The organism is Pseudomonas helleri (genome assembly GCF_001043025.1).
Classification (GTDB): Bacteria; Pseudomonadota; Gammaproteobacteria; order Pseudomonadales; family Pseudomonadaceae; genus Aquipseudomonas; species Aquipseudomonas helleri.
In genome coordinates, this window is sequence record NZ_JYLD01000003.1 from 400307 (window position 1) to 457196 (window position 56890).

Sequence of the window (56890 nt, forward strand, 5' to 3'; positions counted from 1 at the left end):
TCGAACTCATCGATTCTGTACGCGTTGCACGCACCGACGAGAAAAACCGCACTACGATTATTACCACGACCCGCATGACTGTATTCCCACAGAAGGAATATGCGCAGACCGACCGAGACGTTAGAATCGACGGCGCCGGTGGTGTGACGACTGGTAAGGGAATGAAAGCATATTTGAAAGACGGCAGGATGGACCTGCTGTCCAACGTAAGAGGACAGTATGAGTCTCGTTAAAACCCTCCCTTTATTGCTCAGCCTGAGCGCAGCACTGGGAAGCGCGAGCGCCTGGGCTCTGCCGGATGACAACAAGCAGCCTATCCGTATCCAGGCCGACGAAGCCCAACTGGATGACAAGCAAGGCGTTGCGACTTACAAGGGCGATGTGATCATCACCCAAGGGTCCATGAAAATTACCGGTAACACCGTCACCCTTACCCGCACCGCAGCGGGCGATATTGACGTGGTGACCTCGGTCGGCAACCTGGCGTATTTCGAACAACTGCAAAAAGTCGGTGATCCGAAACCGGTTCAGGCGTACGCCGTGACGATTCAATATCACGCGCCGCAAAACCGCATCGTGCTGATCGACAAGGCTAAAGTCATCAACGAAGGCAACACGACCGAAGGCGAGAAGATCGTCTACGACACCGTGAAGCAAGTCGCCAATGCTGGCCGGGCCAATGGCACGAACGTCACTGCGCCTCGTCCGCGCATTGACATGGTGATCCAGCCAAAGAGTAAAACCGACCAGCAGAAGGCCCAGTAATGGCAACCCTGAAAGCCCAGCATCTGGCTAAAAGCTACAAGAGTCGCCAAGTGGTACGCGATGTCAGCCTGTCGATCGACAGCGGGCAGATCGTCGGCTTGCTCGGGCCTAACGGCGCGGGCAAAACCACCTGTTTCTACATGATCGTCGGCCTGGTACAAGCCGATCAGGGCCGCGTGCTGATTGACGACCTGGACGTCAGCCACCAGCCCATGCACGGTCGCGCACGCGCCGGTATCGGCTACTTGCCGCAAGAAGCGTCGATTTTCCGCAAGCTGTCGGTCGCCGACAACATCATGGCGATTCTTGAGACACGCAAAGAGCTCGACAAGGCTGGTCGCCGTAAAGAACTGGAAAGCCTGCTGCAGGAGTTCCATATCAATCACATCCGTGACAACCTCGGCATGAGTTTGTCCGGCGGTGAGCGTCGCCGTGTAGAAATCGCCCGCGCCCTGGCGACCAATCCCAAGTTCATCCTGCTCGATGAACCTTTTGCAGGCGTTGACCCCATCTCGGTGGGCGATATCAAGCAAATCATTCACCACCTTAAGGCCAAAGGCATTGGCGTGCTGATCACCGACCACAACGTCCGTGAAACGCTCGACATTTGCGAAACAGCCTACATCGTCAACGACGGTCAATTGATCGCCGAAGGCGATGCTGAAACAATTCTCGCCAACAAGTTGGTGCGAGAAGTGTATCTGGGTCACGAGTTCCGCCTCTAAAGCTGCACCCTGAGCGCCATTTGAAGCATCAGGCAACCGCCCATGCTGCCAAATCCTTCAAGTGGCGCCCTCCCGCAGATCCCCCCCCCTAGCACAAACTTATTAAAAATGCCCCCTAGGCAAACGCCCCGCTTTCAGGCATATAATTTGCTTAAGTTTGGCGCTCACGCGCCCTGTAGTGGATGGCGCCATGCGCGCCGGCGAATAAGGTGTTAAGCCCCTGCCATGAAACCATCGCTAGTCTTGAGAATGGGCCAGCAGCTGACGATGACGCCTCAGCTGCAACAGGCCATCCGTTTGCTCCAACTGTCGACCCTGGACCTTCAACAGGAAATCCAGGAGGCCCTGGAATCCAACCCGATGCTCGAACGCCAGGAAGAAGGCGACGACTTCGACAACTCGGACCCTCTGGCCGACAACATCGAGCAAAAACCCAGCAGCGATATTCAGGAGCCTTCCTACCAGCAAGAGTCCGCCCCTACCGTGGACAACCTGGAAGACGGCGACTGGAGCGAGCGCATCCCCAACGAACTGCCGGTCGACACGGCCTGGGAAGACATCTACCAGACCAGCGCCAGCAGCCTGCCCAGCAGCGATGATGACGAGTGGGACTTCACCACGCGCACCTCGGCCGGTGAGAGCTTGCAAAGCCATCTGTTGTGGCAATTGAACCTGGCACCGATGTCGGACACCGATCGCCTGATCGCCGTGACACTCATCGACTGCATCAACAACCAGGGTTACCTCGACGAAACACTCGAAGAGATTCTGGAAGCCTTTGATCCAGAACTCGATATCGAACTCGACGAGATCGAAGCCGTCCTGCACCGCATCCAACAATTTGAGCCAGCCGGCATTGGCGCCCGCAACCTGGGCGAGTGCTTGCTGCTGCAACTGCGCCAGTTGCCCGCCAAGACGCCCTGGATCAACGAAGCCAAGCGCCTGGTCACCGACTACATCGACTTGCTCGGCGCGCGTGACTACAGCCAGCTGATGCGGCGCATGAAGCTCAAAGAAGACGAGCTGCGCCAGGTCATTGAACTGGTGCAAAGCCTCAACCCGCGTCCAGGTTCGCAAATCGAGTCCAGCGAAGCGGAATACGTGGTTCCTGACGTCATCGTTCGCAAGGACAACGACCGCTGGCTCGTCGAGCTGAACCAAGAATCGGTGCCACGCCTGCGGGTCAACCCGCAATACGCAGGCTTCGTACGCCGTGCCGATACCAGCGCCGACAACACCTTCATGCGCAACCAGTTGCAAGAAGCCCGCTGGTTTATCAAAAGCCTGCAGAGCCGCAATGAAACGCTGATGAAAGTAGCGACCCAAATCGTCGAGCATCAGCGTGGCTTTCTGGAATATGGCGATGAGGCCATGAAGCCGCTGGTACTGCATGACATCGCAGAAGCGGTCGGCATGCACGAATCAACGATTTCGCGCGTCACCACACAAAAATTCATGCATACCCCGCGCGGTATTTATGAATTGAAGTACTTTTTTTCCAGCCACGTCAGCACCTCGGAAGGCGGTGAATGCTCGTCCACCGCGATCCGCGCGATCATCAAAAAACTGGTCGCCGCTGAAAATCAGAAAAAGCCGTTGAGTGACAGCAAGATCGCTGGTTTACTGGAGGCACAAGGTATTCAGGTGGCCCGTCGGACCGTCGCCAAGTACCGCGAATCCCTTGGGATTGCGCCTTCGAGCGAACGCAAGCGTTTGATGTAAGTACGGGTCACAGCGTTTCAGTGGCAGGCGCTTCGGCCTGTCACTTTATGCAATGGCAACAGAAGGAGAAACTGTATGCAAGTCAACATCAGTGGACAACATCTGGACGTCACCCCAGCGCTGCGCGAATCGATCGATGACAAACTCAAACGCCTGGAACAGCACTACGACAAAATCACCAACGTGCAGGTGATCCTCTCTGTTGAAAAGCATCAACATAAAATCGAAGCCACTCTCAATATTCCCGGTGGAGAAGTTGTCGCCAATGCGGTCAATGAAGACATGTACGCCGCTATCGACAGCCTCTACGAGAAGCTTGATCGCCAACTGATAAAGCATAAGGAAAAGACCCAAAGGCAGCTCCAGGGCGCAACGGGTCGCTAATACTCCATCACCATGATTCGACTTGAAAATATCCTGACCCCCGGCCGTTCCTTGGTGAACGCGCCGGGCGGCAGTAAAAAGCGCGCACTCGAACAAGTTGCCAACCTGATCAGCCGGGAAGTACCTGATCTGGACGCGCAAAAAGTGTTTGAGGCGCTGATCGCCCGTGAAAAACTGGGTTCCACCGGTTTTGGTAACGGCATCGCAATACCTCATTGCCGTCTGGCTGGCTGCGAGTCGCCCATCAGCGCCTTGCTGCACCTGGACGCCCCCATAGATTTCGACGCCATCGATGGCGCACCGGTCGACCTTTTGTTCGTTTTGCTGGTGCCACAAGCGGCTACCGATGCGCACCTGGAACTGCTCCGGCAGATCGCCAGCATGCTCGACCGCAAAGACGTGCGTGACAGATTGCGCAACGCACCCAGCAACGAAGCGTTGTATCAGGTTGTTCTGGACGTACAGAACGGTCATTAATCATGCGCTTAGTCATTGTCAGCGGACGCTCCGGCTCCGGAAAAAGTACAGCCCTCGCGGTCCTCGAAGACAACGGTTTTTATTGCATCGACAACCTGCCGGCCGGCTTGCTGCCTGAGCTGGCGGAACGCGCACTGATCCACACAGAATTACCGCAACCGCTGGTCGCCGTCTCCATTGATGCGCGTAACCTGCCGAGCCACCTGTCGCGCTTTCCGCAATTGCTTGAGGAAGTGCGCAACCGGCATATCCAGTGCGATGTCCTGTATCTGGATGCCGATGAAGAAACCCTGCTCAAGCGCTTCTCTGAAACCCGTCGTCGGCACCCGCTGAGCAGTGAGAGCCGCTCGCTGGCAGAGGCCATTCGCGATGAAACCCACTTGCTCGGGCCGATTGCCGACCTCGCCGACCTGACCGTCAACACCACCAATCTGAACCTGTATCAGTTGCGCGATACGATCAAGTTGCGCCTGCTGAACAAGCCCGAACCGGGCACAGCGTTCCTGATTGAATCGTTTGGCTTCAAGCGCGGCATGCCGGTAGACGCTGACTTGGTGTTTGACGTGCGCTGCCTGCCCAACCCGTACTGGAAACCGGAACTGCGCGAGCAATCAGGCCTGGATCAACCCGTGGCGGATTACCTCGCTGCACAGCCGGATGTTGAAGAGATGTTTCAGGACATCTCCAGCTACCTGCTTAAATGGCTACCCCGCTTTGCCGCCAGCAATCGTGCTTATGTGACCATTGCTATCGGCTGCACAGGCGGCCATCACCGATCGGTGTATCTGACCGAACGGCTTGGCAAATGCCTGCAAGAAACTCTTAAGAACGTCCAGGTTCGCCACCGCGACCTGACTTGAAAGGACCCACCCCGCGATGCCTGCTCTGGAAATCGAAATCATCAACAAACTGGGCTTGCACGCTCGAGCATCAGCAAAATTCGTCGGCGTCGCCGGGAAGTTTCCGTGTCAGGTAAGAGCGGGTCGTACCCCTGAATCCATGGTCGACGGCAAGAGCATCATGGCCATGATGATGCTCGCTGCCGGCAAAGGCACCAAGATCCATTTGAAGACCGAAGGCGAGCAGGAACAGGAAGCGCTCGACGCACTGGTCAAGCTCATCAACAACTACTTCGATGAGGGTGAGTGAAGAACAGCCCGGTGTAACTGTAGGAGCGAGCTTGCCTCGCGATCTTTTAAGATCAAAAGATCGCGAGGCAAGCTCGCTCCTACGGGTTTGTTGGGGATCAATACAGGGCGTTAGCCCAGTGCGGTGTCCATCACCATCATCAGGCAAAAGCCGATGCACAAGCCCAGGCTTGCGAGCTTTTCGTGACCGTTGCGCCGCGATTCGGGGATCACTTCTTGAGTGACCACCAACAACATCGCACCCGCCGCCAACGCCAGTCCAAATGGCAATAACACTTCGGCCAGGTTCACTAGCCAGGCACACAGCAGCGCAAATACCGGCTCAACCAGGCCGGAGGCCGCACCGATCAAGAACGCCTTGACCCGCGACATGCCTGCACCCGCCAGTACCAGCGCGATCACCAGGCCCTCCGGGACGTCCTGCAAGGCAATGCCCATCGCCAGGCTGTCAGCATCTGGCATGCCGCCGCCCGCTGACACCCCGACCGCCATCCCTTCCGGGATGTTGTGCGCAATGATGGCAATCACGAACAGCCAGATGCGCGGCGCAATCACGGGCTCGCCGGGCTTGCTGATGATCATTTCAGGGGCAGCCCCGGAGACCTTGAGGTCGACCAGAAACAGAAAGAATGCCCCCAGCAAAATACCCGCACTGACCAGGCCGCTAGCGCCCCATGACGACAGCCCAAGATTTTGCGCCGCCGCAATGCCCGGCACAATCAACGAGAATGCCGTGGCCGCCAACATGACCCCCGCCCCAAAACCCAGCAAGGTGTCGCTTACCGCAACCGGCATTTTGCGGATAACCAATACCGGCACGGCGCCCAAAGCGGTGCCCAGCGCACACAGCGCACCGCCTTGCAGAGCCCGCAACAACCTGGGTTCAAGATCCAGCCAGACCAACCCCTTGGCCACCAGCAAGGCCGTGCCCGCCAACAGCAAGAGCGTGCCCAGCGCATAGCGGAACATCCGCACGCCACCCACCGCTAATATTTGCGTGCCCATAATCTGCCTGAATCCTTCTTGGTCGGCTTAGGCAATCGCAGCTGCATAGCGCCGCTCGACTTCGGGCCAATTAATCACGTTGTAAAACGCATTAATGTATTCCGGACGGCGGTTCTGATAACGCAGGTAGTAAGCGTGCTCCCAAACGTCCAGCCCCAGAATCGGGGTGTTGCCGTTCATCAGTGGGCTGTCCTGGTTACCGCTGCTTTCGATGATCAGTTTTTTCTCGGGGTTCACGCTGAGCCAGGCCCAGCCGCTGCCGAAACGGGTCAAGGCCGCTTTGGTGAAGTTTTCCTTGAACGTCTCCAGCCCACCCAGCTGTTCATCAATGGCCTTGGCCAATGCGCCTTTTGGGGTGCCGCCGCCGGTTGGGCTCATGACTTCCCAGAACAGTGAGTGGTTGGCATGCCCGCCGCCCTGGTTGATCACCGCTGCACGCAGTTTTTCTGGCAGTTCCTGGACGCTGGCGACCAGTTTTTCAACTGGCCATTTTGCCCACTCCGTGCCATCGACCGCGGCATTGAGGTTGTTGATGTAGGTCTGATGGTGCTTGGTGTAGTGAATTTCCATGGTTTGCGCATCGATATGCGGCTCAAGCGCGTCGTAGGCGTAAGGCAAGGCAGGCAAGGTGTAAGTCATATCAATGTGCTCCTGAGTGATGGCCGCTGACGGTTGAGAATTCGTGACTTGACTGAGCCACAGGGCTTTTGAGCAACAGCTCGGAACGCGGGTATTCGCCGTGATCGCTGATAAAGTTCAAAAGCTCAACGTAGGTTTTGCTGCTCTGACGCAGCGCTGCTTCACGCAGCGCAGGCGCCAGGCGGGGGTTCTGCATGGTTTGCAGTAACCGCTGGTGAATCGCGCACAGGTACTCAACGCTCTCCTCCGGCTGGTTAAGGCGCAAATGCAGATCCGCCAGGTTGTGGTGGGAAATGACACAGGCCGCCACTGCTTCGTCGGCATCACTCCAGCGCTCAAACAGCACTTGTGCCAGTGCCAGCGCCTGCAAGTAATGTTCTCGAGCATCGACCAGCTCGCCCTCAGCGAAACAGCGGTTGGCTCTTTCGATCGTGCGTTTCCAGTGCTCCATGTGAACCTCCAAAGCAGTGTGTGGGGCGTGGGGTTAAACGCCGCCGGCGGTCAATTTCTCGGGGTTGAGCAAGACTTCAAGCTGGCTGCGCGGCAGATCGGTGTACTCAAGGGCCACATCAATCACCGGGCGCCCCTGCTGGTAGGCGGTCTTGGCAATTTCGGCCGCCTTTTGATAGCCGATGATCGGGTTCAACGCCGTGACCAGGATCGGGTTGCGCGACAGCGCTTCCTTGAGCTTGGCTTCGTTAACCTTGAAGGTGGCAATGGCTTTGTCGGCCAGCAAGCGGCTGGAGTTGGCCAAGAGCTCGATGCTGCTCAACAGGTTGTGTGCAATCACCGGCAGCATCACGTTGAGCTCAAAGTTGCCTGACTGCCCGGCAATGGTGATCACCGTGTCATTGCCGATCACCTGGGCGGCAACCATGGCGGTGGCTTCCGGGATCACCGGATTGACCTTGCCCGGCATGATCGACGAGCCCGGCTGCAAGCCTTGCAGTTCAATTTCACCCAAGCCTGCCAGCGGGCCCGAGTTCATCCAGCGCAGGTCGTTGGCGATTTTCATCAGCGATACAGCGGTCGCTTTAAGCTGGCCCGAAACAGACACTGCGGTGTCCTGCGAACCAATCAAGGCAAACAGGTCTTTACCCGGCGTGAATTGCACGTGGGTCAGCGCACTGAGTTGTTGGCTGAACAGCGCAGCGAATTGCGGGTGCGCGTTGATCCCCGTGCCCACCGCCGTGCCGCCCTGGGCCAGCGACTGCAAGGCCGGTTGCAGAGTGTGCAGGTGCTCGATATTGGCCTTGAGCTGCTGTGCCCAGCCATTGAGCACCTGGCTCATGCGCACTGGCATGGCGTCCATCAGGTGGGTACGCCCGGTTTTAACGTAGACGTGAACCTGCTCGGCCTTGTGCTCAATCACCTGAACCAGATGCTTGAGGGCTGGCAGCAGTTCTTCGTGCAAGCCCAGAGCGGCGCTGACGTGAATGGTTGTCGGGATAATGTCGTTGCTGCTTTGCCCGCAGTTGACGTGATCGTTGGGGTTGACCACTTCGCCCAGCACGCGGGTTGCCAGTGTGGCGATGACTTCGTTGGCGTTCATGTTGGAACTGGTGCCCGAACCGGTCTGGAAAATATCCACCGGGAAGTGCTCCATAAAATCGCCGGACAGCAGGATCTGCGTGGCTTCGACAATGGCATTGCCCTGCGCTTCGCTGATTTGCTTGAGTTCAACGTTGGCCTTGGCGGCAGCGGCCTTGGCCAGAATCAGTGCACGAATGAATTGCGCGGGCATGCGCTGATGGCTGATCGGGAAGTTGTCTACCGCACGCTGTGTTTGCGCGCCATACAGCGCGGCCTCAGGCACGTGCAATTCACCCATGCTGTCCCGTTCGATACGCGTATTACTCATCAGGAAATCCTTGCAGCAGTTCTGTTAAAGAAATTGAAGGTTCGAGTTCGCAGGTCGCCAATTGCCAGGCAAAGCTTTGCCAGCGCTTGAGGCGGCAGTTACACAGGGCTTGAGTTTCCATGTCGCGCAGCGGGCGCCATGCATGGTCCAGGCACAGGTTGCGCCAGTGCCACGGCAGGGCCGTATCAGCGGCGGTGTCCAGCAAGAGCCGGAACGCGGTAGCAGAAATCATCCAGGGAGAAGTCGCCGTGCAACCGGCCAGGTATCGGCCTTCGGCCAGATAGTGCTCAATCAGGCGCGGCTCGTCGGGCGCCAGGCCGCAACGGATCTGGCGGCTCATCCAGCGCCAGCTTTCCAGATAAGGGCCTTCATGCAAAGCTGAACTCATGACCTAGGCTCGCTCGATAATGAGATTCATTATTAAGCGATATTGATTATCAAAACAAGCCTGCGTTAGGCACACACCTGTAGGAGCGAGCTTGCCTCTCGATCTTTCAAGATCAAAAGATCGCGAGGCAAGCTCGCTCCTACAGAGGTTGGGTTAAAAAAAAGGCGTATCACCCGTGAAGGTGATACGCCTTGATTGCAACCGGGAAGGTTTAGCTGCCCGCGACGGTCATTCGTTCGATCAGCACCGAGCCGGTGCGGATGTTGCTGCGCAGTTCCAAGTCGTTACCCACGGCAACGATCTGTTTGAACATGTCGCGCATGTTGCCCGCGATGGTCACTTCTTGAACCGGGAACTGGATTTCACCGTTCTCAACCCAGAAACCCGCTGCGCCACGGGAGTAGTCGCCCGTGACCATGTTCAGGCCGCTGCCCATCAGTTCAGTCACCAGCAACCCCCGGCCCATGCGGCGGATCAGGGCCGCCTGGTCTTCGTCACCGTGGGTCACGAACAGGTTGTGCACGCCACCCGCGTTGGCGGTGCTGGGCAGGCCCAGTTTGCGGCCGGAATAGGTGCTGAGGATGTAGGACACCAACTCGCCATCCTTGATAAACGGTTTGGCGTAAGTCGCCAGGCCGTCGTTATCGAAGGAGGAACTGCCCATGGCACGGACCAGATGCGGACGCTCGTCCAAGGTCAGCCATTCAGGGAAAATCTGCTGCCCCAACGCATCCAGCAAGAACGACGATTTACGGTACAGGTTGCCCCCCGAAATCGCGCCCAAAAAGCTGCCGAACAAGCCACCGGCCAGTTCAGCCGAGAACAATACCGGGACTTCGCAGGTCGGCACCGGGCGCGAACCCAGGCGGCGAGCGGCGCGTTCTGCGGCGCGCTGGCCGATGCTGACGGCGTCCATCAGCAACTCGCCCTGGCAGTTCACGTCATACCAGTAGTCACGCTGCATTTGCCCGTCGCCTTCGGCGATCATCACGCAGCTCAAGCTGTGCCGGGTAGACGCTGAACCACCGATAAAGCCATTGCTGTTGCCATACACCCGGCAGCCCTGATGAGTGCTGAGGGTGGTGCCGTCGGCGTTTTTGATGCGGCTGTCAGCGTCAAAAGCCGCAGCTTCGCAGGCCAAGGCCTTTTCGATGGCTTGTTCCGGGGTGATGTCCCAAGTGTGGAACACATCAAAATCTTTCAGGTCGCGGGCCATCAGGCTGGCGTCGGCCAGGCCCGAGCTTTCGTCTTCGGAGGTGTGCTTGGCAATTGCCAAAGCGGCCGCGACGGTTTCGCGGATAGCATCCGGGCCGCTGGCCGAGGTGCTGGCCGAGCCTTTACGCTGTCCCACATAGAGCGTGATGCCAAAACCCTGATCGCGATTGAACTCAACGGTTTCGACTTCGCGCTGGCGTACAGAGGTCGACAGGCCCTGCTCCAGCGACACCGCGACTTCGCAGGCGCTGGCGCCCTGGCGCTTGGCTTCGGCGATGATTTGCTCGACCTGCTGTTGCAGTGCCGGCAAGGCCTGCGGGCCGACGCTTTGTACTGCACTCATGGTTTTCTCCACTCAAATTCTGTTTTCGGTAGGGCCGCCGAGCGACCAGGCCGGACAAGCGGCCTCCGACTGGTTATCATGGCGGCGTTTCTTTGCGGACTGCCACCATGGTTGATTCTTACGACGACGCCTTCGACGGCGAAAAAAGCAAAACACAGGTCAAAAAAGAGCTGCACGCTCTGGTTGATCTGGGCGAGCGCCTTACAACGCTCAAGCCTGATTTGCTGAACAAAATGCCTTTGACTGACGCTATGCGTAAGGCTCTGGCAGATGCTCCAAAACACACGGCTCATATTGCGCGCAAGCGCCATCTGATGTTCATCGGCAAGCTGATGCGCGATCAACCGATCGACGAAATTCTTGCTTTGATCGATCAAGTCGATGCCTCTTCTCGCCAATACAACGAGCGTTTCCACAACCTCGAGCGCTGGCGTGATCGCCTGCTCGAAGGCGACGACGCTGTACTGGAAAAATTTGTTGTCGAGTTCCCTGAGGCTGACCGCCAGCAAATGCGCTCGGTCATCCGTCAGGCCAAACACGAACTGGCTCATAACAAGGCACCGGCCTCAAGCCGCAAATTGTTCAAGTACATTCGTGGGTTGGACGAGACGCAACGCGGTCTGCGTTAAATCTCGTACGTGGGTGGGTTGCCCTGCAACCCACCTGCTCCCCATCAACCGCCCGTACCGCCTACGGTAATCGCATCAATTTTCAGGGTTGGCTGCCCGACACCGACCGGTACCGACTGCCCATCCTTGCCACAGGTTCCGACGCCGCTGTCCAATGACAGGTCGTTACCGACCATCGACACCTTGCTCATCGCTTCCGGCCCGTTGCCAATCAGGGTCGCTCCTTTGACTGGACGAGTGATTTTGCCGTCTTCGATCAGGTACGCCTCGCTGGTGGAAAACACAAACTTGCCGCTGGTGATGTCGACCTGACCACCGCCCAGATTGGCGCAGTAAATGCCCTTTTTCACCGACGCGATAATTTCGGCCGGATCACTTTCGCCACCCAACATATAGGTGTTGGTCATGCGCGGCATGGGCAAGTGCGCATAGGATTCGCGACGGCCGTTACCGGTGCGTGCGACGCCCATCAGGCGCGCATTGAGCTTGTCTTGCATGTAGCCCTTGAGCACGCCATTTTCAATCAGCGTTGTGCACTCGGTCGGGGTGCCTTCGTCATCGACGCTCAACGAGCCACGACGACCGGCCAGGGTGCCGTCATCGACGATGGTGCACAGTTTGGAAGCAACCATTTCGCCCATGCGGCCGCTGTAGGCCGAGCTGCCTTTGCGGTTGAAATCGCCTTCAAGGCCGTGCCCTACCGCTTCGTGCAGCAGTACGCCCGACCAGCCAGAGCCCAAGACCACCGGCATGGTGCCCGCAGGTGCCGGTACGGCTTCGAGGTTGACCAGCGCCTGGCGCAACGCCTCACGGGCGTAGCCCATGGCGCGGTCGTCGGTCAGGAAGTAGCGGTAATCGGTACGGCCACCGCCACCATGGCCACCGCGCTCGCGACGGCCATTTTGCTCGACGATCACACTGACATTGAAACGCACCAGCGGGCGCACATCGGCTGCCAGGCCGCCGTCGGTGGAGGCCACCAGAATACGCTCCCACACCCCGGCCATGCTCACGGTCACTTGCTGAATACGCGGGTCCAGAGCACGGGTGGCCGCATCGACGCGCTTGAGCAACTCGACTTTTTCGGCGCGGGTGATGACTTCCAGGGGGTTATCCGGGGCGTACAGTTGCGCCACGTCCTGGGTTGTAAAGGCTTGCACGGTGCCGTTTTGCCCGGCACGGGAGATGGAACGGGCAGCCCGCGCCGCCAGCCCCAGCGCTTCCAGGGTGATGGCATTGCTGTAGGCAAAGCCGGTTTTCTCACCTGACTGGGCACGCACTCCGACGCCCTGATCGAGATTGAAGCTGCCTTCTTTGACGATGCCGTCTTCCAGGGCCCAGGACTCGGAAATCTGCCCCTGAAAATACAAATCTGCTGCATCAATGCCCGGCCCGGCCAAGTCACCCAATACGCCTTGCAGGCTGTCGAGGGTGACACCGCCCGGTGCCAACAGGTGTTCGCTGACTGAGGTCAACAACTCGCTCATATTCACTCCGTCTTGGCCCCTGTTTCAGCATCATGGATGCACTGAACCCACGGGCCTGAAAATTAGTCCTGCAGTGCAGGTCGCTGTGCGCCCTGCGAAAAAAACCGCCGGTGGTTCACCACCGGCATGCGCGCCCTGATGGCGGCTTGTTCGTCAGCATCGCGCGCGGCCAGCAATACGCCCTCGCCTTGCGCCTGTTCCGCCAACACCCGGCCCCACGGGTCGATGATCGCCGCATGCCCGTAGGTTTCACGCGGGCCCGGATGAACACCGCCCTGGGCGGCGGCCAGTACATAACATTGGGTTTCGATGGCCCGTGCCCGAATCAGAATGTCCCAATGTGCAGCACCAGTCACCGCGGTAAAGGCCGAAGGCGCGGTGATCAACTCCGCTCCGGCAGCCCGCAATTCACTGTACAGCTCCGGGAAACGCAGGTCGTAGCACACGGTCAGGCCCAATTTGCCCACCGGCGTATCGGCCACCACCACACGTTCACCGGGCGCGTAGTCATCCGACTCGCGGTAACGACCCCGGCTGTCAGACACATCCACATCAAACAAATGCAGCTTGTCGTAACGCGCCGCTTGCTCACCGTCGGCGTTGATCAACAATGAACAGGCATTGACCTTGGCGTCTGGCTGACCCGCTGGCGGCAGCGGCAAAGTGCCCGCCACTATCCATAACTTGAGGTCGCGTGCGGTCTGTTTCAACCATGGCAGGATTGGACCTTCGCCCAATGCCTCGGCGCGCCCCACATCAGCGATATCGCGACGGCCCATGGCAGCGAAGTTTTCCGGCAGCACCGCGAGCTGTGCACCGCGTTGCGCCGCGTCTTCAAGCAAGCGCCGGGCCTGAGCCAGGTTGGCCAGCACATCGCTCTGGCTAACCATTTGAATCACTGCAAACGACATCACGCCCCCTTGATGGACTGTGTAGACAGAACCTCCACCGGCACTGCCGTTGTCATGCTACTCCTAGTTTTTCTCAAATGGCTTGTCGAAGGTAATTTTCGGGTCGTTCCATGGGCCTTGAATGCTGTATTGCACGCTGGCGAAACGCGACACTTGATCACCGATCAGCTTATTGAGCAGGAACATCGCCCCCCCCGCTGCCGGACCGCCGACCAACAAGGCCGCAAGCGGCAGGTTGTTGGTCACAGGCAGGGTCACTAGCAGTTTCGCATTCACCTGATCAGAGACCATGTTCAAAGTGCCACTGAGTTCAAGGTTAGTCGACGGGCCGGTCATGAGGATCGGCGAGGTGGTGCGGTATACGCCGTTGTTGGCGGTCAGGAAGCCTTTGACACGGTCGTAGCTCAGCCCTTTGCTGAACAAGTCCGAGAAATCCAGGCGCAGACGCCGGCCGATAGCGTTGAAGTTCAGCAGGCCAAAAATGCGCACCACCTGTGTGCTGCCGTCGACCTCAACAAAGCGGCCTTTATTCAAGGTGGCATCGAGGGTGCCAGAGAACCGGTTCAGGCCAATCCAGGCAGGCGAGCCCGGCCAGCGGCCATCGATATCGACTTTGAAGTCCTCACTGGTCACGCTTGGGGCAAAGCCCCAGCCCTGCAGCACGTTAGCCAGGTTGCCACCGCCAATCCGGCCCCGGTACCAGCTGTTGCTCGCCCCGGCCACGCCTTCCCAGCCGCCCGAGCCTTCGAGCAGCAAGCCCTTGAGGCCCAGACTCAGGTTATTGAGGTTAATCCCGCGTGTGGTCGGCCTGATATTGAGCGACCAGGCGCCGAGCAAATCAGCGCCCTGATAGAGCTGGCGAATGATGATGTCGAGTGCCGGGATTTTGCGCGGGTCGACCGACACCAGCGGGTCCGGCGCATTGGCATCGCTCACCGCTTTAGGGTCTGGCGCCGGGAGGCGGATGGTTTGCATCGTCACTTTGATCGGCGCGTTCTTCGCGTCCGGCAGCGTGACAGCGCCCGTCGCCTGCTTGCTGTTGATGTTCAGGTCCCAGGCCGCCCCGCTGCGCTTCATTTGCAGCCGCACTTGATCAAGCTGGGTGCCGAAGGCGATGAGCTTGTTCACTTTAAAGTCGGCGCTGTTGAGCAGTTGTTTGGCACTGCCGCCCGGGTCTTTGCCCGCATAGCGCTCGGCCAGCGCCTGCCACGGGGCAACGTCGAGTTCTGACAGCACACCGCGAATGCGCAAGCCCTTGGTCACGGGCAACACCGGGTCGCCATACCCCAGGAACAACTCACCCCGACCGTCTTCAAACTTGCCATTGGGGGCGGCAAAGGTCAGGTTGGCCAAGTCACCGTAGTCAAACCAGTAACGCCGCTCAGCCCCTTGCAAGGTCATGCGAAACACCGCGTCGCGGCTTTCATTGGCGGCCAGGCCAAACGGTGCTGGCAAATCGATAGTCGCCCCTTTGAGTGACGAACTGACCCGCAACTGGCTGTCGGCATCGTCCAGGGTCAATTGCAACTGATAAGGCAGCATCCCGGACACCGGGATCGGCTGATTGAACTTGAGCCAGTCGGTCAGTTTTTTAACCCCGACCTGACCGCTTGCCACCACGCGGGTACTCAGCTTGCCCGACTTGCCCTCGGCAAAGATTTGCGCCTTGATCGGTTGGTCGAATGCGCGACCGCTGATGGCTTTGCCGCTCAGGCCCTTGGCGCTGTCGAAGCGGAAGTCGCCCTTGAGTTGGGTCAGTTCAAGTTCCGGGTCACTGATTTTCAGGCGGGCCTTGTCGGTGTTGAAATCCACTACGACTTTCGGCTCTTCGCCATGCTCCAGCGGGATGTCGAGATCAACGCGGCCCTTGAGCGAGCCCTCGCCTTGCCAGCCGGCAAAGGTCGATTCAGTGCCAATCGGCGCTTCTTGCAAGATTTTCAGGCCATCGCCCAAACCGCCGTCGAAGTCACCGTCCAAAAACAAGTGAGAGACTTTGCCAGCGTGGACGTGAGGGATATTGACCGCAACGTTGCGCACTTTGGTGTCGAGCAACAGGCCTTTGCTGGCCATGATCCGCACACCGCTGTCTTCGATAAACACGTCACCGGAAACATCACGTACATGTGGCCAGCCGGGCTGGAACGCCAGCTCAGCGCCATGAACCTTGAAGAACAGGCTGATGTTACGCGCCGCGTCCACGGCATCGTGGTCCAGTGAGCCTTGGTACTGGAAAAAGCCCTCTTCGACCGAGCCTTTTAGAATCGCCGTGCTCAACCACTCGGACAGCGCCGGGCTCAAAACGGCCGGCAGGTATTTGGGGGTGAATCGACCATCGCCATCGGTCAGCCCGACGCGCAGGTCCATGTAGTCTTCCTGAGAGTGATCCATGTGGATGCGGATCAGGAAGTCAGCGGCAATTTTGCCCTCTTCGCCCAGCACCTTGATGTAGGGCGCGATCAAGGTGAAGCTGTTTTTATCCAGCGTCCACTTGAGCAAGGCATTGGCTTGCAGGTACTGCCAGGGCTTGTCGAAAATCGGGTCCAGGTGCAGGACAAAATCTTTGCTGTCGAGGCGCAACTCGCCCTTGCCCAGGTCACCACTGATCAGCCCGCTGACGTTACGCGCCGCCGGTGCCCCGTGGGTGGCATTGAAACCAACTTGCTGCAAGTTGGCGGCGAAGCTGATTTTTTGATCGTCGGTCGCATTCGGCCGGTAGTCGGCCAGGACGTTGCGCAAGGTGCCGGTAACGCTCAGTTGGTCAATCACCTTGGCGACGGCTTCTGGCACCGGCGCCAGCGAATCCATTAACGGGGTGATCGGAGTGAGGTCCAGATGATCGGCCTGTAAATGCCAACGTTCCTGCTCGCCCTCAGTGGCGGCGAACTGTTGCAACTGCAGGCGGGTTTCCCAGCGCTTGTCAGCGATGTTCATTGCCAGTGAATCGAGGGTAACCGTGAACCCCTGCTTGCCACGCTCGACCCAGGCATGCAGCGCCAGGTTGTCGAGGGTTTCGGCTTTGCGATCGGCATAGGCACCGCTCAGTTTGGGCGCATTGAGGCGTGCCACCGCGCTTTGCACGGTGCCATGGCCCCAGTTGAACCAGAACTCGCCACCGGCTTTTAATTCAGAGACTTTCCACGGCTGGATCAGGCTGGCCGGCAGCCATTTGGCCCAGTCACTCTGCGGCAAGCTCAAATAGGCCTGAGCGGCACCGTCGCGCCAGCGGCTGGCCTGGATCTGGGTCTTGAGGCTCAGCGCCAGCGGCTGGCCGTCGGGCAGGGTCAAACGCGCATCCAGACGCTGGTCAGAAGCCCCCACGTCCAGCGTCAGCCCGACATAAGTCAGGGTCATCGGCGCATGATTGAAGGGTTCGAGGGTCACCTGGCTGTCGAGGACCGACACCCGCGCCACCCGCTGCAATTGATTCAGCAGTTGCTCGGGGTCCAGCGGCTGATCATCTTGCACAGGCAGCCCTTCCAGCGCCCAATGGCCGTCCTTGTCCTGACGAGCACTCAGTTGCAGGCCGCCCAGTTGCACGCTGGCAAGCCGCACATCGCGATTGAGCAGGCTGGCCCAGACATCGGGCACCACCTTCACGTTGTCCAGCCGCAGGGCATTGCTGCCCTCGCCGACCATCACGTCGTGCGCCAGCAGTACCGGCGCCATGCCCTTCCAGCTGCCTTCAAGGCTGCCAATGGTCAACGGCATGCCCAAAGCATCACGTGCCTTGGTCTGGATTTCTGCGCGGTATTCGGCAATCAGTGGCGTCAGCTCACGACCCAAGCTGACGTAGAGCGCCGTGAGCACCAGAACCAACGCACATAGACCTAATCCCCAGCGGGTCAGCGCGGCAAAAAAGCGTGTCAGACGCTCCATGTCAGGTGGCCCCTTCAGTGATGGTCGAGGGGGCTGCGCCCAGCCCCCTGTCATGCGAATACGCGTTCAGATACTTCAGAGCAGTACCACGTCGTATTGTTCCTGGGAGTACTGAGTTTCTACTTGAAAACGGATGGTACGCCCGATAAATCCTTCCAGCTCGGCGACGTTACCCGACTCTTCGTCCAGCAAACGGTCAACAACACGCTGGTTGGCTAATACACGATAGCCAACGGCTTGGTACGCGCGGGCTTCACGGAGAATTTCGCGGAAGATTTCGTAGCAAATGGTTTCAGGGGTTTTCAGCTTGCCGCGCCCCTGGCAGCACACGCAGGGTTCGCAGAGCACTTGCTCAAGGCTTTCGCGGGTGCGCTTGCGGGTCATCTGTACCAGCCCCAACTCGGTGATACCGATGATGTTGGTCTTGGCGTGATCACGTTCCAGCTGTTTTTCGAGGGTGCGCAGCACCTGGCGCTGGTGCTCTTCATCTTCCATGTCGATGAAGTCAATGATGATGATGCCGCCCAGGTTACGCAGGCGCAGTTGCCGGGCGATGGCCGTTGCCGCTTCGAGGTTGGTCTTGAAGATGGTTTCTTCAAGGTTGCGATGGCCCACGAACGCGCCGGTGTTGACGTCGATGGTGGTCATGGCTTCAGCCGGGTCGACTACCAGATAACCGCCCGACTTGAGCGGCACCTTGCGGTCCAGCGCCTTCTGGATTTCATCTTCTACGCCATACAGGTCAAAAATCGGCCGCTCGCCGGGGTAATGCTCAAGGCGGTCGGCGATTTCCGGCATCAGTTCAGCCACAAACTGGGTAGTTTTCTGGAAAGTTTCTCGCGAATCGATGCGAATTTTCTCGATCTTCGGGCTGACCAGATCACGCAGGGTGCGCAACGCCAGGCCCAAGTCTTCATAGATAACGCTCGGTGCGCCCGCCGTTTTGATCTGCAGACCGATCTGGTCCCACAGGCGACGCAAGTAGCGAATGTCCATCAGGATCTCATCCGCCCCGGCGCCTTCAGCGGCCGTGCGCAGAATAAAGCCGCCCGCTTCCTTGATGCCTTCTTGCGCCACGCAATCACTGACCACCTGCTTGAGGCGCTCACGTTCGGCTTCGTCTTCGATCTTCAGCGAAATGCCGACATGGGCGGTGCGCGGCATGTACACCAGGTAGCGCGAAGGAATCGACAACTGCGTGGTCAGGCGTGCGCCTTTTGACGCAATCGGGTCTTTGGTGACCTGCACCACCAGGCTTTGACCTTCGTGCACCAGCGCGCTGATGCTCTCAACGGCCTGACCTTCACGCAGGGAAATTTCAGACGCGTGAATAAAGGCGGCACGGTCCAGCCCGATGTCGACAAAGGCGGCCTGCATGCCGGGCAATACCCGCACCACCTTGCCCTTGTAAATGTTGCCAACAATGCCACGGCGCTGGGTACGCTCGACATGCACCTCTTGCAGAACACCGTTCTCTACCACGGCCACGCGCGATTCCATCGGCGTGATGTTGATCAGAATCTCTTCACTCATGGCTGGGTCTCGTTCAGGCGTCATAGCATTAGTGCCAAGTCATGTAAGGCGCGTTATTCAGCGCTCGATAAGGTTTGCCAACAGGGTATGCCGAATTGCCCAAGCAGTTCTGCGGTTTCGCACACGGGCAAACCCACAACACCGGAATAACTGCCATTAAGGCCCGCTACAAAGACCGCGGCCAACCCTTGAATGGCGTAACCACCGGCTTTGTCCTGAGGCTCTCCGCTGGCCCAATATTGGGCGGCTTCTTGCTGGCTGATGGTTCTGAAACTGACCCGGCTGCGCACCACACGGGTTTCGCAACGCTCGGCCGCCAGAATGGCAATGGCCGTCAAGACTTCATGCTCCCGGCCAGACAACGCCATGAGCATAGACAAGGCATCGGCCTCGTCGACCGGTTTGCCGAGAATCTGATCATCCAGTACAACGGCGGTGTCGGCGCCCAATACACAGAATGGAGCGCTTACCGAGGCCCCGAGCAGGTGCTCGCGCCCCGCACGGGCCTTTGCTCGCGCCAGGCGCTCGACATAGGCCGCAGGGCATTCGTCAGGGAGGGGAGTTTCGTCTATGGAGGCGCTGACCACCTGGAACGGCACGCCGATTTGAGTCAGTAACTCGCGGCGGCGCGGTGAGCCAGAGGCCAGAAAAAGCGGAGTCATCAAGACATCTCCCTGTCTACGTACACAAACCAGGAAATGGCTCGCGATCCAGTCAATTGATTTTGAAACGTCGGCGCAAACCGCGCAGCCCGTAGCTCACCCATGGCCACAACAGCGCACTGACCAGCGCTGGCAATACCAACGCCAGCGTGGGCTGGCGATTGCCGGTCAAGGCACTCAGCCATAGTTGAGCCAGTTGAGCCAGGCCAAATATGACTAGGATCACCAGGCTTTGCTGCCACATCGGGAACGTACGCAACCGTTGCGCCAGCGACAATACCAAAAAGGTGATGAGGGTCAGAATCAATGCATTCTGGCCCAGCAAGGTGCCGTACAGCACGTCTTCCATCAAGCCCAGGCACCAGGCGGTGACCATGCCCACCTTGTGCGGCAAGGCCAGGGCCCAGAATGCCAGCAACAGGGCCAACCACAACGGGCGCAGGATTTCCATGAACTGCGGCAACGGCGAAACGCTGAGCAACAGGCCGATGGCAAACGTCAGCCAGACAATCCAGCCGTTTCGCGAATGAGTGCCCGCCATTATTCCCTCTCCCGAGTAGTGGCCGGCGCAGCGGCTGGCGGCTTGGCTGCGGCGGGTACAGGTTTTTTCACGGTCTTGGGATCAGTTGCAGCCGGGGCTGGCGTCACCGCTGGCGCGGCGGCAGGTGCAGCAGGTGCGGCGGCCGTTGGCGCAGGCTTGGGCACAGTCGCCGGCACCACCGGCGGTGCTTCACCCCGCTGCTCGGCCTCTTGGGCTTGAGCGGCGTCATTGGCGCGTTCTTCAGGGGTTCGGCTGTCGCTGAACACCAGCAGCAAATAGCGGCTTCGGTTCAAGGCGGCAGTCGGCACAGCCCGCACAATGGCAAATGGCTGGCCCGAGTCGTGAATGACTTCTTTGACCGTGGCCACCGGGTAACCGGCCGGGAAGCGCTGCCCCAGGCCCGAGCTGACCAGCAGATCGCCCACTTTGATATCTGCCGTGTCGGCCACGTGACGCAGTTCAAGCCGCTCTGGGTTGCCCGTGCCGCTGGCAATGGCGCGCAGGCCGTTGCGATTCACCTGTACCGGAATGCTGTGGGTGGTGTCGGTGAGCAACAAGACACGCGAGGTGTTCGGCATCAACTCGACCACCTGCCCCATCAACCCGCGAGCATCGAGCACCGGCTGCCCCAGTACTACGCCGTCGCGCTCACCCTTGTTGATGATGATGCGATGGGTGAACGGGTTCGGGTCCATGCCGATCAACTCGGCCACTTCAACCTTTTCGTTCACCAGCGCCGAGGAGTTCAACAACTCGCGCAGGCGAACGTTCTGCTCGGTCAAGGCTGCCAGCTTTTGCATGCGGCCTTGCAACAGAAGGTTTTCAGTTTTGAGCTTCTCGTTTTCAGCCACCAGTTCGGTGCGACTGCCAAATTGGCTGGCAACCCCCTGAACCAGGCGTTGCGGCAAATCGGTCACCCAGTAGGTTTGCATCAGCACCAGCGACATCTGGCTGCGCACCGGCTTGAGCAAGGTGAAACGGGCATCTACCACCATCAGCGCGACCGATAGCACGACCAGCACCAATAAGCGCACGCCCAATGAGGGGCCTTTAGAAAAGAGCGGTTTAATAAGCCGCCCCTCCCGGGCAAGTGTTCAATGTATTCATACGGCGTTAAAGCGGCCTGGATGAAGATTGGCAAAAGATAAACGCCAAAAGGCAGCACTGCAAAGTGCTACCTTTTGGTGATAACCATTGGCCTGCACCGGCGATCTTATTCGCTGGAGAGCAGGTCCATTGTGTGTTTATCCATCATTTCCAGCGCACGGCCACCACCACGGGCAACACAGGTCAGCGGGTCTTCGGCAACGATCACCGGCAGGCCTGTTTCCTGGGCCAGCAGCTTGTCGAGGTCACGCAGCAAGGCGCCACCACCAGTCAGTACCAGGCCACGCTCGGCGATGTCCGAAGCCAGCTCTGGCGGAGACTGTTCCAGTGCGCTTTTCACGGCCTGAACGATGGTTGCCAGCGACTCTTGCAGAGCCTCAAGAACTTCATTGGAGTTCAGGGTGAATGCACGTGGAACGCCTTCTGCCAGGTTACGGCCGCGTACGTCGACTTCACGCACTTCACCGCCCGGGTAGGCTGTGCCGATTTCCTGCTTGATGCGCTCCGCCGTCGACTCGCCGATCAGGCTGCCGTAGTTACGACGCACATAAGTGATGATCGCTTCGTCGAAGCGGTCGCCGCCAACCCGTACGGATTCAGCGTAAACCACACCGTTCAGGGAGATCAGCGCGATTTCAGTGGTACCACCACCGATATCGACAACCATCGAACCGCGTGCTTCCTCAACCGGCAAGCCAGCACCGATGGCCGCGGCCATCGGTTCTTCGATCAGGAATACTTCACGGGCACCGGCACCCAGTGCCGATTCACGAATGGCGCGACGCTCTACCTGAGTCGATTTGCACGGTACGCAAATCAAAACCCGAGGGCTTGGCTGCAAAAAGCTGTTTTCATGCACTTTGTTGATGAAGTACTGCAGCATCTTCTCGCAGACGCTGAAGTCGGCAATCACGCCATCCTTCATCGGACGAATGGCAGCAATGTTGCCAGGTGTACGGCCGAGCATGCGCTTGGCCTCGGTGCCGACGGCAACGACACTTTTCTGGTTACCGTGTGTCCGAATAGCCACAACCGATGGCTCATTCAGGACAATACCGCGCTCACGCACGTAAATAAGGGTGTTGGCAGTGCCCAGGTCGATGGAAAGATCGCTGGAAAACATGCCACGCAGTTTCTTGAACATGGGAAAGGGACCCTAGGCAACGCGTGGGTAAAAAAGTGCGGCAAACTCTAACAACGACAGGGATTTTGGGCAAGGCGCCAATATGTTAAATTGACCGCTTTTCCGTGCACCAACCCCCACAATCGCGGCCATATGACCGTAGAAATGCGGTAGTGTTCCGACAATCTAACACACGGACACCATCCGTCCTGTTTTCCACTGGAGAATCCCATGGCGCTTGAACGCTCCGACGTGGAAAAAATCGCACATTTGGCCCGTCTGGGTCTCAATGATGCCGATCTCCCACGCACCACCGAAGCCCTTAATAGCATTCTGGGGCTGATTGATCAGATGCAGGCTGTCGACACCACCGGTATCGAGCCGCTGGCCCACCCACTGGAAGCCAGCCAGCGCCTGCGCGCTGACGTCGTGACTGAAAGCAATCATCGCGAGGCTTACCAGTCCATCGCACCAGCGGTCGAAAACGGCCTCTATCTGGTTCCGAAAGTCATCGAGTAAAGGGAAAGAGCCTGCATGCATCAATTGACTCTGGCCGAGATCGCCCGCGGACTCGCCGATAAAAAGTTTTCTTCTGAAGAGCTGACCAAGACCTTGCTGGCGCGTATCGCCCAGCTCGATCCGCAGCTCAACAGCTTCATCACCCTCACCGAAGACCTCGCCATCGAGCAGGCCAAGGCTGCTGACGCACGTCGCGCCAACGGTGAAAGCGGTGCCCTGCTGGGCGCGCCGATCGCGCACAAAGACCTGTTCTGCACCCTGGGCGTACGCACCAGCTGTGCCTCGAAGATGCTCGACAACTTCAAGGCACCCTACGACGCCACCGTGGTTGCCAAGCTCGCCGAGGCTGGCGCGGTCAGCCTGGGTAAAACCAACATGGACGAGTTCGCGATGGGCTCGGCCAACGAATCGAGCTACTACGGCGCAGTCAAAAACCCGTGGAACCTTGAGCACGTACCTGGCGGTTCATCGGGTGGTTCGGCAGCCGCCGTTGCCGCTCGTCTGTTGCCGGCAGCGACCGGCACCGACACCGGCGGTTCGATCCGCCAGCCCGCTGCGCTGACCAACCTCACCGGTCTCAAACCGACATACGGTCGGGTATCGCGCTGGGGCATGATCGCTTACGCCTCCAGCCTTGATCAGGGCGGCCCCTTGGCGCGCACCGCAGAAGACTGCGCGATTTTGTTACAAGGCATGGCTGGCTTCGATCCTAAAGACTCCACCAGCATCGACGAACCGGTGCCGGACTTCAGCGCCGACCTCAATACCTCGCTCAAAGGCCTGCGTATTGGCGTGCCTGCCGAGTTCTTCAGCGAAGGCCTCGACCCGCGCATTGCCGAGCTGGTGCACAACAGCATCAAAGAGCTCGAAAAGCTCGGCGCAGTGATCAAGACCATCAGCCTGCCCAACATGCAGCACGCGATTCCTGCGTACTACGTGATCGCGCCCGCTGAGGCGTCTTCCAACCTGTCGCGTTTTGACGGCGTGCGTTTCGGCCACCGCTGTGAAGACCCCAAAGACCTGACCGACCTGTACAAGCGCTCGCGCGCCGAAGGCTTCGGCCCGGAAGTCCAGCGCCGGATTCTGGTCGGTGCCTACGCCCTGTCGGCCGGTTACTACGACGCTTACTACCTGCAAGCGCAAAAAATCCGTCGCCTGATCAAAAACGACTTTGTCGCAGCCTTCAACGAAGTCGACGTCATCCTCGGCCCAACCACGCCTAACCCGGCCTGGAAAATCGGCGCTAAAAACAGCGACCCGGTGTCTGCCTATCTGGAAGACGTGTACACCATTACCGCCAACCTCGCGGGCCTGCCGGGCCTGTCGATGCCAGCCGGTTTTGTCGATGGCTTGCCCGTCGGCGTGCAGTTGCTTGCGCCGTACTTCCAGGAAGGCCGCTTGCTCAATGTCGCTCACCAGTATCAGTTGAACACTGACTGGCACACGCGCTCACCTGCCGGCTTCTGAGGAGAAACATATGCAATGGGAAGTTGTGATCGGGCTGGAAATTCACTCCCAGCTCGCCACCCAATCGAAGATTTTCTCCGGCAGCGCCACCACGTTCGGCGCTGAGCCGAACACCCAGGCCAGCCTGGTTGATCTGGGCATGCCGGGCGTTTTGCCGGTGCTGAACCAGGAAGCCGTGCGCATGGCCGTCATGTTCGGCATCGCGGTTGACGCCGAAATCGGCCAGCACAACGTGTTCGCACGTAAAAACTACTTCTACCCGGACCTGCCAAAGGGCTACCAGATCAGCCAGATGGAACTGCCGATTGTCGGCAAAGGCCATTTGGACATCACCCTGGAAGACGGCACCGTCAAGCGCGTCGGCATCACCCGTGCGCACCTGGAAGAAGACGCGGGCAAAAGCCTGCACGAAGACTTCAGCGGCTCGACCGGCATTGACCTCAACCGTGCAGGCACCCCGCTGCTGGAAATCGTTTCCGAGCCGGACATGCGCAGCGCCAAAGAGGCCGTTGCCTACGTCAAGGCCATGCACGCACTGGTGCGCTACCTGGGCATCTGCGACGGCAACATGGCTGAAGGTTCGCTGCGTTGCGACTGCAACGTATCCGTACGCCCGGTCGGCCAGGCCGAGTTCGGCACCCGCTGCGAGATCAAGAACGTCAACTCGTTCCGCTTCATCGAGAAGGCGATCAACAGCGAAGTCCAGCGCCAGATCGAACTGATCGAAGACGGCGGCAAAGTCATCCAGCAAACGCGCCTGTATGACCCGAACAAAGACGAAACCCGCGCCATGCGCAGCAAAGAGGAAGCCAACGACTACCGTTACTTCCCGGACCCGGACCTGCTGCCGGTGGTGATCGAAGACTCGTTCATCGAAGACGTGCGCGCCACCCTGCCGGAACTGCCACCGCAAAAGCGCGAGCGCTTCCAGTCGCAGTTCGGTCTGTCGGCCTACGATGCCAGCGTTCTGGCCTCAAGCCGCGAACAGGCAGACTACTTCGAAAAAGTCGTGAGCATCAGCGGCGACGCCAAGCTGGCGGCCAACTGGGTGATGGTTGAGTTGGGCAGCCTGCTCAACAAGCAAGGCCTGGACATCGACCAGTCGCCGGTCAGCGCCGAGTTGCTGGGCGGTATGCTGCTGCGCATCAAGGACAACACCATCTCCGGCAAAATCGCCAAAGTGGTGTTTGAAGCGATGGCCAACGGCGAAGGCACTGCTGACGAAGTCATCGACAAACAAGGCCTCAAGCAAGTCACCGACAGCGGCGCCATTGAAAAGGTGCTGGATGAAGTGTTGGCGGCCAACGCCGAGCAAGTTGAACAGTACCGTGCGGCTGACGAAGCCAAACGCGGCAAAATGTTTGGCTTCTTCGTCGGGCAGGCCATGAAAGCCTCCAAAGGCAAAGCCAACCCGCAACAAGTCAACGAACTGCTCAAGAGCAAGCTCGAAGGCTAAATCGCACACTCACTGCAGGAGCGAGCTTGCTCGCGATCTTTTAAAGATCAAAAGATCGCGAGACAAGCTCGCTCCTGCAGGCATGAGTGGGCACACAAAGGACTCCCCCATGAAGCGGCTACTCGGCGCCTGCGCCCTGCTCGGCTTGCTCACCGGCTGCGCCAGCCACGACATAGACCCACGCGGCTATGACGAAACCGGCGTTGCCTCTTATTACGGCGCTCGGCACCACGGTAAACGGACTGCCAGCGGCGAACCCTTCGACCAAAACGCCCTCACCGCTGCCCATCGCAGCCTGGCCTTCGGCTCACGGGTCGTGGTTACCAACCTCAGCAACAACAAAACGGTGGTGGTACGCATCAATGACCGGGGCCCGCATACTCGCGGCCGTCTGATTGATCTTTCGCGCCAGGCCGCCCAGCAGTTGGGTATGCTGAGCAGCGGCACGGCCAAGGTGCGGGTTCAGGGTTTAAGTGACTAATCAATGGAGTGAATCACCATTTTGGGGTTAAGCGCGTTATCACCGTGGAACCTGCTGCAACTGCTCTGCGGTCTCGCCATGCTGATTGCTGGCGCCGAACTGCTGGTGCACTGCGCGGTGCGCATGGCCGCCAACCTGAAGGTTCGCCCCCTGCTGATCGGCTTGACCGTGGTCGCCTTCGGCAGCAGCGCCCCGCAAATGACCGTCAGCCTGCAAGCCGCACTAAACGACACACCGGACATTGCCGTCGGCAGCGTCATTGGCAGCAACATCTTCAACGTCCTCGTCACCCTCGGCCTGTCGGCACTGATTATCCCCCTGCGCGTGTCACGCCAACTGGTGCGGCTCGATATCCCCTTGATGATCATCGCCAGCGCGCTGGTATTTGGCCTGGCCCTGAGCAAACAACTGGATCGCCTTGATGGCGCCATTCTGCTGGTCGGTCTGGTGATCTACCTCGGCTTGCTGCTCCGCCAGTCACGCCACAGCGGGCACCATCATGTCAGCCACGACCGACCGCCAACGTCGTGGCCGGTCAACGTTCTGATGATGCTTATGGCCTTGGTCTTGCTGGGCGCTGCCGGGCATTTGTTACTGGACGCCGCCGTCGGCGTGGCCACCGAACTGGGGCTGTCCGAGCGCATCATCGGCCTGACCATCATTGCCGTCAGCACTTCGCTGCCGGAGCTGGCCACCTCACTGATTGCAGCCTTTCGCGGGCAACGCGAAATTGCCGTCGGCAATGTGATTGGCAGCAACGTCCTCAACCTGCTTGGCGTGCTCGGCCTCACCGCGCTGATCAGCCCCGAACCGCTGTCGGTATCACCCAACGCCCTGGCTTTTGACCTGCCGGTGATGCTCGGCGTCGCCGTGTTGTGCCTGCCGGTGTTCTATACCGGCTACCGCGTGACCCGCGCCGAAGGCTTGCTGTTTTTGGGGCTGTACCTGGCGTATGCACTGCACGTGGTGTCGTTCACCACCGGCATGCCGCTGGCGGGCAGGCTCGAACACCTGATGCTGTTTTACATCTTGCCGGCGCTGCTGGTGTTTCTGCTGTTCAGTACCCTGCGCGCCTGGCGACGACAACACTGAGGAGTTTTGCGATGGACAACAAAAAGACCGGACTTGAAATGCGCCGCCAGGTAATGGGCGATGAGTTTGTCGACCGTGCACTGGGCAATGCCACCGACTTCACCCAACCACTGCAAGACTTCGTCAACGAACACGCCTGGGGCGGCGTGTGGAATCGCGAGGGTCTGTCGCTAAAAACCCGCAGCCTGATCACCCTCGCCACCCTCACCGCGCTCAAGTGCCCGCAAGAACTCAAAGGCCACGTACGCGGCGCGCTGAATAACGGCTGCACCGTCGACGAGATCCGCGAAGCGCTGCTGCACTGCGCGGTATACGCCGGCGTACCGGCGGCCATTGATGCGTTTCGGGCAGCTCAGGAAGTGATCGACGCCTATAAAGGCTAAATCCAGCCGCCCCACTGCAATACAAAGATCCCGATATTGGTCGTGATGGCCGCCATCAAGGTGGTGATCACGATAATCGACGCGGCCAGTTCGTGGTTGCCGTTGGCTGCGCGCGCCATGACGTAGCTGGCGGCTGCCGTCGGGCTGGCGAAGTACAGGAACAACGTCCCCAGCTCCGGCCCGCGAAAGCCCAGAAGCCACGCCCCCAGTGTGGCCACCAGCGGCAGGCTGATCATTTTGACCAGGCTGGCACTCAACGCCAGATTGCCGCTTTTGCGCAAGGACGCCAGCGACAAGGTGCCGCCAATACAAATCAGCGCCAGCGGCAAAGTCATGGACGCCAGGTATTCACCGGAGGCCTGCAACCAGCCTGGCAGAGTGATCTTGAACACTGCAAACGGGATCGCCGCCAGCACGCTGATAATCAGCGGGTTTTTCACCACACTTTTGCAGACGCTCCACGGGTCGGACTTGATCACCGGGCTGTACACCGCCAGCACAATCGTCGACAGGGTGTTGTACAACAGGATCACCAACCCGGCGAGCACCGCCCCCAGCGAGATGCCGTAGTCGCCATACATGCTGGCCGCCAGGGCCAGGCCGATCACCGCGTTATTGCCGCGAAATGCGCCTTGGGTATAGATGCCGCGATCTTCACGCGGGCAACGCCAGATCGCCCAACCCCAGGCCAGGCCAAAACACACCAGTGTCGCCAGGGTGAAATAGCCCAGCACCTTGGGCTGCATGGCGGTTCTGAGGTCGGCGTGGACAATCCCCAAAAACAACAACGCCGGCATGGTGACGTTAAACACCAGTGCCGACGCCGTGTGGATAAAGTTGTCGTTAATCCAGCCCACCCGCTTGAGCACAATGCCCATAAAGAGCATGGCAAACACCGGAGCGGTGATCGAGAGGGTCAGAAAAAAGATAGCCAGCATGCAAACACGCTCGTGTGAGGTCGTTAAAAAACTAATGCATGTGCCAGAAACTGGCTGAAGCTTCCCCGCAAGGAAGCTTCATCACTCGGGCTTACAGACCTTTAACGGCGTAAATCCCGGCAGCGTTGCGCCAGTAGCCTTTGTAATCCATGCCATAACCGAAAATATAACGGTCAATGCACGGCAGGCCGGCGTAGTCGGCTTTCAGGCCCGGGCTGGCCTTGCGGTCGTGGTCTTTGTCGATCAACACCGCGGTATGCACCTTATGGGCGCCCGCGTGTTTGCAGAAATCAACGATCGCGCTCAGGGTGTGGCCCTCATCGAGGATGTCATCGATGATCAGCACGTGACGGTCCATAAAGGACACTTCTGGCTTTGCTTTCCAGAACAGGTCGCCGCCGCTGGTTTGGTTGCGGTAGCGGGTCGCGTGCAGGTAAGACGATTCAAGCGGGAATTTGAGGTGGGTGAGCAGCTTGCCGGCGAATATCAGGCCGCCGTTCATCACACAAAAAACCACTGGATTGAATTCAGCCATTTCAGCTGTGATCTGCGCGCCAACGCGGGCAATCGCTGCCTCAACCTCGGCTTCGGTGTACAGGCAGTCAGCCTCTCGCATGACTTGACGGATATGCTCGAGATCAGCAGACATGACGCTCTCCAGGGGGGTGGTTTGCCAGAAAAGCGGGCAAAGGTACGCACACGCATGGCTCAGATCAAGCATTTATGGACTAACGTGCATTAATGTTTGTAGGACATCACCCCGGATTAGATTAATCTAGGCCGCTTTTTTTGCCTGCCCAACCGGAGCCTTTACTTATGCCCATCCGTGAGATCCGCCATCCGCTGATCCGTCACAAGCTCGGCCTGATGCGCCGTGCAGACATTAGCACGAAGAACTTCCGTGAGCTCGCCCAAGAAGTCGGCGCCTTGCTGACGTACGAAGCCACCAGCGACCTGACCCTCGAAACCTACGAGATTGAAGGCTGGAGCGGCCCTGTCCAAGTTGAAAAAATTGCCGGTAAGAAAATTACCGTCGTGCCTATCCTGCGCGCCGGTATCGGCATGCTGGAAGGCGTACTGACCCTGATTCCGGGTGCCAAAGTCAGCGCTGTCGGCGTTGCCCGTAACGAAGAAACCCTGCAAGCCCACACCTATCTGGAAAAACTGGTTCCAGAAATCGACGAGCGTCTGGCGATGATCATCGACCCGATGCTGGCCACGGGTTCGTCCATGGTTGCCACCATCGACCTGCTGAAAAAAGCCGGCTGCAAAGAGATCCGCGCCATGGTGCTGGTCGCTGCCCCAGAAGGGATTGCCGCCGTTGAAAAGGCTCACCCGGACGTGACCATCTACACCGCGTCCATCGATCACCGTCTGGACGAACACGGCTACATCATTCCGGGCTTGGGCGATGCTGGCGACAAGATCTTCGGCACCAAGCAAAAGGATTAATCACATGCAGGACGAGTTCAACGACCCACTCTGGCGCCAGATCATCTCTGGCGCGCAGATGTTGTTCGTGGCTTTCGGCGCCTTGGTATTGATGCCATTGATTACTGGCCTCGACCCTAACGTAGCGCTGTTCACGGCGGGTCTCGGAACTCTGCTGTTCCAGATTGTGACCCGCCGTCAGGTACCGGTCTTTCTGGCTTCGAGTTTCGCTTTCATTACCCCGATCATTCTCGCCAAGGACCAATTCGGTCTGGCCGCGACCATGGGCGGCGTGATGGCAGCCGGTTTCGTGTACACCTTTCTCGGTTTCGCGGTAAAGCTTAAAGGCACCGGTTTTATTGATCGCCTGCTGCCACCGGTGGTGATTGGCCCGGTGATTATTTCGATCGGTCTGGCGATGGCGCCCATTGCTGCACACATGGCCATGGGCCGTGCTGAAGACGGCACTGAGCTGATCCATTACCAAACAGCCATGATGATCTCGATGCCAGCGCTGCTGACCACCTTGATCGTGGCCGTGTTCGGCAAAGGCATCTTCCGCCTGGTGCCGATCATTGCCGGTGTGCTGGTGGGTTTTGCGATGGCGTTTTACTTTGGCGTGGTCGACACGGCCAAAATCGCCGCTGCGCCCTGGTTTGCCCTGCCGCATTTCACGGCCCCCGAGTTCAACTGGCAGGCGATTCTGTTTATCGTCCCCGTGGCCCTGGCCCCGGCCATTGAACACATTGGCGGCGTGATTGCCGTGGGCAGCGTGACCGGTCGCGACTACCTGAAAAAGCCGGGCTTGCACCGCACCCTGTTCGGTGACGGTCTTGCGACCACTGCCGCAGGTTTGCTGGGTGGTCCACCGAACACCACCTACGCCGAAGTAACGGGCGCGGTGATGCTGACCAAGAACTACAACCCGAAAATCATGACCTGGGCGGCGATCTTCGCCATCAGCCTGGCCTTTATCGGCAAGTTCGGCGCATTGCTGCAAAGCATTCCGATACCGGTGATGGGCGGGATTTTGTGCCTGTTGTTCGGTTCGATTGCTGCGGTCGGGATGAACACCCTGATTCGCCATCAGGTCGACCTGAGCGAAGCGCGCAATCTGGTGATTGTGTCGGTAACCCTGGTCTTCGGGATTGGCGGCGTGCTGATCGGCACAGGGATGGGCCCTGAAGACTTCGGCCTTAAAGGCATCGCGTTGTGCGCTATCGTAGCGATCGCACTCAACCTGCTTTTGCCGGGCAATGACAGCTGGAAAAACAAGAAAGGTGATGAGCCGATTCTATAAATCGGCCTGATCTCTGTAGGAGCGAGCTTGCCTCGCGATCTTTTGATCGTTTAAAAGATCGCGAGGCAAGCTCGCTCCTACAGTCTTTGCAGCTTTTATAGCGCCAACGGCGCCCTTTCACAGATAGTATTCAACGCCGCCGCCCACTCCGGGTTGTCATTGAGACACGGCACCAGCACCAGCTCCTCGCCCCCCGCCTCAATAAACTGCTCGCGTCCGCGATCGCCAATCTCTTCCAGGGTCTCGATGCAATCGGCAACAAACGCCGGGCACATCACCAGAATTTTCTTCACGCCGTCTTTGGCCAACGCATCCAGACGCGCTTCGGTGTAGGGTTCGATCCACTTGGCCCGGCCTAACCGCGACTGAAAGGCCACCGACCACTTGCCCTCAGGCAAGCCCATGCGCTCGGCAAACGATTGAGCGGTGCGCAAGCATTGCGCCCGGTAGCAGGTCGCCAGCACTTCGGTCGATGCATTCTGGCAGCAATCGGCATTTTTGAAGCAGTGATTGCCGGTCGGGTCCAGCTTGTGCAAATGCCGCTCAGGCAAGCCGTGAAAGCTCAGCAACAAGTGATCGTAGTCTTGTTCCAGATGCGGCCGGGCGCTGGCCACCAAGGCGTCAAGGTATTCAGCCTGATCGTAAAACGGCTGCACAATCGAGAACTGCATCGACAGCTTTTTGGCCTTGACCACTCGCTTGGCTTCTTCAATCACCGTGGTCACGGTGCTGTCCGCGAACTGTGGATACAGTGGCGCTAGCGTCACCTGCTTGACGCCTTGCGCAGCCAGACGCGTGAGCACGGTTTCAATCGACGGCTCGCCATAGCGCATGGCCAGCTCGACCGGGCCTTTGGTCCATTCACGGGTCATCGCCTGCTGCAAGCGGCGGCTCAACACCACCAGCGGTGAGCCTTCGTCCCACCAGATCGAGGCGTAGGCATGCGCCGACTGCTCGGGCCGCTTGATCAAAATCAAGGACACCAACAGTCGACGCACAGGCCACGGCAAGTCGATGACATATGGGTCCATCAAAAACTGGTTCAAGTAGCTGCGTACATCCGCTACCGAAGTAGACGCCGGCGAACCCAGGTTAACCAGCAACAGCGCGTGGTCGGTCATGCAACATCCTATTTCAGAGGCGGGCGGAAAGATCGTCTAGCGCCGCACGCAAATCGGTGAACTGAAAAGTGAAACCGGCAGCCAGCAAGCGGGCGGGCATTGCCCGCTGGCCACCCAACAATAACGTTGCCATCTCGCCCAATCCCACCTGCAAAACAAACGCCGGTGCTGGCATGAACGCCGGACGGTGCAACACGCTGCCCAAGGTTTTGGCGAACTCAGCGTTGCGTACCGGGTGCGGGGCGCAGGCATTATAAGGACCCGAGGCGGCATTCTCATGCACAAGAAAATCAATCAGGGCAATTTGGTCTTTGATGTGAATCCACGACATCCATTGCCGACCGTTGCCCACCGGGCCGCCCAAGCCCATCTTGAACGGCAGCACCAGGCGCGACAAAAAGCCGCCTTCAGCCGCCAACACCAACCCCGTGCGCACCAGCACCACACGAATGCCCAAGGCTTGGGCACGCTGAGCGGTTTCTTCCCAGGCAATGCACAAGTGGGACGCGAAATCGTCGTTGACCGGCGGCGATTCTTCGGTCAGTTCACGCTCACCGCCGTCGCCATACCAGCCAACGGCCGACCCGGAGATCAGCACCGAAGGTTTGTGTTCGAGGCTTTCGAGCCAGACTAAAAGCGTTTCGGTGAGCGTGACCCGGCTGCTCCACAACTGCGCCTTGCGCTTGCGTGTCCAGCGGCCGCCGGCAATCGGCGCCCCGGCCAGATTGACCACGACGTCTACTGGCTCGTGGCTTAACTCAACCAGGTGCTCGATGCCCCGAACGCCCGCCCCGCACAGTTCTTGCACGCGTTCAGGCTGGCGGCTCCACACACTCAGGCGATGACCTTGCGCCAGCCAGTGACGACACAGTTGGCGGCCTATCAAGCCTGTACCGCCGGTCAGCAATATGTGCATGGGGTGAACCTCCCGAGGAGTTTTATGCAGAGCACTGGTCTATTTTTAAAAGAAGGCTCATGAATGGGCCATTGGCCTTATAAAGAATAGGTCAGTCTGACTCGGCAGGCGCACTAAAACCTATACCAAAAAATAAATTTGTACAGGTATTATAGAAAACGAAGTCTGTGCAAACAGGGGAACGAGACCAATATGACTGTACCCATTGCGATCATCGGAGCCGGCATTGCCGGACTCTCAGCCGCCAACGCGCTGCACAAGGCCGGTTACGCGGTTCATCTTTTTGATAAAAGTCGAGGCAGCGGCGGGCGCATGTCGAGCAAGCGCAGCGATGCCGGCTCGCTGGATCTGGGTGCACAGTATTTCACTGCCCGTGACCGTCGATTTGTCGATGAAGTCCAGCAGTGGCAAGCCCATGGCTGGGCCGCAGAATGGTCGCCGCATTTGTACAACCACAAAAACGGCCAACTGACGCCCTCGCCCGACGAGCAAACCCGCTGGGTCGGTGCACCGCGCATGAGCGCCATTACTCGCGGGATGCTCGGGCGCCTGACGGTGAACTTTTCGTGCCGGATTACCGATTTGATCCACGGCGAAAAACACTGGCACTTGCTCGACTCGGACGAATGCACCCATGGCCCCTTTAGCCATGTGATTGTTGCCACCCCTGCCCCGCAGGCAATCGCCCTGCTGGCCGCAGCGCCTAAACTGGCCACCACTGTGGCCGGGGTCAAAATGGACCCTACCTGGGCCGTCGCTCTGGCTTTCGAGACACCGCTCGACACCCCGATGGAGGGCTGCTTTGTACAAGACAGCCCGCTCGACTGGCTGGCCCGTAACCGCAGCAAGCCCGGCCGCGAAGACACCCCGGACACCTGGGTTTTGCACGCGACCAGCGCCTGGAGCAAACAGAACCTCGACCTGCCCAAAGAGGCCGTGATCGAACACTTGCACGGCGCCTTTGCGGAGCTGATCCACTGCACCATGCCCGCGCCGGTCTTCACCCTGGCCCACCGCTGGCTCTACGCCCGGCCGTCATCTGCCCATGAGTGGGGCGCGCTGGCCGATGCGGACCTGGGACTCTATGCCTGCGGCGACTGGTGCTTGTCTGGCCGGGTCGAAGGGGCCTGGCTCAGCGGCCAGGAAGCCGCCCGCCGACTGATCGAGCACTTGTCGTGAATCGCATTAATCCACGCAAACTGCTGCTGTCCAAATGGACGGCAGCGCAGCCCAAACACCGCGAAAAACACTTTCTGGTCACCCAATTGTTCTGCGACGAAGAAGGCACCGTGCTGGAAGTCGAGCTTCAGGCCGTGCTCACCCAGCGCAACCAGCGCCTGCCATGGCAACACTTGCAAGCGGCGGATGAGTGGAAGCTGGGCTGGCTGTAACTGACCCGCCTGAACCTCAAATACCTGTACAAGATATTTGACTTGTACAAGCCTGCGCTTATGATGAAACCAAGTTGTACATCGCTTAAAAGATGTACAAGTATTTCTTGGAGGTTCGTCACATGGGCAGCACTGCTTCTTGCCAGCACAAACCAAAAATTGCCATCAGTGCCTGCTTGCTGGGCGCCGAGGTTCGCTTCAATGGTGGGCACAAGGAATCGCGGCTGTGCAGTCAGACCCTGAGCGAGCATTTTGAATTTGTACCGCTATGCCCCGAGGTTGCCATTGGCTTGGGCACTCCCCGCCAGGCCATACGGCTGGTCGGCGACCCGGCGCAGCCACAGGCTGTCGGCAGTGTCGATAACCAACTGAACGTTACCCGGCCGTTACACGATTACGGCGTCGAAATGGCCGCGGCGCATACCGACATTTGTGGCTACATCTTTATGCAAAAGTCGCCATCGTGCGGGCTTGAGCGGGTCAAGGTGTACCAGGACGGCGGCCGCCCTGCCGAATTGAGCGGCCGTGGCATTTATGCCCAGGCGTTTTGCGCGGCGCACCCGGATTTGCCCGTGGAAGAAGACGGTCGCCTGAATGACCCGGTGCTGCGTGAAAACTTCCTGACCCGTGTGTACGCCTACAGCGAATGGCAAGCCTTGCTCAAGCAAGGCATCACGCGCCGCGCGCTCACCGAATACCACGCCCGTTACAAATATCAGCTCATGGCCAACAGCCCGGTGCAATACAAGGCGCTGGGTAACCTGCTGGGCAACCTCGGCAAGCAAGACCCGCGAGACATCGCCCCGCACTATTTCAGCGAATTGATGAAAGCGCTGAAAAAGTGCGCCACCCGGCGCACGCACACCAACGTGCTGCAACACCTGAGCGGCTACCTCAAGCGCTCCATCAGCCCTGAAGACAAGCAGGAAATGCAGCAACTGATCAGCCAGTACCTCAAGGGCATTGTGCCGCTGGTGGTGCCACTGACCCTGCTCAAGCATCACTTCCGTCAGCACCCGGACCTTTACATCTCGCGGCAGGTCTACCTGCAACCGCACCCTGAAAACCTCAGCCTGCGTAATGCTATCTGACAATGAACGATGACCTGATCATGTCCAATACACCCGACTCGGACTACAGCAAAGCCCTGGCTGAAGGCTGGATACCGATCCGCGAAGTCGCCCGCATGACCGGTGTCAACGCCGTCACGCTGCGTGCCTGGGAGCGCCGGTACGGCCTGATCGTGCCCTTTCGTACCGCCAAAGGGCACCGTCTGTTCTCTACCGACCATGTTCTGCGTATCCGACGCATTTTGACCTGGCTCAACCGCGGGGTTTCGGTCAGCCAGATCAAACCGCTGCTCGATTCTGCCCCCTCTTACCATGAGCCTGCCGACAATGATTGGCACGCATGGCGCCAAGCGCTGACCCTGGCGATCCGCGAACTGGCGGAACGCCGCCTTGATGACAACTTCAATCAGGTCATGTCGCTATACCCGGCCCAACCCTTGTGCGAGCACCTGTTGATGCCGCTGATCAGCGAGCTGGAACAACACTGGCACGGCCAATTTGGCGCGCAACTGGAACGCGTATTTTTTGAGTCCTGGCTGCGCAGCAAACTGGGCGCGCGGATTTACCACAACAACCGCTCCCTCAGCGGCCCGCCAGTGCTGCTGATCAACCAGTCAGACAGGCCATTCGAGCCCCATCTATGGCTTACCGCCCTGATGGTCAGCAGCAGCCATTGCCCGGTTGAAGTGTTTGACGCCCAGATACCCGGCAGTGAGCTGGCGGTGGCGGTCGAGCGGCTCAACGCCCGCGCGGTGGTGCTGTATTCGAGCAAACCGTTGAACCTGCAACACCTGCCAAAACTGTTAAGTGCGATCACTTGCCCGGTGTTGATTGCCGGGCCCTCGGTGTCCATCCACAACGACGAATTAGCGGTATCCAGCGCTGAAAGCGCGGGTTTGTCTTTGGCAAAGGACCCCATCGAAGCCCATCAACGCCTGAGCCAACTTCGCCTCTTTTAGTGTTTTCAAGGAACAGACATGCAACTTTTGTGGTTACGCAGCGATTTGCGCCAACATGACAACACCGCCCTGAGCGCCAGTGCCGAGCGCGGCCCGACCGTGGCCGTGTACCTGATCAGCCCTGAGCAATGGCTGGCGCACGACGATGCTCCCTGCAAAGTCGATTTCTGGCTGCGCAACCTGCGCACCTTGAGCGACAGCCTGCAACGGTTGAACATCCCGCTGCTTATCCGCACCGCCGACACCTGGGATCAGGCCCCCGCCGTGCTGCTTGAGTTGTGCCAGCAATTGGGCATTGATGACGTGCACGTCAACGAGGAATACGGCATCCACGAAACCCGTCGCGACCAGGCTGTTGCCGACTCACTTAAGGCCCAAGGCATCGGCTTTCACAGCTATCTGGACCAGCTACTGTTTGCGCCCGGCAGCCTACTGACGCAGTCCGGCTCGTATTTTAAGGTGTTCACCCAGTTCCGTCGGCTCTGCTACAACCGCCTGCACATGGCCCTGCCGAAAACCGTCGCGGCGCCCAAAGCGCAAGCGGCCCTGCTGATCAAACGCGATAGCGTGCCGCAGGCCATCTCCGGCTTTGAAACACCGCCCCAGGCTCTGCGTGATCTCTGGCCCGCCGGTGAAGATGAAGCCCATGAGCGTTTGGCGCGCTTTACCAGTGAACAAATTCACTATTACCAGGACGAGCGCGATTTACCCGCCAAGCCGGGCACCAGCCAGCTGTCCACTTATTTGGCCGCAGGCGTTCTTTCGCCTCGCCAGTGCTTGCATGCGGCGCTGGGCAGCAACAACGGTGAGTTCGAAAGCGGCAGCCCTGGCGTCTTCACCTGGGTTAACGAACTGCTCTGGCGCGAGTTCTACAAACATGTGCTGGTGGGCTTCCCGCGTGTCTCACGGCACCGCGCCTTCAAACCAGAAACCGAATATTTGCCTTGGCGTAACGCCCCGGACGAACTGGCCGCCTGGCAAGAAGGCCGTACCGGCGTGCCGATTGTCGACGCGGCGATCCGCCAACTGCTGGCCACCGGCTGGATGCACAACCGCCTGCGCATGGTGGTGGCGATGTTCCTGACCAAAAACCTGTTGATCGACTGGCGCGAAGGCGAGCGTTTTTTCATGCGTCATTTGATTGATGGCGACCTCGCGGCCAACAACGGCGGCTGGCAGTGGAGCGCGTCAACCGGTACAGACTCCGTTCCGTATTTCAGAATTTTCAACCCGTTAAGCCAGTCCGAGCGCTTCGATTCTGAAGGGCAATTCATCAAGCACTGGTTGCCCGAGCTCGCTGCACTGAATAAAAAAGAAGTGCACAACCCGGCGTCTGCTGGCGGCCTGTTTGGTGTAGCCAATTACCCTGCGCCCATTGTCGATCTGAAGAAAAGCCGAGAACGCGCCCTCAGCGCCTTCAAAAGCCTGCCTTCACGACAACTTCTCGAGGTGGAACATGATTGAAGGTCGTCGCATCTGGTTAACCGGCGCCAGCAGCGGTATTGGCGCGCACATGGCAAAAGAGCTGCTGCAACGCGGCGCTCACCTTGCCTTGACCGCCCGTACCCTGGGCCCGCTGGTGGCGTTGTCTGAACGCTTCCCCGGCCAGGTGTTGCTGGTGCCCGGCGACCTGACCGACCATCTGCAAGTGCGTGAAATCGGCATGACCATCGCGCAAAGCTGGGGCGCCCTGGACACGGTCATCCTGAGCGCCGGGACCTGTGAATATGTCGATGTCAGCCAATTTGATGCGCGGGTGATCGAGCGCTCGGTGTGCACCAACTTGCTGGCCAGCAGTTATTGCATTGAAAGCGCGCTGCCCTTGCTGCGCGCCGGACGCTCACCGCATCTGGTGGGCGTAGTCAGTGCGGTCACGGCCTCGCCGCAGCGCCGGGCACAAGCTTTTGGTGCGGCAAAGTCGGGGCTGCGTTACTTGCTCGAATCACTGCGGGTTGATCTGGCCGACGAAGGCATTGATGTGACCTTGGTCAGCCCAGGCTTTGTCGATACGTCGCGGGCAGAAAACCCTGAGCTGTCGATACAGGGCCGCTGGCCTGCCTCTAAAGCCGCTGCGTACATCTGCCAGCAGTTGCAAAAACGGCCACGGGAGGTCGTGTTCCCGACCCGCTTGCTAAAACTGCTCAACCTGCTGGCCACCCTGCCAAAACGCGTGCAGGTTGCACTGGCCAAGCGCCTGTCACGCAACCAGGGCGAGACGTCGCTCTAAGCCAGTGATTGTGCGGGTGACTGGTCAGCGGGTTCACACCTGAGCGCAGCTGTGCCTTACACTGCGCGCCTATGACCAACATCCCCCTGAACGACATTACCGAACCCGCCGTTACCTGTTCAACGTGCGCAGCCTGTTGCTGCCAACTGGAAGTGATGCTGATCACCGACACCGGTGTGCCCGAGCGTTTTATCGACACCGATGACTGGGGCGGTGAGGTGATGCTCAGGCTCGATGATGGCTGGTGTGCTGCGCTGGATCGCAACACCATGATGTGCACGATCTACGAACAGCGCCCGCTGATTTGTCGAGACTTCGAGATGGGCGACGTTGAATGCCTGAATGAACGCCAGGGGATTTCGACGGCGTACGTGTAGGAGCGAGCGTCTTTTTAAGATCAAAAGATCGCGAGGCGAGCTCGCTCCTACAGGGGTGGTTACAGCGGGAGGGTGTAGTGCAGCGAGTAGCTTTCTACGCCGTCGTTGGTGCTGGATAACCCGGCATTGGAGTAGTGAGTCGCGCGAATGCCGACTTCATGCCCACCGGCAAAGCGCAGGCCAAAGCCCAGGCGGTCTTCAAACTGGAACGCCGTGCCCAATTTGTTGCGCTCGACCTCGGTGTGGCCAAACACCGCCACGCCGATACCGGCTTCCAGGTAAGGCTTGACCGTTTCACCCGCAAATTCGTACACAAAGACAGGCGAGAACGACAGGCTGTTGTTCGCCGAAGACTTGTCGCCTTCCCAGTAGGTGTAAGCGCCGCTCCAGTAACCGGTCAAACGACCGACGTCACTTTGCAGCCAGCTTTTGTCCCAATTTGAATTCAAGCCCAGACGATAGGTCATCGTTGACTCACTGGTGTGCCCCACACCGAATTCAATGCCGGCCGCTTGTGCCGTATAGCTATACCCCAGAGCGGCCGTTGCCAGCGCCACCAAGCCAATCAAACGTTTCATATGAAAATCCTATTTTCGTATGCCGATCTTAATTTTTATGTACCTCATCAAACCGATGAGTATGAATCTCCAGCCCCTGAGAAAGTTCAACGACTCAAATGCTCTTCATGTTTTCTTACAGATCGAAGCTTCGCACAAGACCAGATTTATTCCACAACACATGAAGGATATTTCTTAGAGATTCGGGGGACGCGCTGGTCCATAGCTGTGTTTCCCGCGCAGGACCGCTCGCCAACAGGCCGCGCTCGTCCAATAAGCGTTGCAGTTGGCGGGCCACGGCGGCGCCGGTGTCGATCAAGACGATCGACGGTGGGAGCATTTGGCTGAGCAAAGGCTTGAGGAAGGGGTAATGCGTGCAGCCCAGAATAATGGTGTCGCAGCCGGCGGCCAGCAGCGGCTCGACATAGCCGCGCAGCATCGTGCGCAAGGCCTCGCTGCTCAGATCGCCGGTTTCGATCAATTCCACCAGGCCGGGGCACGGCTGGGTGATGACCTTTACGGTGCTGGCGAAGCGGTCGAGCAAGGCGGCGAACTTGGCACTCTGCAAGGTGCCGGTGGTGGCGAGCACGCCGACCACGCCACTGCGGGTCGCTGCCGCAGCGGGTTTTACCGCAGGCTCCATGCCGACCATGGGCCAGTCGGGGTAGCGCTGACGCAAATCCGCCACGGCCGCCACGGTCGCTGTGTTGCACGCCAGCACCAGAGCTTTGGCCCCTTCGCGCTGAAAGAACTCAGCCATGATTGCGCAGCGCTCACGAATGAACTCGGGGCTTTTTTCGCCGTAGGGAATATGCCCGCAGTCGCCGACATAGAGCAGCGATTCGTTGGGCAACAATTGGTTGATCTCACGCAACACCGACAAACCGCCGACGCCGGAATCGAACACACCAATCGGCGCTTCACTCATGGCCAGCCCCGCACACGCTACAGGCCGGATCGCGCTTGACCCGCAACTCGCGAAAGCGCGTGGTCACGGCGTCAATCAATAACAGGCGCCCCACCAGTGGCTCGCCAAAACCGGCCAGCAGCTTGAGTGCCTCCAGCGCTTGCAGGCTGCCGACCAGCCCCACCAGTGGACCGATGACGCCGGCTTCGCTGCAGGTCAGCTCTTCGTCGCTGCCGTGCCCATATAAACAGTGGTAACACGGGCTCGCGGGCTGGCGCGGGTCAAAAACCGATAATTGCCCCTCAAGGCGAATCGCCGCACCGCTAACCAGTGGCTTGCGCGCCGCGACACAGGCGCGGTTGACGGCCTCGCGGGTGCCAAAGTTGTCACAGCAATCGAGCACCACGTCCACCGCGGACACGGCCTCGGCCAGCGAGTCGGCATCCAGTGCCGAGCGATGGGCAACCAGTTTGATGTGCGGGTTAAGCAGACGAAGACGGCGCATGGCCGAGTCGACCTTGCTTTCGCCGACATTGGCGCTGTCGTGGATGATCTGGCGTTGCAGGTTGGTCACGTCGACGCTGTCGAAGTCAGCCACGTGCAACTCACCCACCCCCGCTGCCGCCAAGTACAGCGCCACCGGCGAACCCAGCCCGCCCAGACCGACAATCAGCGCACGGCTGTTTTTCAGCTTGAGCTGGCCGTCGATGTCGACCTGTTGCAACAGGATCTGTCGGCTATAGCGCAACAGCTCCTCATCGGTCAGCACGGCAGGCGGCCCAGGGTAATGCGTTCGTGGGCGCCCAGGTCTTTGCGGCTTTCTACCTGTTCAAAGCCCGCGCCTTGCAGCAGCTCACGAACCGCAGCCGCTTGGTCGTAGCCGTGCTCAAGCATCAACCAGCCACCGGCATTTAAATGCAACGGAGCTTGGGCAATGATGTGGCGAATGTCATCCAGCCCGTCAGCACCGGCCACCAGCGCACTTTCAGGCTCGAAGCGCACGTCACCTTCGGCCAGGTGCGAGTCACCTGCGGCGATGTAGGGCGGGTTGCTGATGATCAGGTCAAAGCGTTGATCGGCCAGAGCGCTGAACCAGTGGCTGTGCAGTACGCTGACGTTGGCCAGTTGCAAACGCTGGCGGTTGCGTTCGGCCAGCGCCACGGCTTCAGGCACGCGGTCGACCGCCGTCACCTGCCAGGCGCCACGCTCACTGGCCAACGCGAGGGCAATCGCCCCGCTGCCGGTGCCCAGGTCCAGCACTTTGGCCGGGGTCTGGGGCAGCAACGCCAATGCCGTTTCGACCAGCAGCTCGGTGTCCGGGCGCGGGATCAAGGTGTGCGGCGCGACTTCCAGGTCGAGCTTCCAAAACCCTTGCTGGCCCAAAATATAGGCCACCGGTTCACCTTGGCGACGGCGCTGCAAGAAGTCTGAAAAGGTCGACGCGGCTTCGCTGCTGACGATTTTTTCTGGCCACGTGTGCAGGTAACTGCGCGGTTTGCCCAGCGCGGCCGCCAGCAACAGCTCCGCATCAAGACGGGCGGTGGGCGAGTCGGGCAATTCAGCGGCACGTAACAAACTGGCAATAATGGTCATTTATTCACCCAGGGCTGTCAGTTGGTCAGCCTGATATTCCGCTAACAATGGCTCAATAACGGCATCAACACCGCCGGCCAATACTTCATCCAGTGAATACAAGGTCAAGTTGACGCGATGGTCTGTGACACGGCCTTGCGCGAAGTTGTAGGTGCGAATGCGCTCGGAACGGTCGCCCGAACCCACCAGCAATTTACGCTCGCTGGCGATCGCGTTGGCCGCGGCGCTGGTTTGCTGGTCATTCAATTTAGCTGAAAGCCAGGACATCGCCCGTGCCCGGTTTTTATGCTGGGAACGCTCTTCCTGACACTCGACCACAATGCCGGTCGGCAAGTGCGTGATACGAATGGCCGAGTCGGTTTTGTTAACGTGCTGACCACCCGCCCCCGAGGAACGGTAGGTGTCGACGCGCAAGTCGGCCGGGTTGATCTCGATCGCTTCTTGCTCGTCGGGCTCAGGCAAAACGGCAACGGTACAGGCCGACGTATGGATACGGCCCTGGGATTCGGTGGCCGGTACACGCTGTACGCGGTGGGCGCCGGACTCGAACTTCAGCTTGCCGTAGACATTGTCGCCTTCGACCCGGGCGATGACTTCTTTATAGCCACCATGTTCGCCGATGCTTTCCGACAAAATCTCGACCCGCCAGCCACGACGCTCGGCGTAGCGCGAGTACATGCGAAACAGGTCGCCAGCAAAAATGGCCGCTTCATCACCGCCGGTGCCCGCTCGAATTTCGAGGAAAACGTTGCGCCCGTCGTTCGGGTCTTTGGGCAAGAGCATGCGTTGCAGGTCTTTTTCCAGCCCGATGAGCTGTTCTTTGGCTTCGCGGACTTCTTCAACCGCCATTTCGCGCATGTCAGGGTCGTTGTCCTTGAGCAGCGCCTGGGCACCTTCGAGGTCGTCCTGCACCTTGAGCCACTGAACGTAGGCGGCAACAATGGGCTCAACCTCCGCGTACTCCTTGGAGTAGGCGCGGAACTTGGTTTGATCAGAAATGACCTCGCCATCGCCAAGCAAGGCGGTCAATTCTTCAAATCGATCCCGGAGGATGTCCAGCTTATTAAGCAGTGACGCTTTCATTACAGTTTTTTATCCGCAGAGCTATCCGATGAGCCCTCACCGAGGGCAAAAAGTTCTTGGGCCATGGCCAGCGCATCGAGGCGGCCTTCGGCGGAAAGCTTTTTAAGCTGCACGCTGGGGGCGTGAAGCAGTTTATTGGTTAAACCACGCGCCAGTTGCACCAATACGTCTTGCGGATTGCTGCCATTGGCCATCATCCGCAGGGCTTTTTGCAATTCTTCATCGCGCAGGCGCTCGCCTTGCTGGCGATAGGCTTTAAGCACATCAACCGCCGCCAGCTCACGCAAACGCACCATGAAATCTTCGGCGCCGATGCTCACCAGCTCTTCAGCGGCCTGGGCCGCGCCCTGACGGCTCTTGAGGTTTTCTGCGACCACTTCGTGCAAGTCGTCGACGGTGTAGAGGTAAACGTCGTCCAACTCGCCGACTTCTGGCTCGATATCCCGTGGCACGGCAATGTCGACCATGAAAATAGGCTTGTGCTTGCGCAGCTTCAAGGCACTTTCAACAGCACCCTTGCCCAGAATCGGCAATTGGCTGGCGGTCGAGCTGATCACGATATCGCTGTGCACCAGCTCTTGTGGAATGTCCGACAACAACACGGCATGTGCGCCGAACTGCTCGGCCAGGGTACTGGCCCGCTCCAAGGTACGGTTAGCCACCACGATGCGTTTAACCCCCAGATCATGCAGGTGCCGGGCGACCAGGGTGATGGTCTCGCCCGCCCCGATCAGCAGTGCCTGACTGCGCTGCAAGTCGCTGAAAATCTGCTTGGCCAGGCTCACCGCAGCAAAGGCCACCGACACCGGGTTTTCACCAATCGCCGTGTCGGTGCGCACTTGCTTGGCCGAGTTGAACGTGGCCTGGAACAGACGCCCCAATAGCGGCCCGACAGTACCCGCCTCACGCGCCACGGCGTAGGCAGATTTCATCTGGCCGAGAATTTGCGGCTCGCCCAACACCAGCGAATCGAGCCCCGAAGCCACACGCATCATGTGACGAACGGCCGCATCATCTTCATGGATGTAGGCACACGCCCGCAGCTCTTCGTAGTTCAGATCGTGATATTCGGCCAGCCATTTCAGCACGGCTTCGGCACCGAGCTGGTCTTGTTCGAGATAAAGCTCACTGCGATTGCAGGTCGAGAGGATCGCAGCTTCGCGACTGTCGGTGAGGCGGCAGAGTTGCTGCAAGGCTTCAACCAACTGCTCTGGAGTAAATGCCACGCGCTCGCGGACGTCTACTGAAGCAGTCTTGTGGTTAATACCGAGTGCGAGGAAGGCCATTCAATATCGCTGATGGTGACGAGAAGCCGACAATTGTCCTACTTCGTCTGATTCAGAACAACCATTGCTGACTATTGTCTCTATAGTTAACGTCTGTTGAACTCATCTTCCCTCGCATCATCAGAGCCTTATATCGCTTCTATCGATAGTCGCACCTGTTATGGTTTGCACCATCGCATGTGTCATGATGCCCAGACCGCAGGTAAGTCGCCTTTCTCTTATATGAATAGATCCTCCGCGTTGCTCCTTGCTCTCGTCGTTCTCAGTGGCTGCCAGTCTCTGGCCCCCACGTCCCCGGATGCTTCGTCCGCGGCAGAAGACGTTACCACCGTCCCGGAAAAGCCCACGGTTTATGGCTCGTTCAGCGAAGACACGCTGTACAGCCTGCTGAGCGCGGAGTTGGCCGGCCAACGCAATCGCCTGGATATCGCCCTCGATAACTACGTGACGCAGGCGATCAACACCCAGGATCCTGGCGTCGCCGAGCGCGCGTTTCGCATCGCCGAATACCTGGGCGCCGATCAGGCAGCCCTCGACACGGTGCTGATCTGGGCCAGAAACGCACCGGACGACCTGGACGCGCAACGCGCGGCGGCCATTCAACTGGCACGCAGCGGTCGCTACGACGATTCCATGGCCTACATGGAAAAAGTCCTGCAGGCCAAAGGCGACACGCACTTCGACTTTTTAGCCTTGTCGGCCCTCGAAACAGACCCCGAGACTCGTGCCGGGCTGCAAAAAAACTTTGATCGCCTGCTGGTCAGGCACCCGGACAACGATCAACTGATCTTCGGCAAAGCCTTGTTGATGCAACAGGACGATGACGCGGCCGGCGCCTTGAAGTTGCTAGAGCAGCATCCGCCGCAAGACGGTGAAATCGCCCCGATTCTGCTGCGCGCCCGCCTGCTGCAAAGCCTTAACCGTGGTGACGAAGCCTTGCCACTGCTGCAAAAAACCATGCGCGACAACCCGGACGACAAACGTCTGGGCCTGACTTATGCACGTACGCTGGTCGAGCAAAACCGCATCGATCAGGCAAAAGTGCAATTCGCCAGCCTGGTTCAGCAGTACCCGGAAGACGACGAACTGCGTTTCTCCCTGGCGCTGGTGTGCCTTGAGCTTAAGTCCTGGGACGAAGCCGAAGGCTATCTGCAAGAACTGATCGACCGCGACAGTCATGTCGACTCGGCACACTTGAACCTGGGGCGCATTGCGGAAGAGCGTAATGACCCGCAAGGCGCATTGATTCAATACGCACTGGTAGAGCCTGGTAATGACTACTTGCCTGCACAATTGCGCCAGGCAGACATTTTGATCAATCACGGTCGCGGCGCCGAAGCCTCGCAAAAACTGGCGGCTGCCCGTGACGCCCAGCCGGACTACGCGATTCAGCTGTACCTGATCGAAGCCGAAACCCTGTCGGCGAACAATCAGACCGATCGCGCCTGGGCCGTTTTGCAACAAGCCGTCAAGCAATACCCCGACGACCTGAACCTGCTGTACTCACGCGCCATGCTGGCCGAAAAACGTAACGACCTCCCGCAAATGGAGGCCGATTTGCGCGCCATTATCCAGCGTGAACCTGACAACGCCATGGCCTTGAACGCGCTGGGTTACACCCTTGCGGACCGCACCACCCGCTACGCCGAAGCCAAAACATACATCCAGCAAGCTTACGATTTGAACCCGGAAGACCCGGCCGTGCTCGACAGCCTGGGCTGGGTGAACTTCCGCCTGGGTAATTTGCCTGAAGCAGAACGTTTGCTGCGCCAGGCGCTGGAGCGCTTCCCCGACCAAGAAGTGGCCGCGCATTTAGGCGAAGTGTTGTGGGTGAGCGGCCAGCAGCGTGAAGCCAAAAAACTCTGGGGGCAGTTCCTCAAGGACAACCCAGACAGCCCTATTCTGCGCAAAACCGTCTTGCGCCTGACCGGATCCGAGACTCCTTAAATCATGTTTTTTCGTCATGTACGCCATCTCATTGCCTTTGGCCTGATCGCCCTGCTCGCCGGTTGCGCGGGTTTCGGCGCTCGTGAATCGGTCGAAGGTCACGGCAGCCCCGCCCTGTGGTCGCAGCATAAACAGCAGCTGAGCGCACTCGATGGCTGGCAAATCAACGGCAAGGTCGGCATTCGTGCCCCTAAAGATTCGGGCAGCGCGACACTGTTTTGGCTGCAACGCCAGGACTACTACGACATTCGCCTGTCGGGCCCGCTGGGCCGAGGCGCTGCCCGCCTGACCGGCCGCCCGGGCAATGTCAGCCTTGAGGTCGCCAACCAGGGCCGCTATGAAGCCACCACCCCGGAACAATTGCTCGGCGAGCAGTTGGGCTGGAGCTTGCCGGTGTCGCATTTGGTCTGGTGGGTTCGCGGGCTGCCCGCGCCCGACAGCAAAAGCCGCGTGACCCTGAACGCCGACAGCCGCCTTGCCAGCCTGGAACAGGATGGCTGGCAGATCGAATACCTGAGCTACATCGAACAAAATGGTTTTTGGTTGCCGGAGCGGGTCAAACTGCACGGCACGGATCTGGACGTCACGCTGGTCGTGAAAGATTGGCAACCGCGTCAGTTGGGACAATAAGATGCAAAAAGAGGCACTGGTTTTGCCCTCCCCGGCAAAACTGAATTTGATGCTGCACATTTTGGGTCGTCGCGCAGACGGCTACCACGAACTGCAAACCCTGTTTCAATTCCTCGATTACGGCGATGAAATGACCTTCGCCGTACGCGACGACGGGGTTATTTGCCTGCACACCGAGTTTGCCGGTGTGGCGCACGACGACAACCTGATCGTCAAAGCGGCGAAAAAACTGCAACAACAGTCCAACAGCCCGCTGGGCATCGATATCTGGATCAAAAAGATATTGCCCATGGGCGGCGGCATTGGCGGCGGCAGTTCAAATGCGGCCACCACCTTGCTGGGCCTCAACCATCTCTGGCAATTGAACTGGACTGAAGACCAGTTGGCAGCACTGGGCCTGAGCCTGGGAGCCGATGTTCCGGTTTTCGTCCGTGGGCACGCCGCTTTCGCAGAAGGCGTAGGCGAAATTCTTACCCCTGTAGACCCGGAAGAGCCCTGGTACGTCGTACTTGTGCCGCAAGTCTCTGTCAGCACAGCAGAAATATTTTCAGATCCTTTGTTGACACGTGACTCTTTGCCCATTAAAGTGCGCCCCGTTCCCAAGGGAAACAGCCGAAACGACTGCGAAGCAGTGGTGAAGGAGCGTTATCCAGAAGTACGTAACGCTTTGAATTTGCTAGGTAAATATACCGAAGCAAAATTAACTGGAACTGGAAGTTGTATATTTGGGGCCTTCCCAAACGAAGCAAGTGCTGATAAAGTGCTGCACCTTCTTACAGAGACCCTTACAGGGTTTGTAGCAAAAGGAAGCAACGTTTCGATGTTGCATCGAACGCTACAAGATCTGTAAACGGAAACGGGTACACGGTACTCGTAGCAACAGATACAGGGGCGTCGCCAAGCGGTAAGGCAGCAGGTTTTGATCCTGCCATGCGTTGGTTCGAATCCAGCCGCCCCTGCCATTTCTTATACTCATCCAGGTTACCCTCAGCCTTCAGGTACTGCGCGTGTCCAAGATGATGGTCTTTACGGGGAACGCTAACCCCGATCTGGCTCGGCGTGTCGTACGTCAGCTGCATATCCCTCTCGGTGACATTTCTGTCGGCAAGTTTTCCGACGGCGAGATTACCGCTGAGATCAATGAAAATGTTCGCGGTAAAGACGTTTTCATTATTCAGCCGACTTGTGCTCCGACCAACGATAACCTGATGGAACTCGTCGTGATGGCTGATGCCTTCCGCCGTTCCTCAGCAACTCGTATTACTGCTGTTATTCCTTACTTTGGTTATGCCCGTCAGGATCGCCGTCCGCGTTCCGCACGTGTGGCTATCAGCGCAAAAGTTGTTGCTGACATGCTTACCGTAGTCGGCATCGACCGTGTTCTCACGGTTGATTTGCATGCTGACCAAATTCAGGGTTTCTTCGATATTCCTGTAGATAACATCTACGGCTCCCCAGTATTGGTGGATGACATCGAAGATCAGCGCTTTGAGAACCTCATGATTGTGTCCCCGGATATCGGCGGCGTCGTGCGTGCACGTGCTGTTGCCAAATCCTTGGGCGTGGATCTGGGGATCATCGACAAACGCCGTGAGAAAGCCAATCACTCCGAAGTGATGCATATCATTGGTGATGTCGAAGGGCGTACCTGTATTTTGGTTGACGACATGGTCGATACCGCCGGCACTCTGTGCCACGCGGCTAAAGCCTTGAAAGAGCATGGCGCTGCCAAAGTGTTCGCCTACTGCACACACCCTGTGCTGTCGGGTCGGGCAATCGAGAATATCGAGAACTCTGTGCTGGATGAGCTGGTGGTGACTAACACCATCCCGCTGTCCGCCGCCGCACAAGCCTGTGCGCGTATCCGTCAACTGGATATCGCACCGGTTGTGGCTGAAGCGGTTCGCCGCATCAGCAACGAAGAATCGATCAGCGCGATGTTCAGATAAGGGCCCTGCCCTGCTCTGACATCCGTTGACGAAAAGCGCCCCGCCCCAACAGCCTGTTGGGGCGGGGCTTTTTTGCCCATACCGTCCATAGCGCTGGTCGCAAACGCTAGGGCGGGTGTGGATATTTTGGAGATACAACATGAACGATTTTACTCTGAATGCTGAAGTGCGTTCCGACCTGGGGAAAGGTGCGAGCCGCCGCCTGCGTCGTCTCGCAAGCCTGGTTCCAGCTGTAGTTTACGGTGGCGACAAAGCCCCTGAATCCATCAGCATGCTGGCTAAAGAAGTTGCCAAACTGCTCGAAAACGAAGCTGCTTACAGCCACGTTATCGAACTGACCGTTGGCGGCGTTAAGCAAAACGTGATCATCAAAGCTCTGCAACGTCACCCGGCTAAAGGCCACGTGATGCACGCTGACTTCGTACGCGTTGTTGCTGGTCAAAAGCTGACTGCAATCGTTCCAGTTCACTTTGTTGGTGAAGCTGCTCCGGTTAAGAAAGGCGGCGAGATCTCGCACGTTATCGCGGAAATCGAAGTTTCCTGCCTGCCAAAAGACCTGCCTGAATTCATCGAAGTTGATCTGGCTAACGCCGAAATCGGCTCGATCATTCACCTGTCGGACATCACCGCTCCTAAAGGCGTTGAGTTCGTAGCTCTGGCACACGGTAACGACCTGGCAGTAGCCAACGTTCACGCTCCACGTGTTGCACCAGAAGCAGACGCTGAGTAATTCATTACTCTGTCGTTGGAGTTTTGAGAAACATCGCGAGCTAACACGCAGCGAGTAAAGCGGACAAGATCGCGAAGTTTACTCAGGTAAACCCGTTTTCTTGTCTGTTTTCGCCGCTACCGTTAGCGGCGATGTGATCCATAACTCTATAGAAGGGCCCTTGTCGTGACCGCCATAAAACTGATCGTTGGCCTGGGAAATCCAGGCACCGAATACGAACAGACCCGGCATAACGCAGGGGCCCTTTTTGTTGAGCGCCTCGCGGCGGCAAACGGGGTCAATCTCGTTGCCGATCGTAAATATTTTGGCCTGACCGGACGTTTTAGCCATCAGGGTCAGGATGTTCGTCTGTTGATTCCCACCACCTATATGAACCGAAGCGGCCAGGCCGTTGCGGCACTTGCCGGTTTCTACCGCATTGCGCCAGAAGCCATATTGGTGGCCCACGACGAACTCGATCTCCCACCGGGTGTTGCCAAGCTCAAGCTGGGCGGCGGCCATGGAGGTCATAACGGCTTGCGTGACATCATTGCGCAACTGGGAAACAACAATAATTTCTACCGTCTGCGGCTCGGCATTGGCCACCCAGGCGTCGCGAGCATGGTGTCCAACTTTGTTCTGGGTCGTGCGCCACGCGCCGAGCAGGAAAAACTGGACGCCAGCATCGATTTTGCCCTCGGCGTGCTGCCGGATATCCTCGCCGGTGAATGGAACCGCGCGATGAAAAACCTGCACAGCCAGAAGGCCTGACTCTTTTTCCGAGGGGAAACACCATGGGATTCAACTGCGGCATCGTCGGCCTGCCTAACGTCGGCAAGTCCACCCTGTTCAACGCCCTGACCAAATCCGGCATTGCAGCGGAGAACTTCCCCTTCTGCACGATCGAGCCGAACACCGGCATCGTGCCGATGCCCGACCCGCGTCTGGCAGCACTGGCCGAGATCGTTAAACCGAATCGCATCCTGCCGACCACCATGGAGTTCGTTGACATCGCGGGCCTGGTAGCCGGCGCGTCGAAAGGCGAAGGCCTGGGCAACAAGTTCCTGGCCAACATCCGTGAGACTGACGCTATCGCTCACGTGGTGCGCTGCTTTGAAGACGAAAACGTGATCCACGTTTCCAACACCGTCGACCCTAAGCGCGACATCGAGATCATCGACCTTGAGCTGATCTTCGCCGACCTCGACAGCTGCGAAAAGCAACTGCAAAAAGTCGCACGTAACGCCAAAGGCGGCGACAAAGAAGCGGTTGCCCAAAAAGCCCTGCTGGAACAACTGATTGCCCACTTCACCCTGGGCAAGCCAGCACGCAGCCTGATCAAGAACATGGACGCCGATGAGAAGCAAATCATCAAGGGCTTCCACCTGCTGACCACCAAGCCGGTGATGTACATCGCCAACGTGGCCGAAGACGGTTTTGAAAACAACCCGCTGCTCGACGTGGTGAAAGCCATTGCCGAAGAAGAAGGCGCTACCGTTGTTCCGGTATGCAACAAAATCGAAGCTGAAATTGCCGAGCTTGAAGACGGCGAAGAAAAGGACATGTTCCTTGAGGCCCTGGGCCTTGAAGAGCCAGGCCTGAACCGTGTGATCCGTGCCGGTTACGAAATGCTCAACCTGCAAACCTACTTCACCGCCGGCGTTCAAGAAGTACGCGCCTGGACCGTCAAAGTAGGCGCTACCGCCCCACAAGCGGCTGGCGTGATCCACACCGACTTCGAGAAAGGCTTTATCCGCGCCGAAGTGGTCGCCTACGAAGACTTCATCCAGTACAAGGGTGAAGCAGGTGCAAAAGAGGCCGGCAAATGGCGTCTGGAAGGCAAGGACTACATCGTTAAAGACGGCGACGTCCTGCACTTCCGCTTCAACGTGTAAACCAACACACGTCTAAAAAACCGCGCCCAGGCGCGGTTTTTTTTGGCCCGGGTTTTACCCCGACAAACACTGCGCCAGGCAAACAGTCTATGGTTAATCCCAAGACCTAAAGGCTGACTGTGTAGGGAGTCGCAATGCTGTCCAAGGTGTTCTTCAACCGTTTCACCACTCCTCTTATTGAGCGAATCCAGTTTCGCTGGACCACGGCCTGGCGCGATGCCCTGGCCTCAGCCATCGCTGCTGCACTGGCGTGGATCCTCGCCAAGCACTTATTCGGCCACGAGCACCCGGTGTTTGCCGCCATCAGCGCGATTGTTTGCCTGGCGCCCGGCCTGCCCAGCCATGGCAAGCAAGCGGTCGGTTTAATGGTCGGCGTGGCCACCGGGATTATCATCGGGGAAGCCGCGCTGTGGTTACCGGATGGCTACCCGCTGCTGCGCATCGGCTTCGCCACGTTCTCGGCCATTGCCATCGCCGCGCTGTACGGCTTGGGCGCTGTCGTACCAATTCAGGCAGGCGTGTCAGCCGTATTGATGTTGGCGGTCGGCCCGGAGAGCGCAGGTGTTGTGCGCATGCTTGATGTGGTGGTGGGCGCGGGGGTGGGCTTGATGTTCAGCCAGATCTTGCTGACACCCAACCCCATCGGGATCATTGATGACTCGGCCAAGGACTTGCTGGAAAAACTCGCCAAAGGCTTCGGCCAAAGCCTGACAGCCCTTGAAAAGAACGACGCTAAAAGCGCGCAGCACGCGGTGTTTATTTTCTCGGGTGCTCACGACAGCCTCATCACCCTTGAGAACGGCATTGCCAGCGCACGCAATACTGCACGCTGGACGTTGCGCGGACGGTTTGCCTCGCGGGAAGTCAAAGACATAGCCAGCCGTTACGAGCGACACGCCGTGCGCTTGTACGCCAGCGCCCTGCTGTTCTCTGAGGCCTTTGCTGACGCCATGCGCAAAGAACAGGGCTCGCCACCCGCCGCGCTGCACGAACGGCTGGCCAGCGTCGCCTCAGGCTGTGCAGCGATTGCCGGCGATACGCAGCAGCCGGTGTTGGCCGCCTATGACGACCAACAGGTCGAAGCCGTGTCAGCGCCGTGGCAAATCTGCCTGCAGCATTTGAGCACCGTCGAAAGCGCGTTGCAGAGTTTTAGTGCCAGCGCGCAAAACACGTAGTCGCTGCCGAAGGATGAGGCTGCGATGGGGTGCGCAGCGCCCCTGAATGGCGGTCCTTCGGCCCGCATCGCAGCCTTCGTACCTCGACAGCGACTACAGCAATCAGACCTTTTTGGTGCGCGGCAAAAAGATTGCCAGCACACCAAACAGCGGCAGGTATGAGCAGAGCTTATAGACGTATTCGATACCGTGAATGTCGGCCAGATGCCCCAGCAACGCCGCACCAATCCCGCCAAAGCCGAACATCAAGCCAAAGAAGATACCGGCGATCATGCCCACGTTGCCCGGCACCAATTCCTGGGCATACACCACAATCGCCGAGAACGCCGACGCCAGGATAAAACCGATCACCACGCTGAGGACGCTGGTCCAGAACAGATCCGCATACGGCAGCAGCAACGTGAACGGCGCGACACCCAGAATCGAGAACCAGATCACCGCCTTACGCCCGATGCGGTCGCCAATCGGACCGCCAAAGAACGTCCCCGCTGCTACCGCCCCAAGGAACAAAAACAGGTACATCTGCGAGTTGGCGATGGAGACGTCGAATTTCTGAATCAGGAAGAAGGTGTAATAGCTGGTGAGGCTGGCCATATAAAAATACTTGGAGAACACCAGCAGCCCCAACACCACCAGCGCGCTCAGCACACGCCGTTTGGACAAACCATGTGTCGCCTTCTGCCCGGCCTTGAGCTTGAACAGGCTCAAGTGCGTGCGGTACCAGCGGCTGATCACATACAGCAGGCCTACCGCAAACAGCGCAAACAACCCGAACCAGGCCACGTTGCCCTGACCATAGGGGATGATGATGGCGGCGGCCAGCAACGGCCCGAACGCCGACCCTGCGTTACCGCCCACCTGAAACGTAGACTGAGCAAACCCGTACCGCCCGCCCGACGCCAGCCGCGCCACCCGCGAGGCCTCAGGGTGAAAGGTCGACGAGCCCACCCCGACCAACGCGGCAGCCAGCAAAATCAGTGGAAAACTGCCGACCTGAGACAACATCAAAATCCCGATCAGCGTACACACCATGCCGCACGGCAATAACAGCGGGTTGGGATGACGGTCGGTGTAATAACCCACCCACGGCTGCAACAGCGACGCGGTGAGTTGAAAGGTCAGGGTAATCAGACCGATCTGCGTGAAGGTCAGATCGTATTTGTCCTTGAGCAACGGATAGATCGACGGCAACACCGCCTGGATCAAGTCATTGATCAAATGCGCCAACGCCACGGCCCCGATAATGCGCAGGACTAACGGGCTGGCTTGAGGCATTTGAAGGTCTGGCGTTGTTTTTATTGGAGTGTCGCTAATAGCCATAAGGGTTTCCAGGCAACAGATGAATGCACGTGCAAGTGCCCCAATGTGCCATTTTTTAACAAGCCAGTGCCATCCGAACCCCGAGAAACCTTAAGCGTTTGATAGCGCAGAGAAAATTTTCAGATATTTGCTTGACACACCCCCCTTACGAGGGAATAATGCGCGCCATCGGCTACATAGCTCAGTTGGTTAGAGCATAGCATTCATAATGCTGGGGTCCGGGGTTCAAGTCCCTGTGTAGCCACCAAACACCGGTTTCACCACATCGCAAGATGAAATGAAACCAACGAGAAAGCCCGCCTAGTGCGGGCTTTTTTGTGCCTGTCGATAAATAGCCTGTAGTCGCTGACGAGGAACGAAGGCTGCGATGGGTTGCGCAGCGACTCGCTTTTGAAGGGCTTGCGGCCCTTATCGCAGCCTGCGGCAGCGACTACAGAGGTTGCTAATCAGCCATTTCGTACGACGCTTCCCTTTCAATCCGCTGAAACATCCTAGAAACTTCCGTTCGCTTGTGCCTGATCATTTCGGGGAATAGTCTCGGCCCATCGCTGCAAAACAGCGGTCGGGTTTAGTCGCCCGTGTTCCCTAGGCGCAAGGCGCCACCTCCGCGAGGCGCTTTTTCTTGGCCTGCGTTTTATGGTGGCCGTGCGCAGGGCGTCCATGTGGCGCGCCGGGTTCCTAGGTGACCGGTCGACTAACCTGCGCATGGCTGCCACCCATTCGTTTAGTCGCGACAAGTGACAGCTCCTTAAACACCCTAGGAGTTGTAACAATGAAAAAGCTGGTCCCCGATCCACCCGCCCTACCCCTGCAAACTGCTGCTCAGTGCGATGCATCGTCGTTAGACCGTGCCGCCACCGATCGCGCCCTCGATTACTACCTGCACGACCATAAGCCTCCACGGCACGTGGATCAGGCCACGTATGCCATACCCGACAGCGTCAATTTAGAAGCGGCTTTGGCCCAAGCGTCAGACTTGTTGCGCTACGCGGGCGCTTCGGCGAGTGAGGCGGGGAATGGCTTGAGCGGGCATTCGCGTAGTTTGGTGTTGTCCTGCATGCACCTGGTGGAGCTGGCCAAGGCGTATGTGGATAAATCGCTGGATGGTGTGACGACGCACTAAAGCAGCACGCGCCTGAGTGCAAGCAGGCGCGTCATGGCCGATACAAGGCTATGCCTATCGAGGCGGGTACAACGCGCCCTCAATCATCTTGAGCACAACCCGGTGCAATCGCTTCAAAAATGCCTCAACCGCACTGGCCGACTCTGGATTCAAAGGCTCATGCAACAGGGTTACTTCACACACACCGCACGCCGCAGCCAGATCTTGAGCCCCTACGGTGGCTAGCGAACCATTGATTCGGTGCAGATAGCTGATCAGCTTTGAAGTATTGGAGGTTTGCAAAGCCTGCTCAGCCTGTTCCAGGTCTTCCTGCATGGTTGTCACAAACAAACGATGCATGGCTGGCGAAAGGGTTATCCAGCCTTCAAGGTCAGCAGCATGTTCAGCGGGCGCCTGTTCCTGTAGTGCCTGCGGAGCCACTGCTGCGGGTTGCCGAGAATAGGCTGCCAAGGTCTGGCGTAAGGTCTCAAGGTTCAAGGGTTTGACCAGCCAGGCGTTCATCCCGACCTTGAGGCAGTGTTCGCCCTCTTCACGTAACGCATTGGCAGTCACTCCAATAATCGGTACGTCCGAGTCCAACTGACGCAAGCGCTGGGTGAGCTGATACCCGTCGAGCTTGGGCATGTTGACGTCGGTGATCACCAGATCGAATGACGCCTCTTTCCAACGCAACAGGGCTTCTTCGCCATCTTGGGCCAACGTCACCCGTACGCCCAAGGCCTCAAGCTGTTCCTTGAGGATCTCGCGGTTGACGGGGTTGTCTTCTGCAACCAACACGCTCAAGTCCATGTCTGAAACAGGCTCGGCGATGTAGGCCGGCAGTTCGCAGGTAGAGCCTTGCGCCACCTGCATCAAGGTTTTGGCAATCGCGCGGATGTCATAGGCATTGACCTCCCAACCGCGCACTGTTTTTTGCGGCAGGCTCGGCGCGGTTCCCGTGGCGATCACTCGGGCGCCCTGCCAAAGTTGCGCAGCCAATGGATCCGGCTCAACGTCGAGCAACACGGCATCACTGTCTTCAGTGCCTGCATCCGACCAGACCAAGGC

General features: G+C 58.6%; 59 protein-coding genes and 2 tRNA genes (2 of these 61 cut by a window edge). 35 read left to right on the forward strand and 26 right to left on the reverse strand.

Annotated features, from left to right (window positions below; translation table 11 throughout):
* The 8 genes from lptC to TU84_RS07295 form a co-directional block, all read left to right on the forward strand.
* Positions 1-233, forward strand: partial view of an LPS export ABC transporter periplasmic protein LptC gene (gene lptC / locus TU84_RS07260; protein WP_048368356.1) — the end only. The gene continues 340 nt to the left of window position 1, outside the view; only the last 233 of its 573 coding nucleotides appear in the window; the start codon falls outside the window, past its left edge; the stop codon is at positions 231-233.
* Positions 220-765: a lipopolysaccharide transport periplasmic protein LptA gene (lptA, locus tag TU84_RS07265; RefSeq protein WP_048368358.1), complete on the forward strand. Its 546-nt coding sequence runs from the start codon at positions 220-222 to the stop codon at positions 763-765. The genes lptC and lptA overlap by 14 nt, the downstream gene beginning before the upstream one ends.
* Complete coding sequence (gene lptB, locus TU84_RS07270) at positions 765-1490, forward strand: LPS export ABC transporter ATP-binding protein (protein WP_048368360.1); 726 nt, start codon at positions 765-767, stop codon at positions 1488-1490. Before lptA ends, lptB begins: the two co-directional genes overlap by 1 nt.
* Positions 1491-1715: 225 nt before the next feature.
* Positions 1716-3212, forward strand: a complete 1497-nt coding sequence (locus TU84_RS07275) for an RNA polymerase factor sigma-54 (RefSeq protein WP_048368362.1) — start codon at positions 1716-1718, stop codon at positions 3210-3212.
* A gap of 75 nt (positions 3213-3287) precedes the next feature.
* Entirely contained in the window at positions 3288-3596 is a 309-nt protein-coding gene (gene hpf / locus TU84_RS07280; protein WP_048368364.1) for a ribosome hibernation-promoting factor, HPF/YfiA family, read from the forward strand.
* 12 nt (positions 3597-3608) lie between these two features.
* The gene (gene ptsN, locus TU84_RS07285; protein ID WP_048368365.1) at positions 3609-4073 is read left to right on the forward strand and encodes a PTS IIA-like nitrogen regulatory protein PtsN; all 465 of its coding nucleotides are present in this window, start codon (positions 3609-3611) and stop codon (positions 4071-4073) included.
* Positions 4074-4075: 2 nt separating this feature from the next.
* A complete protein-coding gene (gene rapZ, locus TU84_RS07290) occupies positions 4076-4933 on the forward strand; it encodes an RNase adapter RapZ (protein WP_048368367.1) in 858 nt (285 codons plus the stop codon).
* 16 nt (positions 4934-4949) lie between these two features.
* Positions 4950-5222, forward strand: a complete 273-nt coding sequence (locus TU84_RS07295) for an HPr family phosphocarrier protein (RefSeq protein ID WP_048368368.1) — start codon at positions 4950-4952, stop codon at positions 5220-5222.
* A gap of 110 nt (positions 5223-5332) precedes the next feature.
* On the opposite strand, the gene TU84_RS07300 is transcribed toward TU84_RS07295, so the two are convergent.
* The 6 genes from TU84_RS07300 to pmbA form a co-directional block, all read right to left on the reverse strand.
* Complete coding sequence (locus tag TU84_RS07300; RefSeq protein ID WP_048368370.1) at positions 5333-6226, reverse strand: ZIP family metal transporter; 894 nt, start codon at positions 6224-6226, stop codon at positions 5333-5335.
* Positions 6227-6253: 27 nt separating this feature from the next.
* A complete protein-coding gene (locus TU84_RS07305) occupies positions 6254-6865 on the reverse strand; it encodes a superoxide dismutase (RefSeq protein ID WP_048368372.1) in 612 nt (203 codons plus the stop codon).
* A 1-nt stretch (position 6866) separates the two neighbouring features.
* Entirely contained in the window at positions 6867-7316 is a 450-nt protein-coding gene (locus TU84_RS07310) for a hypothetical protein (RefSeq protein ID WP_048368374.1), read from the reverse strand.
* Between the two features lie 33 nt (positions 7317-7349).
* On the reverse strand, positions 7350-8726 hold the full coding sequence (locus tag TU84_RS07315; protein WP_048368375.1) for a class II fumarate hydratase: 1377 nt from the start codon (positions 8724-8726) through the stop codon (positions 7350-7352).
* Complete coding sequence (locus TU84_RS07320; protein WP_048368376.1) at positions 8719-9114, reverse strand: hypothetical protein; 396 nt, start codon at positions 9112-9114, stop codon at positions 8719-8721. Before TU84_RS07320 ends, TU84_RS07315 begins: the two co-directional genes overlap by 8 nt.
* A gap of 211 nt (positions 9115-9325) precedes the next feature.
* Positions 9326-10672, reverse strand: a complete 1347-nt coding sequence (gene pmbA / locus TU84_RS07325) for a metalloprotease PmbA (RefSeq protein ID WP_048368377.1) — start codon at positions 10670-10672, stop codon at positions 9326-9328.
* A gap of 107 nt (positions 10673-10779) precedes the next feature.
* On the opposite strand from pmbA, the gene yjgA reads away from it, so the two are divergent.
* Entirely contained in the window at positions 10780-11301 is a 522-nt protein-coding gene (gene yjgA, locus TU84_RS07330; protein WP_048368378.1) for a ribosome biogenesis factor YjgA, read from the forward strand.
* Positions 11302-11345: 44 nt separating this feature from the next.
* Here yjgA and tldD read toward each other — a convergent pair whose 3' ends face one another.
* The 8 genes from tldD to mreB all read right to left on the reverse strand — a co-directional run bounded on the left by tldD (position 11346) and on the right by mreB (position 22562).
* Positions 11346-12788 (reverse strand): metalloprotease TldD, encoded by a 1443-nt coding sequence (gene tldD / locus TU84_RS07335; RefSeq protein ID WP_048368379.1) that lies wholly within the window; start codon positions 12786-12788, stop codon positions 11346-11348.
* Between the two features lie 62 nt (positions 12789-12850).
* Positions 12851-13699 (reverse strand): carbon-nitrogen hydrolase family protein, encoded by an 849-nt coding sequence (locus tag TU84_RS07340; protein WP_048368380.1) that lies wholly within the window; start codon positions 13697-13699, stop codon positions 12851-12853.
* A 63-nt stretch (positions 13700-13762) separates the two neighbouring features.
* Positions 13763-17575, reverse strand: a complete 3813-nt coding sequence (locus TU84_RS07345; RefSeq protein WP_048368381.1) for a YhdP family protein — start codon at positions 17573-17575, stop codon at positions 13763-13765.
* Positions 17576-17650: 75 nt separating this feature from the next.
* Positions 17651-19108: a ribonuclease G gene (rng, locus tag TU84_RS07350; RefSeq protein ID WP_048368382.1), complete on the reverse strand. Its 1458-nt coding sequence runs from the start codon at positions 19106-19108 to the stop codon at positions 17651-17653.
* A gap of 53 nt (positions 19109-19161) precedes the next feature.
* Positions 19162-19770 carry a Maf family protein gene (locus tag TU84_RS07355; RefSeq protein ID WP_048368383.1) on the reverse strand — a complete coding sequence of 203 codons (609 nt, stop codon included), beginning with the start codon at positions 19768-19770 and terminating at the stop codon, positions 19162-19164.
* A 52-nt stretch (positions 19771-19822) separates the two neighbouring features.
* Positions 19823-20311, reverse strand: a complete 489-nt coding sequence (mreD, locus tag TU84_RS07360; RefSeq protein WP_048368384.1) for a rod shape-determining protein MreD — start codon at positions 20309-20311, stop codon at positions 19823-19825.
* Complete coding sequence (mreC, locus tag TU84_RS07365) at positions 20311-21381, reverse strand: rod shape-determining protein MreC (protein ID WP_082148638.1); 1071 nt, start codon at positions 21379-21381, stop codon at positions 20311-20313. The genes mreD and mreC overlap by 1 nt, the downstream gene beginning before the upstream one ends.
* Positions 21382-21524: 143 nt before the next feature.
* A complete protein-coding gene (gene mreB / locus TU84_RS07370) occupies positions 21525-22562 on the reverse strand; it encodes a rod shape-determining protein MreB (protein WP_002555108.1) in 1038 nt (345 codons plus the stop codon).
* A 210-nt stretch (positions 22563-22772) separates the two neighbouring features.
* On the opposite strand from mreB, the gene gatC reads away from it, so the two are divergent.
* The 6 genes from gatC to TU84_RS07400 all read left to right on the forward strand — a co-directional run bounded on the left by gatC (position 22773) and on the right by TU84_RS07400 (position 27939).
* A complete protein-coding gene (gene gatC / locus TU84_RS07375) occupies positions 22773-23060 on the forward strand; it encodes an Asp-tRNA(Asn)/Glu-tRNA(Gln) amidotransferase subunit GatC (protein ID WP_048368386.1) in 288 nt (95 codons plus the stop codon).
* A gap of 15 nt (positions 23061-23075) precedes the next feature.
* A complete protein-coding gene (gene gatA, locus TU84_RS07380) occupies positions 23076-24527 on the forward strand; it encodes an Asp-tRNA(Asn)/Glu-tRNA(Gln) amidotransferase subunit GatA (protein WP_048368387.1) in 1452 nt (483 codons plus the stop codon).
* Positions 24528-24537: 10 nt separating this feature from the next.
* A complete protein-coding gene (gatB, locus tag TU84_RS07385; RefSeq protein WP_048368388.1) occupies positions 24538-25983 on the forward strand; it encodes an Asp-tRNA(Asn)/Glu-tRNA(Gln) amidotransferase subunit GatB in 1446 nt (481 codons plus the stop codon).
* Between the two features lie 109 nt (positions 25984-26092).
* Entirely contained in the window at positions 26093-26464 is a 372-nt protein-coding gene (locus TU84_RS07390) for a septal ring lytic transglycosylase RlpA family protein (RefSeq protein ID WP_048368389.1), read from the forward strand.
* A gap of 51 nt (positions 26465-26515) precedes the next feature.
* Positions 26516-27556, forward strand: coding sequence for a calcium/sodium antiporter (locus tag TU84_RS07395; protein WP_048368475.1), 1041 nt, complete (start codon positions 26516-26518; stop codon positions 27554-27556).
* A gap of 11 nt (positions 27557-27567) precedes the next feature.
* Complete coding sequence (locus tag TU84_RS07400; RefSeq protein ID WP_048368390.1) at positions 27568-27939, forward strand: carboxymuconolactone decarboxylase family protein; 372 nt, start codon at positions 27568-27570, stop codon at positions 27937-27939.
* On the opposite strand, the gene TU84_RS07405 is transcribed toward TU84_RS07400, so the two are convergent.
* Both TU84_RS07405 and TU84_RS07410 read right to left on the reverse strand, forming a co-directional pair.
* The gene (locus TU84_RS07405) at positions 27936-28877 is read right to left on the reverse strand and encodes an AEC family transporter (RefSeq protein ID WP_048368391.1); all 942 of its coding nucleotides are present in this window, start codon (positions 28875-28877) and stop codon (positions 27936-27938) included. The two genes, TU84_RS07400 and TU84_RS07405, sit on opposite strands and share 4 nt — an antisense overlap.
* Before the next feature lie 91 nt (positions 28878-28968).
* Positions 28969-29526, reverse strand: a complete 558-nt coding sequence (locus TU84_RS07410; RefSeq protein ID WP_048368392.1) for a hypoxanthine-guanine phosphoribosyltransferase — start codon at positions 29524-29526, stop codon at positions 28969-28971.
* Between the two features lie 167 nt (positions 29527-29693).
* Between TU84_RS07410 and upp the strand changes: the two genes are divergently transcribed.
* Complete coding sequence (gene upp, locus TU84_RS07415; RefSeq protein ID WP_048368393.1) at positions 29694-30329, forward strand: uracil phosphoribosyltransferase; 636 nt, start codon at positions 29694-29696, stop codon at positions 30327-30329.
* 4 nt (positions 30330-30333) lie between these two features.
* Positions 30334-31608 carry a uracil-xanthine permease family protein gene (locus TU84_RS07420; RefSeq protein ID WP_048368394.1) on the forward strand — a complete coding sequence of 425 codons (1275 nt, stop codon included), beginning with the start codon at positions 30334-30336 and terminating at the stop codon, positions 31606-31608.
* A 95-nt stretch (positions 31609-31703) separates the two neighbouring features.
* On the opposite strand, the gene hemH is transcribed toward TU84_RS07420, so the two are convergent.
* A complete protein-coding gene (gene hemH, locus TU84_RS07425; protein ID WP_048368395.1) occupies positions 31704-32729 on the reverse strand; it encodes a ferrochelatase in 1026 nt (341 codons plus the stop codon).
* Positions 32730-32742: 13 nt separating this feature from the next.
* Positions 32743-33645, reverse strand: a complete 903-nt coding sequence (locus TU84_RS07430; RefSeq protein ID WP_048368396.1) for a TIGR01777 family oxidoreductase — start codon at positions 33643-33645, stop codon at positions 32743-32745.
* Positions 33646-33837: 192 nt separating this feature from the next.
* On the opposite strand from TU84_RS07430, the gene TU84_RS07435 reads away from it, so the two are divergent.
* The 7 genes from TU84_RS07435 (at position 33838) to TU84_RS07465 (ending at position 39669) form a co-directional block, all read left to right on the forward strand.
* Positions 33838-34824 carry an NAD(P)/FAD-dependent oxidoreductase gene (locus tag TU84_RS07435; protein WP_048368397.1) on the forward strand — a complete coding sequence of 329 codons (987 nt, stop codon included), beginning with the start codon at positions 33838-33840 and terminating at the stop codon, positions 34822-34824.
* The gene (locus tag TU84_RS07440; RefSeq protein ID WP_048368398.1) at positions 34821-35036 is read left to right on the forward strand and encodes a TIGR02450 family Trp-rich protein; all 216 of its coding nucleotides are present in this window, start codon (positions 34821-34823) and stop codon (positions 35034-35036) included. Before TU84_RS07435 ends, TU84_RS07440 begins: the two co-directional genes overlap by 4 nt.
* Positions 35037-35158: 122 nt before the next feature.
* A complete protein-coding gene (locus TU84_RS07445) occupies positions 35159-36127 on the forward strand; it encodes a YbgA family protein (RefSeq protein ID WP_048368399.1) in 969 nt (322 codons plus the stop codon).
* A 2-nt stretch (positions 36128-36129) separates the two neighbouring features.
* Positions 36130-37065 (forward strand): MerR family transcriptional regulator, encoded by a 936-nt coding sequence (locus TU84_RS07450; protein WP_048368400.1) that lies wholly within the window; start codon positions 36130-36132, stop codon positions 37063-37065.
* Positions 37066-37083: 18 nt separating this feature from the next.
* Entirely contained in the window at positions 37084-38529 is a 1446-nt protein-coding gene (gene phrB, locus TU84_RS07455) for a deoxyribodipyrimidine photo-lyase (protein ID WP_048368401.1), read from the forward strand.
* Positions 38522-39292 (forward strand): SDR family NAD(P)-dependent oxidoreductase, encoded by a 771-nt coding sequence (locus TU84_RS07460; RefSeq protein ID WP_048368402.1) that lies wholly within the window; start codon positions 38522-38524, stop codon positions 39290-39292. Before phrB ends, TU84_RS07460 begins: the two co-directional genes overlap by 8 nt.
* 71 nt (positions 39293-39363) lie before the next feature.
* Complete coding sequence (locus tag TU84_RS07465) at positions 39364-39669, forward strand: YkgJ family cysteine cluster protein (RefSeq protein WP_048368403.1); 306 nt, start codon at positions 39364-39366, stop codon at positions 39667-39669.
* Between the two features lie 59 nt (positions 39670-39728).
* Here the strand turns inward: TU84_RS07465 and TU84_RS07470 are convergent, their stop codons facing one another.
* The 6 genes from TU84_RS07470 to hemA form a co-directional block, all read right to left on the reverse strand.
* A complete protein-coding gene (locus TU84_RS07470) occupies positions 39729-40247 on the reverse strand; it encodes an acyloxyacyl hydrolase (protein WP_048368404.1) in 519 nt (172 codons plus the stop codon).
* 115 nt (positions 40248-40362) lie between these two features.
* Positions 40363-41154 (reverse strand): glutamate racemase, encoded by a 792-nt coding sequence (gene murI / locus TU84_RS07475; RefSeq protein ID WP_048368405.1) that lies wholly within the window; start codon positions 41152-41154, stop codon positions 40363-40365.
* The gene (locus TU84_RS07480) at positions 41147-41902 is read right to left on the reverse strand and encodes a molybdopterin-synthase adenylyltransferase MoeB (RefSeq protein ID WP_048368406.1); all 756 of its coding nucleotides are present in this window, start codon (positions 41900-41902) and stop codon (positions 41147-41149) included. Before TU84_RS07480 ends, murI begins: the two co-directional genes overlap by 8 nt.
* A complete protein-coding gene (prmC, locus tag TU84_RS07485) occupies positions 41896-42726 on the reverse strand; it encodes a peptide chain release factor N(5)-glutamine methyltransferase (protein WP_048368407.1) in 831 nt (276 codons plus the stop codon). Before prmC ends, TU84_RS07480 begins: the two co-directional genes overlap by 7 nt.
* The gene (gene prfA / locus TU84_RS07490; protein ID WP_048368408.1) at positions 42727-43809 is read right to left on the reverse strand and encodes a peptide chain release factor 1; all 1083 of its coding nucleotides are present in this window, start codon (positions 43807-43809) and stop codon (positions 42727-42729) included.
* Positions 43809-45095, reverse strand: coding sequence for a glutamyl-tRNA reductase (gene hemA / locus TU84_RS07495; protein WP_048368409.1), 1287 nt, complete (start codon positions 45093-45095; stop codon positions 43809-43811). Before hemA ends, prfA begins: the two co-directional genes overlap by 1 nt.
* A 222-nt stretch (positions 45096-45317) precedes the next feature.
* Between hemA and TU84_RS07500 the strand changes: the two genes are divergently transcribed.
* The 9 genes from TU84_RS07500 (at position 45318) to TU84_RS07540 (ending at position 53400) form a co-directional block, all read left to right on the forward strand.
* Complete coding sequence (locus tag TU84_RS07500; RefSeq protein ID WP_048368410.1) at positions 45318-47042, forward strand: tetratricopeptide repeat protein; 1725 nt, start codon at positions 45318-45320, stop codon at positions 47040-47042.
* A gap of 3 nt (positions 47043-47045) precedes the next feature.
* Complete coding sequence (gene lolB / locus TU84_RS07505; RefSeq protein WP_048368411.1) at positions 47046-47672, forward strand: lipoprotein insertase outer membrane protein LolB; 627 nt, start codon at positions 47046-47048, stop codon at positions 47670-47672.
* A 1-nt stretch (position 47673) separates the two neighbouring features.
* Entirely contained in the window at positions 47674-48522 is an 849-nt protein-coding gene (ispE, locus tag TU84_RS07510; protein ID WP_048368412.1) for a 4-(cytidine 5'-diphospho)-2-C-methyl-D-erythritol kinase, read from the forward strand.
* Between the two features lie 37 nt (positions 48523-48559).
* A tRNA-Gln gene (locus tag TU84_RS07515) sits at positions 48560-48634 on the forward strand.
* A gap of 45 nt (positions 48635-48679) precedes the next feature.
* A complete protein-coding gene (locus tag TU84_RS07520; RefSeq protein WP_003171603.1) occupies positions 48680-49621 on the forward strand; it encodes a ribose-phosphate pyrophosphokinase in 942 nt (313 codons plus the stop codon).
* A gap of 139 nt (positions 49622-49760) precedes the next feature.
* Entirely contained in the window at positions 49761-50351 is a 591-nt protein-coding gene (locus TU84_RS07525) for a 50S ribosomal protein L25/general stress protein Ctc (RefSeq protein ID WP_048368413.1), read from the forward strand.
* A gap of 165 nt (positions 50352-50516) precedes the next feature.
* The gene (gene pth, locus TU84_RS07530; RefSeq protein ID WP_048368414.1) at positions 50517-51101 is read left to right on the forward strand and encodes an aminoacyl-tRNA hydrolase; all 585 of its coding nucleotides are present in this window, start codon (positions 50517-50519) and stop codon (positions 51099-51101) included.
* Positions 51102-51124: 23 nt separating this feature from the next.
* On the forward strand, positions 51125-52225 hold the full coding sequence (ychF, locus tag TU84_RS07535) for a redox-regulated ATPase YchF (RefSeq protein ID WP_048368415.1): 1101 nt from the start codon (positions 51125-51127) through the stop codon (positions 52223-52225).
* Positions 52226-52359: 134 nt separating this feature from the next.
* Positions 52360-53400, forward strand: coding sequence for an FUSC family protein (locus TU84_RS07540; protein ID WP_048368416.1), 1041 nt, complete (start codon positions 52360-52362; stop codon positions 53398-53400).
* A 102-nt stretch (positions 53401-53502) separates the two neighbouring features.
* On the opposite strand, the gene TU84_RS07545 is transcribed toward TU84_RS07540, so the two are convergent.
* Entirely contained in the window at positions 53503-54675 is a 1173-nt protein-coding gene (locus TU84_RS07545) for an MFS transporter (protein WP_088500373.1), read from the reverse strand.
* A gap of 215 nt (positions 54676-54890) precedes the next feature.
* Here TU84_RS07545 and TU84_RS07550 point away from each other — a divergent pair.
* A tRNA-Met gene (locus tag TU84_RS07550) sits at positions 54891-54967 on the forward strand.
* 525 nt (positions 54968-55492) lie between these two features.
* The gene (locus TU84_RS07555) at positions 55493-55843 is read left to right on the forward strand and encodes a DUF6124 family protein (protein WP_048368418.1); all 351 of its coding nucleotides are present in this window, start codon (positions 55493-55495) and stop codon (positions 55841-55843) included.
* Between the two features lie 54 nt (positions 55844-55897).
* On the opposite strand, the gene TU84_RS07560 is transcribed toward TU84_RS07555, so the two are convergent.
* Positions 55898-56890, reverse strand: the 3' portion of a protein-coding gene (locus tag TU84_RS07560) for a hybrid sensor histidine kinase/response regulator (RefSeq protein WP_048368419.1). It continues 2256 nt past the right edge of the window; the window shows 993 of its 3249 coding nt (coding positions 2257-3249); its start codon lies beyond the right edge, outside the window; its stop codon occupies positions 55898-55900.

Coding starts and splice junctions, on each gene's coding strand:
- lptA (WP_048368358.1), top strand. CDS start 220: ATGAGTCTCGTTAAAACCCTCCCTTTATTGCTCAGCCTGAGCGCAGCA.
- lptB (WP_048368360.1), top strand. CDS start 765: ATGGCAACCCTGAAAGCCCAGCATCTGGCTAAAAGCTACAAGAGTCGC.
- TU84_RS07275 (WP_048368362.1), top strand. CDS start 1,716: ATGAAACCATCGCTAGTCTTGAGAATGGGCCAGCAGCTGACGATGACG.
- hpf (WP_048368364.1), top strand. CDS start 3,288: ATGCAAGTCAACATCAGTGGACAACATCTGGACGTCACCCCAGCGCTG.
- ptsN (WP_048368365.1), top strand. CDS start 3,609: ATGATTCGACTTGAAAATATCCTGACCCCCGGCCGTTCCTTGGTGAAC.
- rapZ (WP_048368367.1), top strand. CDS start 4,076: ATGCGCTTAGTCATTGTCAGCGGACGCTCCGGCTCCGGAAAAAGTACA.
- TU84_RS07295 (WP_048368368.1), top strand. CDS start 4,950: ATGCCTGCTCTGGAAATCGAAATCATCAACAAACTGGGCTTGCACGCT.
- TU84_RS07300 (WP_048368370.1), bottom strand. CDS start 6,226: ATGGGCACGCAAATATTAGCGGTGGGTGGCGTGCGGATGTTCCGCTAT.
- TU84_RS07305 (WP_048368372.1), bottom strand. CDS start 6,865: ATGACTTACACCTTGCCTGCCTTGCCTTACGCCTACGACGCGCTTGAG.
- TU84_RS07310 (WP_048368374.1), bottom strand. CDS start 7,316: ATGGAGCACTGGAAACGCACGATCGAAAGAGCCAACCGCTGTTTCGCT.
- TU84_RS07315 (WP_048368375.1), bottom strand. CDS start 8,726: ATGAGTAATACGCGTATCGAACGGGACAGCATGGGTGAATTGCACGTG.
- TU84_RS07320 (WP_048368376.1), bottom strand. CDS start 9,114: ATGAGTTCAGCTTTGCATGAAGGCCCTTATCTGGAAAGCTGGCGCTGG.
- pmbA (WP_048368377.1), bottom strand. CDS start 10,672: ATGAGTGCAGTACAAAGCGTCGGCCCGCAGGCCTTGCCGGCACTGCAA.
- yjgA (WP_048368378.1), top strand. CDS start 10,780: ATGGTTGATTCTTACGACGACGCCTTCGACGGCGAAAAAAGCAAAACA.
- tldD (WP_048368379.1), bottom strand. CDS start 12,788: ATGAGCGAGTTGTTGACCTCAGTCAGCGAACACCTGTTGGCACCGGGC.
- TU84_RS07340 (WP_048368380.1), bottom strand. CDS start 13,699: ATGTCGTTTGCAGTGATTCAAATGGTTAGCCAGAGCGATGTGCTGGCC.
- TU84_RS07345 (WP_048368381.1), bottom strand. CDS start 17,575: ATGGAGCGTCTGACACGCTTTTTTGCCGCGCTGACCCGCTGGGGATTA.
- rng (WP_048368382.1), bottom strand. CDS start 19,108: ATGAGTGAAGAGATTCTGATCAACATCACGCCGATGGAATCGCGCGTG.
- TU84_RS07355 (WP_048368383.1), bottom strand. CDS start 19,770: ATGACTCCGCTTTTTCTGGCCTCTGGCTCACCGCGCCGCCGCGAGTTA.
- mreD (WP_048368384.1), bottom strand. CDS start 20,311: ATGGCGGGCACTCATTCGCGAAACGGCTGGATTGTCTGGCTGACGTTT.
- mreB (WP_002555108.1), bottom strand. CDS start 22,562: ATGTTCAAGAAACTGCGTGGCATGTTTTCCAGCGATCTTTCCATCGAC.
- gatC (WP_048368386.1), top strand. CDS start 22,773: ATGGCGCTTGAACGCTCCGACGTGGAAAAAATCGCACATTTGGCCCGT.
- gatA (WP_048368387.1), top strand. CDS start 23,076: ATGCATCAATTGACTCTGGCCGAGATCGCCCGCGGACTCGCCGATAAA.
- gatB (WP_048368388.1), top strand. CDS start 24,538: ATGCAATGGGAAGTTGTGATCGGGCTGGAAATTCACTCCCAGCTCGCC.
- TU84_RS07390 (WP_048368389.1), top strand. CDS start 26,093: ATGAAGCGGCTACTCGGCGCCTGCGCCCTGCTCGGCTTGCTCACCGGC.
- TU84_RS07400 (WP_048368390.1), top strand. CDS start 27,568: ATGGACAACAAAAAGACCGGACTTGAAATGCGCCGCCAGGTAATGGGC.
- TU84_RS07405 (WP_048368391.1), bottom strand. CDS start 28,877: ATGCTGGCTATCTTTTTTCTGACCCTCTCGATCACCGCTCCGGTGTTT.
- TU84_RS07410 (WP_048368392.1), bottom strand. CDS start 29,526: ATGTCTGCTGATCTCGAGCATATCCGTCAAGTCATGCGAGAGGCTGAC.
- upp (WP_048368393.1), top strand. CDS start 29,694: ATGCCCATCCGTGAGATCCGCCATCCGCTGATCCGTCACAAGCTCGGC.
- TU84_RS07420 (WP_048368394.1), top strand. CDS start 30,334: ATGCAGGACGAGTTCAACGACCCACTCTGGCGCCAGATCATCTCTGGC.
- hemH (WP_048368395.1), bottom strand. CDS start 32,729: ATGACCGACCACGCGCTGTTGCTGGTTAACCTGGGTTCGCCGGCGTCT.
- TU84_RS07430 (WP_048368396.1), bottom strand. CDS start 33,645: ATGCACATATTGCTGACCGGCGGTACAGGCTTGATAGGCCGCCAACTG.
- TU84_RS07435 (WP_048368397.1), top strand. CDS start 33,838: ATGACTGTACCCATTGCGATCATCGGAGCCGGCATTGCCGGACTCTCA.
- TU84_RS07445 (WP_048368399.1), top strand. CDS start 35,159: ATGGGCAGCACTGCTTCTTGCCAGCACAAACCAAAAATTGCCATCAGT.
- TU84_RS07450 (WP_048368400.1), top strand. CDS start 36,130: ATGAACGATGACCTGATCATGTCCAATACACCCGACTCGGACTACAGC.
- phrB (WP_048368401.1), top strand. CDS start 37,084: ATGCAACTTTTGTGGTTACGCAGCGATTTGCGCCAACATGACAACACC.
- TU84_RS07460 (WP_048368402.1), top strand. CDS start 38,522: ATGATTGAAGGTCGTCGCATCTGGTTAACCGGCGCCAGCAGCGGTATT.
- TU84_RS07465 (WP_048368403.1), top strand. CDS start 39,364: ATGACCAACATCCCCCTGAACGACATTACCGAACCCGCCGTTACCTGT.
- TU84_RS07470 (WP_048368404.1), bottom strand. CDS start 40,247: ATGAAACGTTTGATTGGCTTGGTGGCGCTGGCAACGGCCGCTCTGGGG.
- murI (WP_048368405.1), bottom strand. CDS start 41,154: ATGAGTGAAGCGCCGATTGGTGTGTTCGATTCCGGCGTCGGCGGTTTG.
- prmC (WP_048368407.1), bottom strand. CDS start 42,726: ATGACCATTATTGCCAGTTTGTTACGTGCCGCTGAATTGCCCGACTCG.
- prfA (WP_048368408.1), bottom strand. CDS start 43,809: ATGAAAGCGTCACTGCTTAATAAGCTGGACATCCTCCGGGATCGATTT.
- hemA (WP_048368409.1), bottom strand. CDS start 45,095: ATGGCCTTCCTCGCACTCGGTATTAACCACAAGACTGCTTCAGTAGAC.
- TU84_RS07500 (WP_048368410.1), top strand. CDS start 45,318: ATGAATAGATCCTCCGCGTTGCTCCTTGCTCTCGTCGTTCTCAGTGGC.
- lolB (WP_048368411.1), top strand. CDS start 47,046: ATGTTTTTTCGTCATGTACGCCATCTCATTGCCTTTGGCCTGATCGCC.
- ispE (WP_048368412.1), top strand. CDS start 47,674: ATGCAAAAAGAGGCACTGGTTTTGCCCTCCCCGGCAAAACTGAATTTG.
- TU84_RS07525 (WP_048368413.1), top strand. CDS start 49,761: ATGAACGATTTTACTCTGAATGCTGAAGTGCGTTCCGACCTGGGGAAA.
- ychF (WP_048368415.1), top strand. CDS start 51,125: ATGGGATTCAACTGCGGCATCGTCGGCCTGCCTAACGTCGGCAAGTCC.
- TU84_RS07540 (WP_048368416.1), top strand. CDS start 52,360: ATGCTGTCCAAGGTGTTCTTCAACCGTTTCACCACTCCTCTTATTGAG.
- TU84_RS07545 (WP_088500373.1), bottom strand. CDS start 54,675: ATGCCTCAAGCCAGCCCGTTAGTCCTGCGCATTATCGGGGCCGTGGCG.
- TU84_RS07555 (WP_048368418.1), top strand. CDS start 55,493: ATGAAAAAGCTGGTCCCCGATCCACCCGCCCTACCCCTGCAAACTGCT.